The 57671-nt window shown below is 54.8% G+C and carries 37 protein-coding genes and 1 pseudogene (1 of these 38 running past the window's edge); 14 read left to right on the forward strand and 24 right to left on the reverse strand.

The genetic code is table 11. From position 1 onward, the window contains the following. The 7 genes from H5P30_RS08365 to H5P30_RS08395 form a co-directional block, all read right to left on the reverse strand. The coding region (locus H5P30_RS08365) for a transposase (RefSeq protein ID WP_185691333.1) at positions 1 to 313 on the reverse strand (313 nt) is incomplete at its 3' end. Between the two features lie 576 nt (positions 314 to 889). Continuing rightward, the gene (locus H5P30_RS08370; protein ID WP_185692496.1) at positions 890 to 1534 is read right to left on the reverse strand and encodes an outer membrane protein; all 645 of its coding nucleotides are present in this window, start codon (positions 1532 to 1534) and stop codon (positions 890 to 892) included. 156 nt (positions 1535 to 1690) lie between these two features. After that, on the reverse strand, positions 1691 to 2770 hold the full coding sequence (locus tag H5P30_RS08375) for a hypothetical protein (protein ID WP_185692497.1): 1080 nt from the start codon (positions 2768 to 2770) through the stop codon (positions 1691 to 1693). A 581-nt stretch (positions 2771 to 3351) separates the two neighbouring features. Beyond that, positions 3352 to 4332, reverse strand: coding sequence for an aldo/keto reductase (locus tag H5P30_RS08380; protein ID WP_185692498.1), 981 nt, complete (start codon positions 4330 to 4332; stop codon positions 3352 to 3354). 203 nt (positions 4333 to 4535) lie between these two features. Next, positions 4536 to 5342, reverse strand: a complete 807-nt coding sequence (locus tag H5P30_RS08385; RefSeq protein WP_185692499.1) for a hypothetical protein — start codon at positions 5340 to 5342, stop codon at positions 4536 to 4538. Further along, a complete protein-coding gene (locus H5P30_RS08390; RefSeq protein ID WP_185692500.1) occupies positions 5332 to 8952 on the reverse strand; it encodes a hypothetical protein in 3621 nt (1206 codons plus the stop codon). The genes H5P30_RS08385 and H5P30_RS08390 overlap by 11 nt, the downstream gene beginning before the upstream one ends. 168 nt (positions 8953 to 9120) lie before the next feature. Further along, positions 9121 to 9987, reverse strand: a complete 867-nt coding sequence (locus tag H5P30_RS08395; RefSeq protein WP_185692501.1) for a hypothetical protein — start codon at positions 9985 to 9987, stop codon at positions 9121 to 9123. A 180-nt stretch (positions 9988 to 10167) separates the two neighbouring features. Here H5P30_RS08395 and H5P30_RS08400 point away from each other — a divergent pair, with 180 nt between their 5' ends. Further along, positions 10168 to 11169: a LacI family DNA-binding transcriptional regulator gene (locus H5P30_RS08400; RefSeq protein ID WP_185692502.1), complete on the forward strand. Its 1002-nt coding sequence runs from the start codon at positions 10168 to 10170 to the stop codon at positions 11167 to 11169. Between the two features lie 202 nt (positions 11170 to 11371). Here H5P30_RS08400 and H5P30_RS08405 read toward each other — a convergent pair whose 3' ends face one another. Both H5P30_RS08405 and H5P30_RS08410 read right to left on the reverse strand, forming a co-directional pair. Beyond that, positions 11372 to 12598, reverse strand: coding sequence for a Gfo/Idh/MocA family oxidoreductase (locus H5P30_RS08405; RefSeq protein WP_185692503.1), 1227 nt, complete (start codon positions 12596 to 12598; stop codon positions 11372 to 11374). A 40-nt stretch (positions 12599 to 12638) separates the two neighbouring features. Beyond that, positions 12639 to 15095 carry a GDSL-type esterase/lipase family protein gene (locus H5P30_RS08410; RefSeq protein ID WP_185692504.1) on the reverse strand — a complete coding sequence of 819 codons (2457 nt, stop codon included), beginning with the start codon at positions 15093 to 15095 and terminating at the stop codon, positions 12639 to 12641. Positions 15096 to 15435: 340 nt separating this feature from the next. Here H5P30_RS08410 and H5P30_RS08415 point away from each other — a divergent pair, with 340 nt between their 5' ends. Continuing rightward, positions 15436 to 16308 carry an alpha/beta hydrolase gene (locus H5P30_RS08415; RefSeq protein WP_221774327.1) on the forward strand — a complete coding sequence of 291 codons (873 nt, stop codon included), beginning with the start codon at positions 15436 to 15438 and terminating at the stop codon, positions 16306 to 16308. 683 nt (positions 16309 to 16991) lie between these two features. Here H5P30_RS08415 and cls read toward each other — a convergent pair. Then, a complete protein-coding gene (gene cls / locus H5P30_RS08420; protein ID WP_185692505.1) occupies positions 16992 to 18446 on the reverse strand; it encodes a cardiolipin synthase in 1455 nt (484 codons plus the stop codon). 1235 nt (positions 18447 to 19681) lie between these two features. Between cls and H5P30_RS08425 the strand changes: the two genes are divergently transcribed. The 3 genes from H5P30_RS08425 to H5P30_RS08435 all read left to right on the forward strand — a co-directional run bounded on the left by H5P30_RS08425 (position 19682) and on the right by H5P30_RS08435 (position 20432). Beyond that, complete coding sequence (locus H5P30_RS08425) at positions 19682 to 19879, forward strand: hypothetical protein (RefSeq protein WP_185692506.1); 198 nt, start codon at positions 19682 to 19684, stop codon at positions 19877 to 19879. 5 nt (positions 19880 to 19884) lie between these two features. Beyond that, positions 19885 to 20100: a hypothetical protein gene (locus tag H5P30_RS08430; RefSeq protein ID WP_185692507.1), complete on the forward strand. Its 216-nt coding sequence runs from the start codon at positions 19885 to 19887 to the stop codon at positions 20098 to 20100. A 146-nt stretch (positions 20101 to 20246) separates the two neighbouring features. Further along, entirely contained in the window at positions 20247 to 20432 is a 186-nt protein-coding gene (locus H5P30_RS08435) for a hypothetical protein (RefSeq protein WP_185692508.1), read from the forward strand. On the opposite strand, the gene H5P30_RS08440 is transcribed toward H5P30_RS08435, so the two are convergent. The 3 genes from H5P30_RS08440 to H5P30_RS08450 are packed head-to-tail and all read right to left on the reverse strand — an operon-like array spanning position 20429 to position 23372. Beyond that, positions 20429 to 21328, reverse strand: coding sequence for an NAD-dependent epimerase/dehydratase family protein (locus H5P30_RS08440; protein ID WP_185692509.1), 900 nt, complete (start codon positions 21326 to 21328; stop codon positions 20429 to 20431). The two genes, H5P30_RS08435 and H5P30_RS08440, sit on opposite strands and share 4 nt — an antisense overlap. Continuing rightward, entirely contained in the window at positions 21325 to 22467 is a 1143-nt protein-coding gene (locus H5P30_RS08445; RefSeq protein WP_185692510.1) for a phosphotransferase enzyme family protein, read from the reverse strand. Before H5P30_RS08445 ends, H5P30_RS08440 begins: the two co-directional genes overlap by 4 nt. Then, positions 22464 to 23372, reverse strand: coding sequence for a nucleotidyltransferase family protein (locus H5P30_RS08450; protein WP_185692511.1), 909 nt, complete (start codon positions 23370 to 23372; stop codon positions 22464 to 22466). Before H5P30_RS08450 ends, H5P30_RS08445 begins: the two co-directional genes overlap by 4 nt. Before the next feature lie 292 nt (positions 23373 to 23664). Here H5P30_RS08450 and H5P30_RS08455 point away from each other — a divergent pair, with 292 nt between their 5' ends. Further along, positions 23665 to 25566, forward strand: a complete 1902-nt coding sequence (locus H5P30_RS08455; protein ID WP_185692512.1) for a heparinase II/III domain-containing protein — start codon at positions 23665 to 23667, stop codon at positions 25564 to 25566. Between the two features lie 35 nt (positions 25567 to 25601). Here the strand turns inward: H5P30_RS08455 and H5P30_RS08460 are convergent. Continuing rightward, positions 25602 to 25838 (reverse strand): annotated as a pseudogene (locus tag H5P30_RS08460) (family 1 glycosylhydrolase); the annotation flags it as partial. A gap of 175 nt (positions 25839 to 26013) precedes the next feature. Here H5P30_RS08460 and H5P30_RS08465 point away from each other — a divergent pair. Continuing rightward, positions 26014 to 27450: a hypothetical protein gene (locus H5P30_RS08465; RefSeq protein ID WP_185692514.1), complete on the forward strand. Its 1437-nt coding sequence runs from the start codon at positions 26014 to 26016 to the stop codon at positions 27448 to 27450. Positions 27451 to 27515: 65 nt separating this feature from the next. Here the strand turns inward: H5P30_RS08465 and H5P30_RS08470 are convergent, their stop codons facing one another. The 7 genes from H5P30_RS08470 to H5P30_RS08500 all read right to left on the reverse strand — a co-directional run bounded on the left by H5P30_RS08470 (position 27516) and on the right by H5P30_RS08500 (position 41498). Continuing rightward, positions 27516 to 29087: a glycoside hydrolase family 31 protein gene (locus H5P30_RS08470; protein WP_185692515.1), complete on the reverse strand. Its 1572-nt coding sequence runs from the start codon at positions 29085 to 29087 to the stop codon at positions 27516 to 27518. A 43-nt stretch (positions 29088 to 29130) separates the two neighbouring features. After that, positions 29131 to 31962, reverse strand: coding sequence for a DNRLRE domain-containing protein (locus tag H5P30_RS08475; RefSeq protein ID WP_185692516.1), 2832 nt, complete (start codon positions 31960 to 31962; stop codon positions 29131 to 29133). Between the two features lie 8 nt (positions 31963 to 31970). Continuing rightward, a complete protein-coding gene (locus H5P30_RS08480; RefSeq protein WP_185692517.1) occupies positions 31971 to 34109 on the reverse strand; it encodes a sodium:solute symporter family protein in 2139 nt (712 codons plus the stop codon). Positions 34110 to 34113: 4 nt separating this feature from the next. Further along, complete coding sequence (locus H5P30_RS08485; RefSeq protein WP_185692518.1) at positions 34114 to 34845, reverse strand: DOMON domain-containing protein; 732 nt, start codon at positions 34843 to 34845, stop codon at positions 34114 to 34116. Next, positions 34842 to 36302: an ROK family protein gene (locus H5P30_RS08490; RefSeq protein ID WP_185692519.1), complete on the reverse strand. Its 1461-nt coding sequence runs from the start codon at positions 36300 to 36302 to the stop codon at positions 34842 to 34844. Before H5P30_RS08490 ends, H5P30_RS08485 begins: the two co-directional genes overlap by 4 nt. A 262-nt stretch (positions 36303 to 36564) precedes the next feature. Further along, positions 36565 to 37641, reverse strand: coding sequence for a substrate-binding domain-containing protein (locus H5P30_RS08495; protein WP_185692520.1), 1077 nt, complete (start codon positions 37639 to 37641; stop codon positions 36565 to 36567). A 770-nt stretch (positions 37642 to 38411) separates the two neighbouring features. Continuing rightward, entirely contained in the window at positions 38412 to 41498 is a 3087-nt protein-coding gene (locus tag H5P30_RS08500; RefSeq protein WP_185692521.1) for a glucuronyl esterase domain-containing protein, read from the reverse strand. A gap of 681 nt (positions 41499 to 42179) precedes the next feature. On the opposite strand from H5P30_RS08500, the gene H5P30_RS08505 reads away from it, so the two are divergent. The 7 genes from H5P30_RS08505 (at position 42180) to H5P30_RS08535 (ending at position 52946) form a co-directional block, all read left to right on the forward strand. Continuing rightward, complete coding sequence (locus H5P30_RS08505) at positions 42180 to 42926, forward strand: hypothetical protein (protein WP_185692522.1); 747 nt, start codon at positions 42180 to 42182, stop codon at positions 42924 to 42926. A 94-nt stretch (positions 42927 to 43020) separates the two neighbouring features. Continuing rightward, positions 43021 to 44304, forward strand: a complete 1284-nt coding sequence (locus H5P30_RS08510; protein ID WP_185692523.1) for a BNR-4 repeat-containing protein — start codon at positions 43021 to 43023, stop codon at positions 44302 to 44304. Positions 44305 to 44464: 160 nt separating this feature from the next. Further along, the gene (locus H5P30_RS08515; protein ID WP_185692524.1) at positions 44465 to 45181 is read left to right on the forward strand and encodes a type II secretion system protein; all 717 of its coding nucleotides are present in this window, start codon (positions 44465 to 44467) and stop codon (positions 45179 to 45181) included. A 198-nt stretch (positions 45182 to 45379) separates the two neighbouring features. Beyond that, positions 45380 to 47860 carry a glycoside hydrolase domain-containing protein gene (locus H5P30_RS08520; protein ID WP_185692525.1) on the forward strand — a complete coding sequence of 827 codons (2481 nt, stop codon included), beginning with the start codon at positions 45380 to 45382 and terminating at the stop codon, positions 47858 to 47860. A 104-nt stretch (positions 47861 to 47964) separates the two neighbouring features. Next, complete coding sequence (locus H5P30_RS08525; RefSeq protein ID WP_185692526.1) at positions 47965 to 48633, forward strand: hypothetical protein; 669 nt, start codon at positions 47965 to 47967, stop codon at positions 48631 to 48633. An 8-nt stretch (positions 48634 to 48641) separates the two neighbouring features. Next, positions 48642 to 51158, forward strand: a complete 2517-nt coding sequence (locus tag H5P30_RS08530; RefSeq protein ID WP_185692527.1) for a glycoside hydrolase domain-containing protein — start codon at positions 48642 to 48644, stop codon at positions 51156 to 51158. 42 nt (positions 51159 to 51200) lie between these two features. Beyond that, positions 51201 to 52946, forward strand: a complete 1746-nt coding sequence (locus H5P30_RS08535) for a glycoside hydrolase family 35 protein (protein WP_185692528.1) — start codon at positions 51201 to 51203, stop codon at positions 52944 to 52946. A 377-nt stretch (positions 52947 to 53323) separates the two neighbouring features. Here H5P30_RS08535 and H5P30_RS08540 read toward each other — a convergent pair whose 3' ends face one another. From H5P30_RS08540 to H5P30_RS08550, 3 genes are all read right to left on the reverse strand, one after another. Continuing rightward, positions 53324 to 54307: a DUF4886 domain-containing protein gene (locus H5P30_RS08540; RefSeq protein WP_185692529.1), complete on the reverse strand. Its 984-nt coding sequence runs from the start codon at positions 54305 to 54307 to the stop codon at positions 53324 to 53326. 54 nt (positions 54308 to 54361) lie between these two features. Further along, positions 54362 to 57097 (reverse strand): Ig-like domain-containing protein, encoded by a 2736-nt coding sequence (locus tag H5P30_RS08545; protein WP_185692530.1) that lies wholly within the window; start codon positions 57095 to 57097, stop codon positions 54362 to 54364. Positions 57098 to 57335: 238 nt separating this feature from the next. Then, positions 57336 to 57671 carry the 3' end of a hypothetical protein gene (locus tag H5P30_RS08550; protein ID WP_185692531.1) on the reverse strand. The gene runs 384 nt beyond the window's last position, so only the last 336 of its 720 coding nucleotides appear in the window; the start codon falls outside the window, past its right edge; it ends in the stop codon at positions 57336 to 57338.

Genomic DNA, 57671 nt, shown 5'->3' on the forward strand with positions numbered 1-57671 from the left:
CTTTTTTTAAGATGTCGCGCTGACGACGCAGTTGCTCGTTCTCCCGGCGCAAACGCTTTAGCTCCGAGGCTTCATCAGGATCGGAGGCTCCGGAAGGCATCTCCCCCGGCTCACGCCGGTCTCGATCCCTTCCTTCTCCTCCGATCCCAGCTGCACGATTACGCCATAATCTCAGCGTGTTCGGGGAAACTCCCAGTTCTTCAGCTACGTGCTTGAGAGGGCGAGCACTACTGATCAGAAGATCAACAGCTCCCTCGCGGAACTCACGGGAATAGGCAGGTTTGGTTGGTGGCATATCGGTTATCCTTTTCATTTGCACCGAGCTGTCCAACATATCAGGGGAAGCTCAGAGTAGGGCAGTAGCTTCAGCTGCGCCCCACGTATTTCTTGAAGGGCACTGGCCGGGATGATCTCCTCTGCCCAGTCACTCTAATCGAATATCTTCGAGAGCGGAGTGTGTTTCGGAGAATGCGGAAGTGTCGGCCGGGGTTCGTAGCGTTTGGCCGCGCAGCTAGAGCTGAGCGGGTACGCTGGATCGGAGTAGGGCAGTAGCTTCAGCTGCGCCTCGCGTAATTCGTGAAGGGCACTGGCGGGATGATCACCACCTCCCCAGTGATTCTCATCGGATATCTCGAGCGCGGAGTGTGTTTCGGAGAATGCGGAAGCGTTGGTTGGCGTTCGTAGCGTTTGGCCGCGCAGCTAAAGCTGAGCGGGTACGCTGGCTCGGAGTAGGGCAGTAGCTTTAGCTGTGCCTCGGGTTCTCTGTGACCCGTATTCGGGAGATGATTACAGCTTCGATGCTTTGGATGCGCACTCTTTCGGGGCGATCAGCTGTCCACTTTTGCTTTTCCCAGATTGACTCTCTCCGGACGGGAGGGAAGGCGCTGGATTAGAATTCAGCGCCGACTCGGAGGGTGAACCCTTCGAACTTAGTGTCTTTGACGTGCTCGCCCTGGAAGGATACGCCGGCAGTGTCGATGTTGAAGAGGTAACCGAGGCCGAAGGAGAGGGCGACGCTGGGATTGTAGTGGAAGTAGTAGTCGACTCCAGCGTAGACCGCGGAGGCGTCATCAATGTGGATTTTCTCTCTCTCGATGAGAAAGGGGGTGGAGAAATTGTAGTCCACGTGGCTGTCTACGTATTGGTATTGGTAGTTCGCTCCGAAGGAGAAGGAATGGCTGGGATTGATCTCCACCATGTACTCGATACCACCACCGACGGAAAAGACTCCGGCGTCGCCTTCGACCCCTTCACTGTCGAAACCGTCGATCCACGCATCACCTTCCGTATACCAGTAGGAGTATCCGAGGAGACCGTAAATCCGTAGTCCTCGTCCGAGAGTGATTCCGAGGCGGCCTTCGATGCCGGCCGAATAATCCCAATCATCGCCGTCGGGGAAGACCACGGGGCTGGCAATGGAACCGAAAAGGCGGGTTTCTGGTTCTTCCTCGTAGGACTCCATTCCCATGTATTCCTGAGCGGTAACCGGGAGAAGGGAAGTCGAGAGAAAGAGAAGGCAGAGCGGTGTTTTCATGCGTGTGTGGAAGATGGTTGGGAAAAACGGGGGACTATATCGACTGGCTTAGAGATGCACAATAGCCCTTCGGTGTCGAGTGGTTTGCACTAATGGGCATAGGTATTTGGGATGGATAAAAATCGATGGCTGGAAGAGCGTTGCAAGCCAGGGCGGTTAGCGGGAGCGGTGCTCGAGATCTCCCCAGATGAGCATCTCGATTCCGATCTCGATCTTGTATTCGGCGCCCCAGTTGTTTTCGGCCTCCCATTGCACTTTCGGGGCGATAACATAGTAGACGTAATCTTTGTAGAGAGGCCCCTTCCGCATGAGGGACATTTCGTAGGAGAGGGTCTCTGCGGCATCCCCTTCGATGCGTCCGCGAATCCCCCAACCATCGGCCACATCGCTACCGTTGACCCTGCGACCATACTCTTTCTCGTTTAGAAGTTTCGGGACGTAGCCAATGAGGGAGGTTGCCGCCCAGCGGTAGCCCCCACCATCTTCTCCGTAGAGGTAGCTATCCGGGTCGTTCGCGTCATCGGAATCGTCGTCCTGCTGCTGTTTGTTCCACTTGGCGGAAAGGGTCTGCCGAAAGAGCCAGCGGTTGATCCAGTAGTCGGCGGTCATTGCCCCAAGGAATCCAACCCCTTCGTCGCTGTCCCAGAACACCTTTCCGTTGGGGTAGAGGGTCCAGTGCTCTCCTGGCTGGTAGGTGGGGGCCCATTGGGCGTTGACGAAGGCTTCTGGAGGCCAGTCTGCCTTGACGCCTGCCGAGGTGTCCCAGTTTTTGAAGAAGCTCCGGGCCGCGCCAATGCGAAGGGTGTTGTTCGAGTCGACGGGTGATTCGCCGGGGAGAGCTGAAGGGTCTTTGGTGGTAGCGAAGACGCGCAATCGTCTCTCAAGGTTTGGCAATTTGATGTCGGTGCCGAGGTCGATGACGGGCTGAAGCTTGAAATTGTCTGCGGCTCCAAAGTCGACTTCCCCGTAAAGTCCGAGGCGGAAACGGGACGGCGGAACCTTCAGCGGCTCCTGCCCAGCAGGGACGAACTTATTGTCGAACCAGACAATCTTCTCATGGGCGGTGTTATAGAGCCAATCGTGGGTATCATCGACCCAAGAGTTTGAATCCGTTGTCGAGGTATCCTGGGTCGATGGGTCAGTGGTGGTGCTGGTTTTTGTCTCGTTGGTCGAAGTAGTTTCCGCCGCGAGGAGGAGGGGAAGCAGCATCCCAATCAGGAGAGTCTGGTAGTTCATTGAGCAAACGGGGTAGCTCGGATTCGAATGTGAGGGAAGCGTAAAATGGGTTGAGGCGGGATCTGGTCCACTTTTCTTCCAGAAGTTTTCACCACCAGCGGCGGTTCCCAGCTTCGCCTCAGAATCTGAGACTCCTGCGATTCCCGCGGCCCAATCATCCAGGATCGCGTCGGCGAACGGGATCAATCGATTCGCTCTCGTACCACAGGCTGCCAGCCTGTGCGGCGGTTGACCGCCTCTCGGATCCGAATCCTCGTGTATTTCGGGAGACCTTGCTAAGGCTCCCGAAATGAAGACGTTTTCCCCGGTAGGGTAGTCTCCTTGTGCGGCCTTGCTTCGGCTCAGGCTCAATTGCCTCTGACTGGGAGCGGAGGTGCGCCCGGTGAACTGACGTTGACGGAACCCGGTTTAGTTGCGATCGAGCCGGGAGCCTTGAATCCCCGTGCCTTGTTTTTCTCCTAGCCCGGAGAGGCAAGTGATTCGTTCGAAATCACCACGGACGCCTTCATCTTGGAAAGGATCGGGCTACTCGTAGCTGTTCTCCGAAGACCTTCGTGGGGCAGTCGGCTGCGGGAAGAGGATCAGTAGGCCCCGCGGATATTCTCGCGGACCTCGGCTTCGTAGAAATTGCGAAGCTTTTGGTGGAGTTCCTCGGGCAATGGGTCGAGTCGGGATGCGGTGGCGTTGCCTTTGGCTTGAGAGGGGGAACTCGCGCCGGGAATGATGGTGGAAACGGCTTCGTGGTCGAGGATCCAGCGGAGGGCGAATTGCACCATCGACATGCTCTCGGGGACGAAAGCTTTCAGTTCATCAGCGAGCTCCACTCCTTTTTCGAAGGGAAGACCGGCGAAGGTTTCCCCGACATTGAATTGGGCTCCGTCGCGGTTGAAGTTGCGGTGGTCGTCCTCGCCAAAAGTGGTGGACTGGGTGAACTTGCCGGTCAGCAATCCGCTGGCGAGAGGGAGGCGGACAATGATGCCCGTTCCGGTGGCCTGGGCCTCGGGGAAGAGCTCGGTGATCAGTTTTTGGCGGAAACAGTTGAAGATGACCTGCAGGGAGAGGAGACCTTCCTGTTTCATGCAGAGGAGGCCTTCTTCGACGGTCTCGACGCTGGCGCCGAAGTGGGCGATGAGACCCTCGGCTTGAAGTTTGCGGAGCCAGTCGAAAATCGCGCCGTCTTGGAGGACCTTGATCGGAACGCAGTGAAGTTGGAGGAGGTCGAGTTGATCCACTCCGAGGCGGGAGAGAGAGCCTCGGACTGATTCGCGCAGACTCTCTTCTGAATAGTTGTTGGGGAATACGGGGCCCCGGCCGAACTTGGTAGCGATACGGGGCTGAATCCCCTCGGCCTTGATGAACTCCCCGATGAGGGATTCGCTGCGACCGTCGCCGTAGACGTTGGCGGTGTCGAAGAAGGTAACGCCATTTGCGGCGGATTCGGAAAGAATGGCAAAGGCGGTCTCCCGATCAATGGCACTGCCCCAGCTCGCCCCGATTTGCCAACAGCCCATCCCAACTTCGCTGACTTCAAATCCTGATTTCCCGAGTAAGCGTTTCTTCATTTCCATGGGAGCACTCTAGGAGAAGTCTTCGGATTTTTCCACCCGTTTTGGGGAATCTTCCTTCCGATTCGAGGTGTGTGTTGGAGCGTTGCGCTTGTTGTCCTGTCCGCTGGATTGTTCAGTCAAGGCGGATATAATCCTGAGGCTGGCAACCAAGAAGCCTCCCGGAAGACTTTCTTCAGCCGGGATGATTTTATGCGGAGCTACTCGCCCTCCGGAATAGGGATGAGGCGGCTGTTCCAACGGGTCATCGTCTCGTTGGTGGGGAAAAAGATGCAGAGGGCGCGGTAGCCATTCCCAGTCGGCCAGCGGCGACGGTAGACGAGACGGTAGGTGTCGTCGTCGTCGATTGCGGCGAGGATCTGGTAGGGAACGGAAGAGCCGGAAGGAAGCTCTATTTTTGCCCCTCGCCCGGGCCCAATCGTGAGCTTTTGGTCACTGGTGGCGACTTTGAGGGGGATGGATCCCATATTGAATCCGTAGATCGTGTTCGGAGGGATGTTGTCGAAGTCGATGGGGATGGCGACGAGCTGGTGGGTTGCCTGATCGGGGTTGTCCTGGCCGAGGAGGAACTGGGTCTGATTCAGCCCGGGTGTGAGTTGGCTTTGCAGTTGAGGGACGTATTGATCTTCTTGGTCGGGGCCTTGCGCCGGGATGCGCCGGTAGAGAGTAAAATTTATCGGACCTTGATATTGGATGGGGTCGCTGATGGCGTTGCGATCAAACTGGATCGGGTGAAACTCGTTTTGAGTCCGGTAGTAGAGTTCGTAGGTGTGGGGTTGATATTTTTCCGGAACCTCCTCCCCCCGTTCGTATCTCACTGGAGGGATATGGCGATGCAGGAGAATTTGCAGGGTGGCGCTAACCTGTGGAGGTTCTCCCTGGGCAAGGGGGCTGGCTAGGACCAGGAGCAGAAAAAAGAGCTCGGTCACTCGGCGACGGATCCGGGCGCGAAGGTCTGCTTTGGGATCTCGAACTGCAGAGGAGAGAAAGGGGGACTTAGATTTCATGGTCTTCGAGCCACCGGAAGGAGACGACTTTGTAGGGACGTTCATTCGAGCCGGGGCGGATTTCCTGAGGTTGGCGTTGGACGACCATTTCGCATCTGGCGCGGGCGACGGACTCGTTGGTGATAGGATCCACCGATTGCCCGTAGGAGCGGATTTTGAACGTGTCCGACCGGACCGAGAGGGCCGCACCGACGCGTGAGAGGAGGTCGGCCTGGGTCATGAATCCGGGCTGGCCGTAAGAGAGCGATCCCATGCCCGTATACCGATTGAATTGGTTGAACCGATTGAGTTCGTTGTAGTCGATATAGTTGTCGGGTTGTTCGTAGCGCTGGTTGATGCTGGAAGCTTCGAGAGCGGCCTGAAGGGCACCGATCGCGCGCTCGCGCTCGGTCGGGCTCAGGTTGAGACGAGCATTTTCGTGGGATGAGAGGAAGGCAGGGTCGTCAATGACCCGGTTCACGAAGTGGCTGAGAGAGATGAAGGGGCCGCGTTTCTTGACCTGTTCGACGATTTCGGTAGCGAGGTCTTCGATCTCCAATGAACTGAGGGTGCGGTATCCGGCATAGGTCGGTGCAGCTTGCTCGTCCGAAGTGTCGGCTTCTCCGAGTAGGGGAGAGGCGTGTTTCAGGTAGGGGGCCCTGTCGTCGTAAGGTGTGCTGTTGATCGTTGCCCCTACCGTTCCTCCCAGGAGCGATCTCCAGGCATCGATGGAGGTCGAGTTGACGTTAAAGGCACCGCGGATCATAAGAACTTTTGCGGCCTCTTTGTAAGATTGAATTTCGGAAGGGGTGGCATTTTCCGAAGCAATGAGGCGCGGGTTGAGAATGATGGAATTGGCGGAGTCATACTCGGCGAAAAAGTAGCGGTCCCAGAGGTAGTCGTTGAGAAGGTAAGACCAGTCGTAGAGCGAGGACTGAGGATCGGTCGGAAGGTTGGAACGCGTGAGGTAGGTGTGACGGCTGCGGTCGTCCAAGGGGACCCCGAGGGGGGCCAGGGAGTTGCCAATCGCGAAGGCGGGATAGCTGCTGTTTACATTCCAATCCGAGTCGCTGCTGGCAAGGGAGTCATTGAAGAAGTTCGTGATTGAGTCGGTGCGAGGTGAGGGGGGAGCGGTCGACGCGTGCGTGAGAGAACCGACAGATTGGAAGTATTCGGGACCAGAGGGGATATCGAAAAGAGTGTCCTGGGTGATCAGGGAGATGTTGGGGTCGTTGGTGTAGCCCACTGCGGGCTGAGTATAGAGGAGGGATTGGTAGAAGCTTCCCCAATCTGTGGAAGAGCTCCCGGGTTCCGCCCAACGGTAGGAGCTCATGTTGTCGGAGCGGTTCCCCGACCAATTGAGGTAAAGTGGGTTGTAGCGGGTATCCCGGCCGGGCTGCTGGGCATGCTCGATGGGAGTGCGTTCGCTTCGGACGGCTCGAGGATTGAAGGAAGCCAGAGTCGAAACGATCGGCTCCAGATTACTGTTGTAGGTGACCGGGTGGAAATTTTCGGTCCAGCGGAGATTCTGGGTGAATCCAACAATCGGGAAATAGTTGTCACCGCCTAGACTGGCTGCCGGGAGAGAGTTCCAAGTCGTCGAGGATGCCGTCGCTTCAGCGAGAATGTTGGAAGGCGAGACGGACCACGCGGGAAATGGGTTGGAGGTCGTTGAGCTGTTGCTCAAGGCGCCGTGGTTGAAACCACCGACCGACTGAAGTGGATGGTTCTGGATGAGGTTTTGCAAGGTGTTGTTGCCGAGGTTAACCCCCATGAGGATCACCAGATTGTTAAGGCTCGAGGTGTTGGAGCTATTGCCAAGGTCGCGGGCGAGTCTGAGAGTGAAATTCTTGCTGAGGTCGGGGACGTTGCCGGAGTCTGTTGGGCGGAAATTTTCACTGAGATCTGAGTAGAAATATCCGCCTTGGATGAATGCGGGCGAAGAGGCATCCGCCAGAGTGTTTCCGATGCCGCTGGCGCTGGACCAATCTTGCTCTTCTACGCCGGGAGGGAGGAAGAGCTTTGCTTCGCCGGCGGCAAATGAACTGGTGATATTCAACCGGATGGCTCCATGGTCCTTCCCGCCTTCGTCCCCCCCGTCGAAGACGACAGGTTGGCTGCTGCTGCTGTACTTTGGTTCCCAGGTATGAGTGTTTCCGCTGGTGTCGGTCCAATCGACTTCCGGAGTCCAATTGTATTTCAGTTTGTTCGCGCTTGAGGTCAGGATGAGGCTATAGGTTGTTTGCGGTAGATCCACATTATAAGGATTCCAGAGCATGATCGCGGGGAACACCATCAGGCGGGCGGTGTATTCAGGATTGGATGGCGTCGAGGCGGTGGTCTCAAGGAGCATCATGTGGGTGTGCAGCTGAACCATCGTGATGACGGGATAGACTCCCATCAGACTGTTGGTCTGAGGTTGGACGTTGAGGCTGTTGGCTCGCATGCGGTAAAAGCTGCGAAGCTGTTCCCACGGAGGGCCTCCGGGGTCCCGCCGCTCGACCTGAGTAGCGCTGTTGCCGCGGGCCGCGTCGGAGTCGGCTGGGTCATAGGGCTGAGCTTGATTGCGGTGGCCGAAGACGAGCTGTCCGTGTTCTGCGAGAAGAACTCCGAACTCGGTGTCGTCGGAAAAAGCGCCGCTGAGGTTGCCTTTGAGTCCGCCCTCGCGAGCGTCGGAGAGGACTCCCAGGGAAAGGGGAGTTAGATCGTGGTAATGGTTGGCGAGAAGGCCGTTGATGTTCCCATTACTGAGCCCAACACCTTCCAGTGGATAGCGGAGCTGGTTCAGGCGGGTGATTCTGGCGAGTAGAGCGGTGTAGGAGTCGTTCTCAAAGATGGAACCGAGGCTGTTGAGAACCGTCAGATTTTCCTGAGGATTGCTATCTTCGATAAATTCCGGGGCCATCCGTGGTGCGGAGAGACTGCTCAGGGCCGCATTCTGGGGAAGGTTGCTGCGCGCGTGAGGATTGTCCATCGCGACGCTGGCTTTGATGCCTTCGTCGGCAACCCACCATGCGTAGTTCGCCTCAATGTCACCGCCGGTGTTTCGGAGGTCTTCGAGAGGAAGATAGATATTTCGCGGGTCCGCCGGGTTTGCTTTGTCGATCTCCAAAAGGGGGATGTCGGAAGGCTGACGGGTATGGTTCGAAGGATTCGCGTTGGGGGAGCTGACCAGCCAAGCGAGGGCGCCGCCCGGATTTCCGAGACCGTTTTTGATCGGAGCCGGATTTTGATGGGGATCTCCTCCGGTGCCGTGGTTTGGATCGTGGGGATTGGTAATCCAGACCCCGGTCCAGTAAGGCTCCGTGACTCCGGTAATGGCTTCCGTGTCGGTGGAAGTGTCGAGGATGGAGGCGCTGGCGGTGACCCGCTGATCGGCACCTGTAGTCTGTTGTAGTTCACCGAGGGCTTCGATTGCTGCAAAGAGAGCGACTTGCCGCGCATCGGTCTTTTGTGAAACCGTTGTTTGATGAAGAGTCTCGATCCGAAGCCAGCCCGCAATCGTGATGAGAAGGATGAGGATCAAGGCCATCAGTGAAAGCGAAATCACGAGGGCGAAGCCGGATCGTTTTCGGGACTGAGCACGACAGGCGGAAGGTTGAGGCCGAGAGCCTGCGAAATGGTCTTGCATGTGGTCGCGGGGTTCGAGGGATGGGTTTGAGGAAGGGGAAGGGATTTTCCGAATTCTGTCAGGCAAACATCACAGAGGCCCGTAAAAAAAAAAAACAGGCAGACCGGAGTCTGCCTGTGCATGCCCCGGATAGGGCGGAAAATATCGGGAGAGGCCGCTTTCCAGCGCTTAGCGTCGGCGGCGACGGATCATGATCACCGCGGCGGCGATAGCGCCGAAGATCATGCTGGCCTGTCCGGGTTCGGGAATGCCGTCGTAGGAGACTTCCACATTGTCGAGAAAGATATCTCCTCCGGCATCCTGTTTTCTGTAAAATGCCAAGGTGTCAAAGGTGAAGGTGTTTGCCGGAGAATCCTGCGTAGAGAGTACGATGCCATTCATCGAAAATGAAAGGCTTAGGGTGTCAGTGTCGGTCCGCAAGAAGGTGAAACTCGTTGGGTAGCTTGTTTCAGCCTCAATTTTGACTCCATTTGCGGTTCCACTCCCAGAGACTGAGGTCATCGAGGTTGAGCCAAGTAGGTCGTCTGATACTCCGGTTCGTCCGGCAAAGGTTGTTATATTAGAAGTGTCTGCTCCGAGGTTCGTATTTAGACGGTATCCGCTATAGTTGTTGAAGAGGGCATTGGTGTCCCCATAGTCGTCGGCGGAGACCTGATTCGAGAGTCCTTCCGAATCCAAGATTCCAATGCGGAATCCATAATTGCTATCTCCAACAGATGCCATTTCCAGATCGAAGCTGACTGTCATTGATTCTCCAACTTCCAGAGAGGTTGGAGAGAAATAGGTTAGGAACCGAGAAGTGGTATTAATTGATTTAAGCTGCCCATTATCCACTACCAAGCCTCCTGAGGCATTGGAATTGTACCATCCGTCTCGATTCCCGTCGGAAAAATTGTCGGAGTAGATGATTTGACTGGCCGCCTGCGATTGAACGGAGGCAATCAGAAAGGCAAAGACTCCTAGAGCGGTCGAACCGACTTTGGGAAGGAGCGAAGATTTTGAGAAATTAAGGTGGTTTGGGGTTCTCTTTTTCATGGGTATATTTCCCTCGAACTCGGCTGATTTGTCAAACATAATACCGTGAAAAATTATAAAATATCGGTAGAAATTAGGTTTGTATCCGTTAATTTCTTAATATGTGCGAAATTTTTCCGATTTTGAGAAGTGTTGAAAGAATCTCCTTGAAAACTAACGTTAAAAATAGGACATTTGGGAATGTCGATCAATCAACAGAAAATTGCTGAGGCGTTAGACGTTTCGGTGATGACGGTTTCCCGAGCTCTGCGCGACCATCCGGATTTGGCGGAAGGGACGCGGGAGATGATCCTCCGGAAAGCGGAAGAGATGGGCTATCGCAAGCATTTGAAGAAAAGGGGCAAGCGTGTTGAAGTGGAGGAGAAGCCGTTGCGCCGGATGGGGATCCTTTTGTTCGAGGATGAGATCATTGGCCAGAGAGATCTTTTCAAGTCAGGGGTGGTTCGAAGCATCTTTCTGTCCATCCAGAAAGAGTGTCAGCGCCTCGGGGTAGAAACGGTCGTGGAAGTTTTTACGACGGGATCTTCTGAGGTGCCAATGCTGGTGCGGAATCGCTCGGTCAGTGGAATTTTCCTTCTGGGCCGGTACGAGAAGTCGATCATGGAGAGGCTGGAAGGAATTCCGGCGATGGCGGTGAGTAATTTTGTGGGGCACTTGGGTTTGCCGCGAGTCGTTGCCGATAATTTTCACGGAATGTGCGAGGCGACTGAGCATTTGATCGGGTTGGGGCACGAGCGCATTCTATTTCTGGGGGATCAGCAGGGGCGGGCGCAGATTTTCGAGGAGCGGTCGTTTGGTTACCTGGCCGCCATGCAAAAGCACGGCCTACGGTCGGAGGTCTTGTTTTTTGATCGGCGGCATGAACCGATGCCGTTGAAGGAAATCGAAAAGGTTACGGGGATCGTCTGTAGTAACGACAGTCTGGCTTACAAGGTTCAGGCGGCAATGAGAGCTGAAGGAGTCTCTTTGCCGGATGAATGCAGTATGGTTTCGTTTGATAATATTGAAGCGTACCATAATGAAGGAGCGATCACTTCCTACGAGCCCGATTGGGGGTTGATGGGGCGGATGGCTGCAGAGTTGATGAATGCATCCCCGCTCTCATTGCTTCAGAATGACGTTTCGGTTTCCGTTCCCGGTCGGTTGGTCGTGCACGGTTCGACCGGGGCTCCCCGTTCCTGAGTGGTTGGGTCTTTCAGCATTCGTAGGAACGGTTTTTGTCGTTCTTCTTCTGTGGATCTCTTTTGGTGGCGAGGACGTCAATACCCCGGGATGACCGTAGCATCGAGCCTTGCTCGATGATCTGCGTTGGAGAGGTTCCGATCCTTTCGGATCTGCTGGTCGTCGGCGAAGCGCTCGCATTGTCATCGGCGAAACGCCGATGCTACGTCGTGGCTTCCGTCTTCGTCCACGGGAGGTCGCTGTTGTGGAGAGTCAATCCCTTGTGGTGGGCATTCAGTAGGGCTTCGGAGAGGCCGTCTGCGTAGGTGTAGGTCTCTCCTGCTTCCTCTCTGTTTTTGAGAGCGGATGCTGGGATGTCTTCGATTTTGAGGGATTGATGGATTCTCTCGATGAATCGGGTGTGTTCTCTTGCTAGGTCGAGGGAGCAAACGTTGCTCTCCAATTTTTGAAGGCCTTTGCAAACATTGTGGAACATCACTGTGCGCGTGTCTGGAAACGGGGGGAAGGTTTTGTTTTCTGGGGAAAGTCCGGCAAGGGTGAGTTCGCTTCCGGTTTTGTCATTCCAGTAATATTGTCCGCGGGTTGTCTCGAGGATGATCTCTGCAGCTTCGAACTTTTCGCTGGAGTGGCTCATGTTGATCACGATTTCAGGACCTTCGACGAGTTGGACTCGCGCGGAAAAAGTATCAAAGCTTTCGATTGCCTGGGCTCGGTATTGCCGGTTCTCTAGAGTCCTGATGGTTCCGGCCGCTTCCCGTGATGAGCCTGACCAGAAAAGGGCCATGAGAATGAAGTGGGCCATCGCGTTGTTGGTCGGGGAGTCGAGGACGGGGATATCATTGATCGAAAGTTTTCCAGCCCAATCGGTTCGCTTGTAGTAGGAGTGGGGCCGCGGCCAGAGGGCGCAGACGCGTATCTTTTGAAGTTGTCCCAACTCTCCGGCGACGAGAAGGTCTTTAATTTTCCAGAGGGTGTCGGCGTACATGTTTTGGAAGCCGACGAAGACTTCGCGCCGATTGTGGCGTTTGGCAGCGTCCATCGCATTGATTTCGGCAAGGGTTGCCGCTGCCGGTTTTTCGACGAGAACATGCATGCCCGCATTGAGGGCATCGATGGTCATGACTCGGTGCCAGCCGATCCCGGTGGGTATGCAGCAGAGGTCAATCTGACCCGCTTCCTCTTTCAGCATGTGCTGATGGTTGGAGTAGATTCGGCAGCCCATCGCCCGCATTTTTTCGCATTTTTGAGGAACCTCTTCGGGGTTGATGACGGTGGCGGCGCAGAACTGAACGAGTCCTTCTTCGGCTAGGGTCAGGATGGAGCGGAAGTGGCAATCTCCATATCCCGAGACTCCAATCAGCGCGACCTTAATGGGCAGGCTGGGGATTTCGGGCGAATCAGTGTTTGTCTGGCTCTGAGTCGGATTCACGGATGGTTATTCTTTGATCGGGCAGAGTTGGGCTTTGAGCCTACTGGTCTAGGTCGTTGTTTAGAATAGGAAGAGTGCGCGGAAGCTGGAATCTGGATGCGAGTTCCGGAGTTGCTTCGTTCATTAGCTCAACGACCCAGTCCGCAACCAAGGCGCTGCCAGCGGTGGAGAAGTGGGTTCGGTCGGTCGTGCCGGTTGGGCTGAATTGGAGGCTCTCTTTGGAAGTGATCTTTGAAAATTGATCGAAGCTGTATTGGTGGAGGTCGAGAAGAGGGACGTTCATCTCTTCGGCGACGATTTTCACGGACTCCGCGTAGGGCTCGAGGCTATCCGAGAGGGTGCCGTTGCTGTGGTAAACCCGGCGGCATACCGGTGAGACGAGGACGGGGGTCGCACCTTGTTCGCGGGCTTCGCGGACGTAGCGGCGCAGGTGGTCTCGGTAGTCGGTTTCAGGGTCGCTCTCCCGCTCCGGTCCTTTGCCCGGTTGGTCGTTGTGACCAAACTGAATGAGAACCCAGTCGGGGTTCATGGCCATGGCCTTGTCCCAGCGACCTTCGCTGCGGAAGCTGCGGGAGCTGCGTCCGCCAACAGCCGTGTTTTCGACGCGAATACCGGGAGTTGTCCAGTGTTGGAGAGCCCAGCCCCATCCGGCTTGGTCGCGGTCATCACTCTTGCCGGTAACGGTCGAGTCGCCGACGAGAACCACGAGGATCTCACCAGGGTTGTGTGCTGGGTCTACGGTTGAGTTGTTTTCAGGGATTTGTGGCATAGAGTCTCCGTATTGAAGGGCGCCTGCATCGGGATTGGAACCTGTGAAGTATCCTTCTTTTAGGCCCGGTAGGGGTTCTTTGCGGATCTGAGACGGGTCGATCCCGCGGTTTCGGGCCGGGCTATCTTCGGTCAGGGAAAGGTCGTAGGACTCCGGATCCCGGAATCCGCTCGGTCCATGGCCAACCCAGGTGCTGTTGGCTTCGAGGTCGGCTTCTGCCGCCTCGGTTAGGCTCTGGAGCCATTGCTTCTGAATGGCGCTTGCGGAGGAGCTGTCTCGCACGGGGTCCCAAGGGCGTGGGTGTTCCTGATTCGCGAGGATGAAAACATTGGCATCCGTTTTCCAATCCGGTTTGGGGAGAGGATCGGAGGATCGGGTCCAGTTGCGGCACCAGAAGAGGTTGTTGAAAAAGTGATAATTGGGAGTGGTCAGCGGAACGGCCATTCGGTGGTAGTTCCGGTTGATGGCCGTGTCGGCGGTGCTGGTGTTGTGGTAGACCCAAACCTCCACATCGGGATAGAATTGCTCGCCTTGGCCGAAGTTGCGAAGGTCCTCCTTGTTGTCTAGAAAGAGGTTCCGGTAGATATAGACTGGCCCGGTTTGAGGGGCTTTGATGCGGAAACCGCAACGTGTGCGGATGATGAGATTATCGTGCCAGCGGCCGTTTACGCTGGGCCCCATGGTCTCCATGCCATCGTCGTTCAGGTTGTTGATTTGGTTGTGGTGGACGTGCAAGTCGGGGTTCGCGTCTGGCATGTTGGGGGCCCAAGGAGGGTTTCCGACGTCTTCGATGCCGTCCCAGTGGTCATGGATGTAGTTGTCGTGAATCTCATGACCTCCGTTTGTGTCGTTCATTCGGATACCCGCACGGTCGTAGAACCCGCCTGCTTTCATGGCGGTCCAGTTGTCCCAGGCGCCGTTTCTCCAAGGGTCTGCTCCAGCGTAGGGGCTGAGACTGATACGATTGTTGCGAAGGATTGCGTCCTCGGCGCCTTCCTCAAGGAGGATTCCGTAATCGGCGGGGTCGATGATGCAGTTTTCGACGATCACCCCTTTGGAGCTTTTGATTCCCACCCCTATGGCGGAGTTTCCGACTGCAAGGTTGCGGATGACGCAGTAGTCCTGGCCATTGGTGTCGATGGTCGCCTCGCGGGGGGCAACCGTCATGGTCATGAGGTTTGGGTCGAGATTGTTTTTGAAGCGAATGAGCAGTTCCTGTTGCTCGTTTCGATACATCGCCAGAGCTCGGACTCCATCCCATCCGGTCCGGCCTACGCCGGTAAGGAACGCTTCTTTCCAGTGGATTTTGCTATTTTCTGAGCTGGTTCGCTTTTCATCCAGAGTCGTAATGGTCTGGCCGTTGGCGGTTACGGTGAAAGGGAAGAAATCGAGAGGAAGGCGGAAGACTCCGGGGCCGATATCCGGGGCAGGTTCCCATGGCTCCTCGATCGGGGTGCTTCCGTCGATTTTTACGCCGGGGCCCGACCCGATAAGGGTGATGGGGGCTTCCTCGGTTCCGCTGTTTTGGAAGGATACGCGCTCTTGGTAAACTCCTGGGCTGACGTGAATGGTGTCGCCAGCTTGGGCTTCATTCAGGGCTTCCTGGATCGAGTTGAAGTTCGTATCTATTTCAGTGGGGGCGTTGACCCACAGGTCGGCTCCATTTGATAAAGGAGCGCCTTGGAAGGCAAAAAAGAATGCAGCGGCTATTTTCAAGAAGGAACGCATGGTGGGGCTTTAACGGTATATTTAGAGGCTTGGCGATTGCGGGGAGATGAATCTCGATCGATCCTCAAGCCTTTCCTTGTTTATGGTTCGAGTGGTTCAGTAGATCAATGAAATAACATAGATTTTCTGATAAATTTCGTTAAAAATAAAATATAACGGTAAAATATTGCCAAGGTCCTCGTTCTCAAGTTGGATTCGAAGATCTCCGGCACCCAGGTATGCTTTTCAGACTGCACGATGAAAAAGAAGCTGTCGGTTGGGCCGGGGAGTCATTGTAAATTTTATGAAGAAAGCTCCTGTATCATCACTCTCAGCAACGAGGCTTCACCGTTTTTGGGGAATGCCCATGATTTGCCTCTTTGTAGCACTGGCCTTTGGCGCTCTCCATGGAGAGGCCGAAACGGTTGTGCTCAAAGATGTCGAATTTCTGCCGGAGGGCCGAAACGAGAGGATGGATGTTTATCTTCCGGATTCGTCTTTCGAAGGACCTGTTCCCGCTATTTTACTGATCCACGGAGGGGGATGGATGGTGGGGGACAAAGCCTCCCGGCGGGAACGGATGATTGCCGAGACTTTGTCGAATGCCGGATATGCGGTATTCTCGACCAACTATCTCCTGAACGAGCGGGATGAAAACAAGAGGGTCACCTTATTGGCGTGGCCTCAGAATGTGATCGATTGCAAGACGGCCCTACGATTCATTCGGGCGAAAGCCGGTGAGTATGGCGTCGATCCCGAGCGGATCGCCGTCATGGGAGGTTCAGCGGGAGGGCATCTTTCGATGATGGTGGCCGCCACCGCGAATGAAGAGAAATGGAATGAGCAAGGGCTTTATCCAGAGGAGGACAATTCGGTGCAGTGCGTCGTCAATCTGTACGGCCCCGCCGACATTCGGGGAAAACCCGTGAATCCCTTTAGCAGATCCGACAAGAGTGTTATCGAGGCTCACGAAGAGGAGGCTTCGCCGATTACCTATTTCGATTCTACCTTTCCGCCCATGTTGATTCTTCAGGGAACCGGAGACCGGACGATCCCGGTCGAACAGACACGCGAGTGGGTGGCAGAGTTGTCGGAGTTCGGTTTTGAGTATTGCTACGTCGAAGTTGCGGGCGCTCCCCATAGTTTTGATCTGAACCCCGAGGAATTAGACCTGAGACCGATGGTCTTGGCATTTCTGGACAAGCACCTGCGCGGGGTCGGAGTAGGGCAGTAGCTTCAGCTGCGCCTCGCGTCTTTCATGGAGGGCATTGGCGGGGATGATTTCCGCCGTCCAGTGAATCTCATTGGATCTCTTCGATAGCGTTGGGTTTTTGGAGAATGCGGGTGCGTCGGCGGGGTTCGAAGCGTATGACCGCGCAGCTAAAGCTGAGCGGGTACGTTGGATCGGAGTAGGGCAGTAGCTTCAGCTGCGCCTCGCGTCTTTCATGGAGGGCATTGGCGGGGATGATTTCCGCCGTCCAGTGAATCTCATTGGATCTCTTCGATCGCGTGGGGTTTTCGGAGAATGCGGGTGCGTAGGCGGGTTTCGAAGCGTATGGCCGCGCAGCTAAAGCTGAGCGGGTACGTGGTATCGGGGTAGGGCAGTAGCTTCAGCTGCGCCTCGCGTCTTTCATGGAGGGCATTGGCGGGGATGATTTCCGCCGTCCAGTGAATCTCATTGGATCTCTTCGATAGCGTTGGGTTTTTGGAGAATGCGGGTGCGTCGGCGGGGTTCGAAGCGTATGACCGCGCAGCTAAAGCTGAGCGGGTACGTTGGATCGGAGTAGGGCAGTAGCTTCAGCTGCGCCTCGCGTCTTTCGTGGAGGGCATTGGCAGGGATGATTTTCGCCGTCCAGTGAATCTCATTGGATCTCTTCGAGGGCGGTGGATGTTTGGGGAGTTGCGCAAGCGTTTGCCTTAGAGAACGGGCCCGAGCATGGCGATCGTGTTGTTCCAGAGACGCCGTCGGATCGACCAAGCGGACACCTCTTCGGCGGTGACCGGATGGGAACTCTCGAGGTAAGATTCCTGACGCTCGCGCATGGCAACCGTCATCTTGGGATCACAGAGAAGGATGTTGTTCTCGTAGTTCAGCTCGAAACTACGCCGATCCATATTGGCCGAGCCGATCAGGGTAACGTTCCCGTCCAGGGTGAGCGATTTAGTGTGGAGGAGGCCGCCTTCATATTCGTGGATCTCAACTCCGGCGGCGAGGAGGTCTTGGTAATAGCTGCGCGAGGCGGCCCCGACGATCCAGGAATCGTTTCGAGCCGGGAAGATGATCGTAGTTTTCACTCCGCGACGGGCGCAGGCGCAGAGGGCGGACTGCATCGCTTCGTCCGGGACGTAATAGGGGGTGCTGATGCACAGTTCACGGCGGGCGGAGTAGATCAGGGTTTCAAAAAATTCGGGCATGGCGGAGGTCCGGACAGTGGGTCCGGTGCCGATCACCTGGGCGGTGAACCCCGGTTCGCCCGCGCGAAGTGGTTCCCGGATCACATCTCCGAGATCTTCGTCGACCTGGGCCATCCAATCCGTTGCGAAAAGATGTTGGTTCTGGCGTGCGACGGGACCTTCGAACCGCATCATGGCATCCACCCACGGTGCGAATTTGGCTTTGACGCGAAACTCGGGGTCGGCGCAATTCTGGCTACCGCAGTAGGTGATCCAGTTGTCGATGACCAAAATCTTGCGGTGATTGCGGAGGTCGAACCGCCCCTTCAGGGGGCGGAGAAGTGGATTCCCGATGGGCAGGGCAACGGCGATGCGAACTCCGGCCTCCGCCATCGATTTCCAGTGCTTGGACTCGATCATGGCGCGCGAACCGAGAGCATCGGCCATCGCTCGGCAGGTGACTCCGCGTCGGGCGGCTCGTTTGAGCGCCTCGGCCATCTTCAGGCCGTTGTGATCCGTGAGCCAGATGTAGAACGTCAGGTGGACATGCTCTTGGGCAGCGTCAATGTCCGCGATCATCGAATCAATGGTCGCGTTGGAGTCCTTGAGGAGGTGCGCCCGGTTTCCTCCGACAGGATGGAAGCCGTTGACCGTCCGCCCAAGATGGAAAAGATGCCGGTAATCTTCGGGGATGGAGGCCTTTGCGGTTTCGCTATCAATTCCCGGCGTATCGGCGACGTGGGGGAGGGTGCCGAGGACTTTGTGAACGCGGGCGACTCGACTCCGACCGATGTTGGTTTCTCCGAGAAGGAGGTAGGAGATAAGTCCCACGCCGGGGACGACCACCATCACCACAATCCAAGCAACCCGAGAAGCCGGTTCGCGGTGGGGCCTTAAGAGAATGCGGATGATGACGAGAATATGGAGGACGATGTAAACTCCCATCGCCAAAAGGGTGAAAACTTCGTGGTCAGTCATGGGTAGAGGAAGAGCGGTGCGGATCGAAAGCCACGATTCTGGTCGAGCGGCCGGTTGATCGATTTGACGTCATTCATGGTAGCGGTCTTCGTAGGTTCTGTGAGGAGTCTGCAGGCATTGTGCCTCTTTTGCCTCTCAGGGAAAGCCCGAATGGTCATGAGGCTGCTCTTGACTGTACGGAGGTCGAAGTTCCGGGGGGGATCTGTCGATTTCAGCCTGCTTCCGGGCATATCCTTCCACACAAATTCCTAGACGAACGTTTTCCTGTAAAATCTCCGATTTGCCCTGGAGGAGTATGCCTCAAATGGAGCGCGGAATTCATTCCGCCCCGTCAGATTGGCTGCACATGAAAAGTTTTCCTCAGAATCTAAGGCGAAAGGCCTGAGTGGCATGCGGGGCGGGATGAATTCCGGGCTTCCTTGTTCTTGCGTTTGCGCGACCGTCCAGAGCGATAGGCTTGTGTATAAGGATATGCTTTCGGAGGACGTGGGCGGCGGTGCCACGCTGGGAATGCGGCGCATATAACGATGATATCCGTCGCGAGGGTCCCTCGACCTTGCCGAGTCTTTACCAGTCCCGTTGTCTGATTCAGGCCTGGGCGGACAATCTGGCTTGGGGAAGACCAACCTCGCTGAGAAGGGAGTCGGGCATTGGTTCGGGGAGCGAAAATGAGACTCGATTGCGGGAATTTTTGAGCGTATCTGAGTATTGGTTCTTCTGTGACTAAATCTTCACTCCCCACTTGCAAATATTTCTATTTTGGAGTTTAGTGGGTGAATCCCCCATAAAAGCGGCATCTTCTTGATGCAGCGAAATGTCTCTTTTCAGCTTTTTAGTTCGATGACCTAGCCCCTCTAATAATGCGATCGATGAAGGAATTGTTTCCTCGTTGATTTTTGTTTTCGGATCGGAATCTGCTCCGATTCTATTTTTTAAAACCTTTGCTCGATCCGCACACGGACAGTGGTGTGATCGAAGCTCACGGATGGCCTGAAACCCCTCGTTCTCGCCGGGATCCGTGGTTTTCGATTCACCGTGTAGATCGTCGTAAAGACTGTCACGCCCTCGTCGTGAGAGCGTGCTTACCCCTGATGAAACCCCGTTCTGCACATGATTTTATTGCCTGTTTTTGCTTTCCTGCTTTAGCGGCTTCAGCACTTCTTTCTGGCTGTTCCACCGTAGGAAGGCAAAAGATTGTCATCTCGGCCCCTCCTCGCGTTCAAGTTGTAGAAACTTTGAATCGGCAGGAGGCCGCATCCCGGATGAAGGGGATCGAGGCTGAATTCCGGGGATCGGAGGTGCCGATGTTTGGCCGAGACTATTCCGGCCCGCCCCCGGAGGATCTTCAATATGCGGTTATCGACGAGGATTCGGTGCGCAGTTTGGCGTGGTGGTGCCAGCGGGTGACTAATACCGAATTTAGGAAGTTTTGATAGTTATGGCGGGATGGGAAATGAGTCTGAGCGAGGCGGCCCAATTGGAGGCGGGTCTGCGACCCGTGCCATTTGGGCTAACGCTGCTCAGGCTCATTTCCCGCCCGTCCCAGGGGGATGCCCCAGAATCGAAGGTCGCGGCGTTGCAGGGATCGGAGCGTATCTCGATACGAATCCGATCCCTGCGCCTTGCGCTGCTTCGATTCTACGCAGCACCATAAGGATCAAAACTTACTAAATTCGGTATAAGGGTTTGAAGGCCCAAGGGTTCCCTCACCGCGTTAATGGCCGTGATTGCGATGATCGGGCGGATCTAATTCAAGCGCTGAGGCAGTTCATCGACACGGGGGACTCGTCACTTTTTCTCGTGAAGCTTACGTTCGATTACTCCCGTTCTGCGCTGGGAGTTCCTGCAGGCAGGGGCTCCACTCACCAGCTTCTCGGTGTGCTGGCGGATAATGGCTGGTATGCTATTGAGGTCTCCGATGGGGAGTATTGCCGATTGTCGGAATTTCCAAATCGGGACGGTGCTCTCTATTATCAGCTACATTAGCGAAGCGTCTGGGCCAGCCCTTCTTCGAATCCGTAGAGAGGTTGCCACCCGGTAGCCGCAAGCTTCTCGGCGCTGGCGCGGGAGTGTTTTACGTCGCCGGAGCGGGTGGGGGCGTGGAGTATTTTCGACTGAGAGCCGGTCAGGGAAATGATCTTTTCCGCGAGCTGGTTGATGGTGATGCTTCCGCCGTATCCGATGTTATTGGCTCCGGCGACTGCCTCGGTTTCGGCCGCAAAGGCTAGACCGGCGGCGATGTCTTTGACGTAGATGAAATCGCGGGTTTGCTCGCCATCGCCAAAAATGGTGATCGGCTCATTCTTGCGGGCCCGGTCGATGAAAATGGGAACAGCCGCCGCGTAGGCACTGTGGGGATCCTGCCGGGGGCCAAAGACATTGAAGAACCGGAGGCAGGCCGTATTGACCCACCCTTCGCGTCGATAGAGGTCGCAGTAGTATTCGCCGTCGAGTTTGGTAATCGCGTAGGGACTACGGGGCTCTGGAGTCATTGTTTCAATTTTGGGAACGGTCGGGTTGTCTCCATAGACAGCGGCAGAGCTGGCGAGGACGACCTTTTTTACTCCAAAACGTTGGGCCGTTTCGAGGACATTGAGGAGCCCGGTGACGTTCAGGTCTACGCATCCCTGGGGGTTCTCCATTGACTCGGGAACGCTGATCAAGGCCGCCAGATGAAATACGTAATCGACATCCTGCATCGCTTCGGCGAGAGCCTCGCGGTCCAGGATGCTTGCTTCGACGAGCTCACAGTCGAGTCCATCAAGGTTCTCACGGTAACCCGTGCGCAAATTGTCGAGAACACGGATATCGGCTTTACCCTGATAGTGTTCGACCACGTGGCTTCCGATGAAGCCAGCTCCTCCGGTGATTAGGATTCTCACGAGATGGATCCTTTTTGTGCGAATTCGTTCACCTTGGCGTTCATTGCTTCGAATTGTTCTTCGATCGACTGGACGAGGGCGATCTGGGTTCGGCAGCGGTCGAGGTTGTGGCCCTCGCGATGCACCTTGAAATAGGTGTCGCCTTCGAGGAAGTCGGTAAGGAAGCGGATGCCGATCTCCATGGTGATGAGCTTGCCCGAGAAGGCGAGTTCAGCCCTTTCCGCTGGGGGCAGCATCGATCCGGTGCCTGCCAGATAGCCTTCGACGAGGGCCTCGAACATGGGCATTTGCATGCGCACTTGGGAGAGGTCCTTCTCGTCCTCGAGGGCTGGGCTGGTCGCGGTCCGTACGAGGTCGCCAAAATCGTAGAGGGCCAAACCGGGCATCGCGGTATCGAGGTCGATCACGCAGATTCCTTCTCCGGTTTTGTCGTCGATCATGACATTGTTCAGCTTGCAGTCGTTGTGGGTGACCCGTTCGGGCAACTCTCCGACGTTCTGCATCGCGAGGAGCCTTCCGGCATCATTCTCGCGCTGCGTGAAAAATTGAATCTCGTTCTGAACGGTGGCCGCCCGATTGCAAGGATCGCTTTCGACTGCACTGACCAGCTTTTGGAAACGAGCCACCGTGTTGTGAAAGTCAGGGATCGTTTCGTGGAGGCGGTCTCCTTCGAGGTCGGCCAGAGATTGTTGAAAAGCGCCGAATGCTTTGGCCGCTTCGCGAGCTTGCGCCGGGCTTTCAATTTTGTCGTAGGTCTGAGCTTGTTCGATGAAAAGGTAGCAGCGCCAATAGTATCCGTGCTCGTCGCGGACAAATGGTTCGCCACCCAAGGCGGGGACAATGCTGAGCACCCGGCGTGAACCGTCTGCGAGGGCGCTTTCGCGGCATCGCTGGTTGTTGTGTGCGCAGACGCGGGCGATGTTCTCCATCAACTTTTCGGGTTCGGTAAAGATCCCATGATTGATCCGCTGAAAAATGTAGCGGACTGGAGTGCCACCTTGGCTGGCGTTCACGGCAAAGGTGTCGTTGATGTGGCCGGAGCCGTAGGGGGCTCCCTCGAGAAAGCCGCCGTAGAGCCGGAACTGGGAGTAGATTTTGCGAAGGGCTTCCTGGGAAACCGGAGTGCGTTCGAATTTCATGATGCGGTCTTGGGCTGAAGGGGAGTGGGATAGATCTTTTGGCGGACGAGCTCTTGGATGAAGCTCTGGACGGCCGGCTTGTCCTCTCGGTAGGTGACGCCAGCCCACTGGCTGTCGGTCTTGAGAACTTGAACCTCGGCCCGGCCTTGGCGAATTTCCTCGTCGACGACGAAGGGAATGAAAAATTCGGATTTCAGTTCCTGGCCCTGTTTTTCGAGAAAGGTGAGGAACTGTTTTTCGAGAGCGGAGAAAATGTCCGGTTGAAATCCCCAAAGGTTCATAGAAACGAGCTCATCTCCAGTGAAAGTCTGGTCTTCGGCGCGGGCACCGTTGCCCTCTTTCTGGATCGCCGTCACCTCAACGATGTTCTCCAAGATGCCACGATCATCTGTCTGGCAGACGCCTCGGGAAACGGAGCCATGTTCACTGAGGGTGTTCCTCATCTTGTAAGCGACCATGGCAAAGGTCCCCTCAGGCCTTGGTTGCCGCAGGAACTGGGCGAGCTGCTCATAGGCGTGGCGCCCATAGAAGTCGTCGGCGTTGATGACGCCAAAAGGTTCATTGATGGTCTCCCGGGCGATGAGAATCGCGTGTCCCGTGCCCCAGGGTTTTTCTCTGCCAGCCGGAGGATGAAAATCCCCCGGGAGTAAGTCTAACTCCTGAAAGACATATTTGACTTCGATTTGAGATTCGTAGCGTGAACCTACGAGTTTTTTGAATTCCTCCTCGATGTCGCGACGGATGACGAAGACGACTTTACCAAATCCGGCCTGGAGGGCGTCGTGAATGGAGTAATCGAGGATGGTTTCACCGGAGGGGCCGACAGCGTCGACCTGCTTCAGACCGCCGTAGCGGCTGCCCATGCCGGCGGCAAGGATCAGAAGAGTAGGGGAGGTGTTGTTCATAAGAGTGGTAAAATCATAAAAAACAAAAAATAATTAAAATCAACGAAAATGATTCTTTGATAGCCCGTTTATTTTTCCTTTCATGAAATCAGAGGCAGAACTTGTGTGTTTGGGTCGCAGGGATGGACAGACTAGAATGACTATGTGAAACAAATAAAAATGTAACTTTTAGGTTCGTCTGCTTCTCTCTATTTTAGTAAGACTGAGGCCATCATGAATTTTCGAATTCTGCCAAACCTCGCTGTCCTTTTGCGGCACCTTTCGTAGTTTATACATTCAGTCACCCGTACCAATGTTTGCACGAGTTTTCTTTGCATCTCTTTTCTTTATAAATCTTACCTCTTTGCGTGGTCAGGACATTGCTTCTGCCCTTCAAACGATTGATCTGTCGCATCCGCGGCTCCTTTGGTCTGCGGAAGGGGTCGAGGATATGAAGGTCTTGATCGAAGAGGATCCTCAAGTTTCGGGGTTTGCCGACCATGTCTACGAAACGGCGGACAATCTTTGTGAGGAGCCGGTGCTCGAGCGGGTGATGGAGGGGCGCCGTCTTCTCGATGTTTCTCGGGAATTTCTACGAAGGATCCTGTATTGGGGAGTGTCCTACCGGTTGACCGGTGATGAGAGATATGCGGAGCGTGCCCGGGAGGAAATGCTGGAGGTATGCGGATTCACTGATTGGAACCCGAGCCATTTTCTGGACGTGGCCGAAATGACGGCGGGCATGGCAATTGGCTACGATTGGTTTTTCGAAACTCTGTCAGAGGAAGATCGGAAGGCGATTCGCGAGGGAATTATCTCTCAGGGCCTAGAGCCCTCTTACGAAATCGATGGTTGGTGGGTAGACTACCCGAATAATTGGAATCAAGTGATTCACGGTGGCCTGGTCATGGGAGCTCTGGCGATTTATGATCAGGGGGGGCCGGAGATCGCCGTAGAGGTTATTGAAAGAGCTTTGGAAAATGCTCATTCCGGTTTGAGCACCTATGGCCCGGATGGGGCTTATCCAGAAGGGCCGGCCTACTGGTCTTATGGCACCAGTTATTCGGTTTTGATGATGGCATCCCTGGAAAGTGTTTTCGGTTCGGATTTCGGTCTTTCGGAAGCGCCTGGGTTTCTCGAGTCTGCCGAGTACGTTCTGCACTCTGGAGGTCCGTCGGGGCAGTATTTCAACTATTCGGATTCCCGACCCCAGACCGGGATCCGGCCGGAGGTGTTCTGGTTTGCCGAGAAGTTGGGCCGTCCAGAGCTGCTTTGGCGTCAGAGAAAGAATTTGGCCAAATTCAATGCAAACGAGCTGGCGGAGCCGCCCGACACCCGAATGTTTCCGCTTCTGCTGGTCTGGGGAAATGGACTCTCAGAGGAAATCGTTCCCGAGGATCTGGATTGGAGCGGGGGCGGGGAAACTCCCGTGGCGTTTCATCGAACGAGCTGGACCGATCCTGACGCGACCTATGTCGGTATCAAAGGGGGGGCTCCCAGTGTAAGTCATGCGCACATGGACGTCGGTCAGTTTGTTATGGAGTCGGACGGTGTGCGTTGGGCGTCAGATCTGGGGATGCAATCCTACCACGAACTGGAGGCAACGGGGCTTCATATTTTTGGGAAGGACCGTTGGAAGGTCTTTCGCATGTCCAACATGAGCCACAGTGTTCTGGTCGTGAATGGACAACCTCAGGGCTTCGAGGGATCGGCGACGATAGAACGTTCGGCGACGGGTGAGGAGGGTGCTTACACCATACTCGATATGTCCGAGGTTTATGCGGGACAGCTCAAAGGTGTCCGGAGGGGGATTGCTCTCAAAAAGAATGGAGCCGTCCAGGTGGAGGATGATTTCGAGATTCTCGATCAGCCTACCGAAATTCGCTGGTCGATGCTGACTTTTGCCGAGGTCACCCTTGAGGACGATCATCGCGCAACTTTGACTCAGGACGGGGAGACCCTTTCGTTTGAGGTGCTTTCGCCAAAGGCCGAAAAGCTGGAGGTGATTGATATTTCAAACCCGCCTAAGGACTACGACGCACGCAATCCGGGAGCCAAGTTGCTCTCGTTCACACTGTCCTTGGAGCCTTCGGCGGATGAGCACGAGCAGCGGATTGCCGTGGCGTTGATTCCGGGGAGCCTGGGGGATATCGATCCCGAGTTTTTACCGATGCAGGATTGGTCATCGTCCGGAGCGGTTCTCCCGCTCGAGTAGAGTCAGCGGGAGGTCCGGGGAACAAAATTGTCGAATCAAACGATCCGGTTTGCGGCGATGATGCGGATAAACCCCTTAGCACTCACCTTGGGAGTGCGTTCTTGGGGCTCGTAGTCGTTGTAGAAGACGCCGAAACGCAGTTGGTATCTGCCCATCCATTCGTAGTTGTCGATGAAGGACCAGAGAAAATATCCCTCGACCGGAACACCGTCGCCGATGGCGCGATGGGGTTCCTTTAGGTAGTCGCGCACATAGTCTCGGCGGTGAAGGTCGAGTGCCTCGCCATTTACGGGAGGTGCATCGGCGAATCCTTACTGGAAATTCCCGGGAAAGGAAAGAGTCTGGCTCGGGATCATGGCGCCCCCGAAAAGTAACCAAAAATATTGTGACTCAAAAGAGATTTAGGTTGAATCGTGGATCAAGAGTACAGGCAAATGAAAGGCGACGATGAGTGACATTGAAGAGACAAGAAGGAAGCGGGTATCTCCGGCTCTCGAGCGCGAGAAATTGCTGCGTAATCCGGCGACGGGTTGGATGCTCTACGATGATGCGGCGGGCGAGGTCGCGGATGCCGAGTCTTACTGGGAGGCGATGGATGAGGCGGCCCGCCAGCACGCGTCGATTTTCTACCTGCGTTGGCGGTGGTCCGATGCGGAGCCGGAAGAGGGGCGTTATGCTTGGAAGTACGATGATAATTTCAAAGCTCTAATCGAGGGCGCCAGAAAGCGGGGGTTGCGTTTGGCGTTTCGGTTCTATGTCGCCTCGAAGGACAATCTTCGCCAGTCCACGCCGGATTTCGTGCGCGTGGCGGGTGCGGAAGGCTCAATGCAGGATGGAGAGGGGGGCGTGCCTCTTTGGAGCCCTTACATTGACGATCCGGTCTTTCAGGAGAAACTGGGCAACTTCGTCGCGGCTTTTGCCGAGGAATATGACGACCCGAGCCGCGTTGACTTTATTGATGCCCTCGGCCTCGGTTGGTGGGGGGAGGGGCATAACCTGAATCTGAAGGATCCGAACAGCTGGGAATCGGTTTATTACTGGATCCTGGATTTATATTCGGATCACTTTCGGAAGGTGCTTCTGGGCATCCAGTACAACACGGCATTTGGTTGGGAGTTCGATGAGGATCTGGCGATTCGGGGGCGGGATTACATCATCCGCCGTGACGGTTTGGGAAGTTTCTGGTTCTCGGATCACGAGCGTGAACGGTTTGAAGAGTTGTTTCCGAGGCATCCCCTTTTTGGCGAGCGCTGCTATTGGGGGGATCGTCCCGAGATGCCAGACCTCGCGGCTCGGGATGATGCGCGGTTTGGAGATCGAATCCATAGTTGGCGTGATCTGGATGAGGTGGCCATTGAGGATGCCTTGACCCACCACGCCAATACTCTGGATCTTCGGACGGTCGTGGATACCCAGCGCTTCATGGGCTATCCAGAGCTCATTGAACGTTTCAAGCGGGAAGGAGGGTATCGTCTGGCCCTGAAGGAGGCGTCTTTTTCGAAGTGTCTGGGTATCGGCCAGTCCACGACGATCGAGCACACTTGGATCAATTTGGGAACGGGGGTTCTTCCGAACCACAATCAGCGGTGGGCGCAAAAATATCGCCCGGCTTTTGCCCTCCTTGCGGAGGGGAGTGAGGTCCCGGATAAATCGATGATCTGGATTGATTCAACGGCGGAGCCCGGCGACTGGATCGCGGAGCACGAGTATCCGTATTCATTGGAGATTACGGTTCCGGAGACGATCCGGCCGGGGCGCTATCGTCTTGCCTGCGCGATCCTCAATACCCTCGGGGATGGAATGCCATCCCTCCAGATCGCGATTACCAATGACCGAGTTAAAGAGTGGTATTTCCTCGGGTCGATTGAGGTCGAGGGCTCCTAACGTCTCTTTCCGCTGGGAGTCACCTACAAGAGGAGAGGGTTCTTTTCCACCGTAGGATCGGTGCCTCAATTCTTCTCGATCTCCCGTTCGAACCAAGGCAGGCGATCTAATGGGGCTTCGACCTGGATCGTCTGTTCGCCTTCGTATCGGGTGCCATCGTCGGCAGTCCAAGTGCCTGGAGGAAGAATGACCGAACGGGATTCGGCGCCTTTTTCAAGGACGGGGCAGACGAGGATATCCTCGCCGAGAATGAACTGGTCCACGACGCGATCATACCCTCGGCCGGGCCAGAACCATTCGAGTGATTTGATGATGGGCTCTCCGGTGTTTGCCGATCTGTGAGCATATTCCAGTATTCGCGGCGCGGTGCGGGTGTGCAGCTTGGCCATCTCGAGACAGATCGCCTGCTTCTCGGGATCGAGAACCCGCCAGGGGGCCAACGAGAACTGCATCATCGGCATAAGGGCATGCGCTTGGGCGGAACGGACAATGAGTTCTTGATCGATGTTCTCGGCGCGGAGGAATGAGAGATATTCGCCGCCTCCGATCATGTCAGGACAGGTGAAAGCATAGCCCATCAACCCTTGGGCGATGGAGCAGGGGATGAGTGTGCGGAGGTCCTCCCACTTGTGCTTTTTATCCTGGAGGCGTTGGACGAGTGGTTGTCCGGCCATTTTCCAGCAGGCCCGATACTCGTTGAAGGCGAAGGGGAGGCCCGCGGCCGCGAATTGCTCGCTGTGGTCTGTCGGGAGGAAGGAGAGATTCTGCGAGGGCACTCCGCTGTAAAAGGCCGGATCTCCCGCGTCGAACTTGAACCCGTCGATGCCGTATTCATCGACGAGTTTCTGCAGGGATAGGCGGAACCACTCGCGGGCATCCGGGTTGCTCAGGTCGATCATGGCACTGGCTCCATTCCACCAGCGAATCAGCGCGGGTTTGAACTCGGTATTGGCCCAGAGAATATCCTGAGTCGGTTGCTCGTCCGGATGGAGAAAGTGTTTCTCAGCCAGTTCCCGGCAGGTGGCCGAATCGGCACTGACAAATGGGCAGACCCAAAGCATGACTTTGAAGCCCATGTCATGAAGCTTCTCGATCATGGCTTTTGGGTCGGAGAAGCGGCGCGCGGAAAATTCCCAGGTGCCGTAATCTTCCTGCCAGTTGTCGTCGATGAGAATGGTTCCCGGAGGATAGCCCGCCGCAATAATACTTTCAGCGTACTCAAGGATCTTCTCCTCGCGCTGATCATACATCAACTCGATCCAGGTGTTGTATTGAGGAGCATTGAAGAGAATGGGATCCGGAATTGAGCCGGAAGCCGGGAAGTGATTTCGACTGGCATGGCAAAATGCCTCCTTTAGCGAGTTCCCCTCTTCGAACAAGTGAATCTCAGAGTGTGCCTTGCTCAGGTGCAGGGATCCTTGCTTGAACTCGAAATGGAACGGGTGGTCGCTCCAGACGTATCTTCCTCTGTTGGAGACCAGCAATGGCTGCGCCTGATTGCCCAGGTTCTCGTTGAGAAGGTCACAGCTGATCGTGCTCTCGGACCGGAAGGGCATGGATGCGCCCAGGGCTGAGAGTCCTCCCCACCAGCTTTCGTTGGGAAGGAGTGGAATGGATCGGTTGGAGTAGTCTGTCATGACGGGATTTTTTGAGTCGTCTAGGATCGAGGAGAATGGAGAATTAGTTGGAGGATACCTGAAGGCGCAGAAAGAGCGTGGCGGAATTTTGACTGAGGGAGTCTTCGATGGTCACTCGTTTCGTCAGATCGTCGATTTTCGTTTCTTTCACGAAGGCTGGTCCGTTCCAATTATCGCTTCCACGGGAAAGGGATGAGATCGTGTGCCACTCTCGCAAGTCTTCGGACGCTTGGCAGGCATAGTTGACAGGGGCGGGGCTCAAGCGCGTGAATTGGAATCCGAGACCCTGAGTTTCAGGATTGAAAAAAGTAAGTAGAGGTGGCGGAGAAGGTTGTGTTGGGGAATGGTGGGTGGCGAACTCGAGAAGGTTGGCCACTCCGTCTTCATCGTAGTCATAACCGTTGGCGGCCTCTCCCCGGTTGGCTGTGGTCTTGAAATGATAATCCCGCCAGGATTGCAGCCGGGACAGGATCTTAAAGCGGTCGATCTCCAGATCGTATCCGGAGCTGGCAGCGTGCTTACCGGTGACGGTAAGTCGCAGCGAGGAGGGGCCAGCCGGGATACTTATGGTTCCGAGGTCGAACTCAGAGTAGCCTGGTTCCGGAGAATAGGCATCGATCTCTTGGCCCACTGTCGTTCCGTTTACCGATAATCTCGCGATCCCGGAGTTGGGAGTGCAGTAGAGAGTGACTTTCAGGTGATAATTCTCCTCTTCTGGGAGATCGACGAAATGCTCGATGTAGTCTCCCAAGGAGGTTGCCCGGAAAACTCGATGGCGACCCTGCGTCGATTCGGGATTCTCGGTGATGAATTGAGGCCTTTGATTGGTTTGTGAATCCAGGTCTTCCGCTTTGAAGATGCCGGGATCGACTTCGAAGGTTTGCGGGAGGGGGGTGTTGAATTGGATGTCAGTCACGTATTCGTTGAATTCCAGCTGGTCAAGAGAGGTGAGGGGAAGGCCCATGTTTGAGCAGTTGTTAAAGCGGACATGATCGATGCGGTTTGCGGGTCCGGCTCCCTCCAGTCGAATGGTTCCCCCATTCATGGTGACGTTCTTGAAAAGCAGGCGGTTTATGAATCCCCTCTGTTGGAGGAATCCAGTTTTGTTGCTGTAGTGGGTTTCAAGAATCCGGAGATTGATGGGACTTTTTTCGCGCTCGATGTTGATGTTTTCGAAGGTCAGGTCCTCCATCCAAGCCCAGTCCGAGTAGTCGCTGTAGAGTCCAGATCCGGCGTGATAAAGAATGTCGAGATTGCGCAGGGTAATGTCTCGCCAGAGCTGGGCTTCCATAGAGGCGCCAATGCGCACGCCGTTTCCAAGCCAACTGTTCCAAATGACGATATTCTCGGCCAGGACTCGCTCGGTGATCATTTCACCGTTGGTTTCGGCATCGAGAGAGTGCCAGCCGAGACCATCGTCCTCTCCACGGATAAAGGTGTCCCGGACAACAAAATCCTTCACGGCGTCAATATCGACCCCATCGGTGTTCGGCCCTTTTCCGAAGATGTTGAGGTGAGCGAAGGTGACTTCGGTCGAATTCAGGGTCAGGGTCTGCCACCAAGTGTGATAGTTTCTGATCGAAATGCCTTCGATGAGGATATTGTTTGAATCTTCGACAAGGATGCCATGGGTCCGATCCGCATGAACGGCATAGCCTTCGGTTTCCAAAAAACCGTCACCGATAACCCGAACGTTTTCCACGCCCTTGATTTCGATTCTTCCTTTGACGAGAGATCCAGGGGCAAAGTAGAGGGTCTCTCCGCTTTGCGGCTTAACGACTCCGGCGTTTGTGGTCCCCGCTCCGAAGTAAACAACCTTGGGATCTCCGGGCAAAGGTGGATCGATTACGGGAGGGGTGGCAATGATGGCGAGAGGGGTTCGCCCGGGAATTTGCAGGACGAGTTTGAGCGGAGAATCGAGCGTGAATCGAAGCTCTTGGCCGGATCGGTTGACGGTGAGATTGTGTCGGCTGGGCTTCAGCGTGTATCCCGAGAAGCCATCGGCTACGGAGATTTCGACCTCCGCGGGGCCCTCATCCAAGGTGAAGAGAGCCACGTCGAAATCATACCTTTCGGCTTTAACGGGTACCGATTGGTGATCCGCCATCACCGAGTAGCGGGGACTTGCAGGACGCTCCGGGTGTCCGGGGAGCGGGGTCGCCGGAGAAGTGTCGACTGGTGGCCCGGGTGTGTAGTCGATGGAAAGAATCGGAGGATTGTCGCCGTGGCGTGAAGCGATGCGGAGGATGCTGCGGCTTCCATTGTAGGTCCCCAGCCGAGTGAGGAGGGAGAAGGTTTTCCCGGTCGAGTTTCTCACCGTGGTGGTGAGATCGGTTGAGGAAAACGTGATCTTGTCACCCGCATTGACCCTCGCGGGATCGACCTGGGTTTTCGCAATTTCCGGGTTGTAGTCCCCACCGGCTTGATTCCAGAAAATACCTTCCGTCCTCTGATACCAGGTGACCTCGCCTTCATCGAAGTCGGTGACGAGAGGATGGAGCTGAATCGATTCGAGATTGCTGACGCTCCCGCCACCGGAAGTGTCCCGGTTTGCGATGGATAATTCTAGGGTCGCCTTGTTGATGGTGGCGTTGTCCAGGACGGGATTGGATAGATCGAAGGCGAGAAGCCCGTGAAGCCGGTCGTTGACTGTGCGGGTTTCCCCGAGGAGCCAAGTCCAGTTCGTCAAGTTTTTGGTCTCCGTCGCATCCTGACTCTCACGGATGAATCCGTCGGAGGATGCCGGGAGAATCAGTGTGTCTCCCTCCAGGGTTGGGTGGAGGCCCAGGACGGTGAGAGCGAGAAGGATCCGTTTCCCAAGGGAAACGGTCCTTCTTCCGGCTCGCGCCTTGCGTGCCCTGGAAAGGGGACCCATTCGACAAATCAGCTTTCGCTTTTGTTCACGCTTTTCTCGTCGGAGTTCGTCTGCTCAATGAAATCCACATCCTCGGCATTCTGGTTGCCAATTACCTGTCCGTTGTCGAGGACGTTGCGCTTGATGTTCTTCAAGTTGCGGAACAGGCGTGTGAGATCCCAAGTGCCTCCAATGAAGAACCAGATGGAGGTGATTCCGCCGACGCCGAGCAGGACGGGAAGTGTGAAGTATTTGAAATACCAGAGCCAAGTCTTGTCAGTCCAGACTCCGAAGACCGTATTGGCGATGACCACATAGAGGAAGGTCACGAGCTTGAATGCCGTGTAATAGAAAACGGCCCAAGCGAGGATGCGGTCTCCGCGGGAGTATTCACCGTCGATGCCAACCACGCGTCCAACCCATGAGCGTTTTTGAAGCGGTTTGACTGCGGCTACGTGCTCGCGGTTGTATTTTCCGCGGTGGAGCATCTTCTCCAGGTTGAAGGGCTCGCGGCAGGTGAGTAACGAGACGACGATGTAGACGAGGGTCGAGCTGACGATCGTAAGAAGAAGAACCTCTTGGCCCGAAATCGGGAAATAGAGCGGATTCACTTCCCAGTTTACAAAGGGAAGGGCTGACCCCAGACCCTCCAGATTGGTTTTGAGGGATGCAAGGAAGTCGGGAGCGTTGGTATTGAGCCAGGGATAGATGTACTCCGACCAATATTTTTGTCCGAGAAATCCAGTCACTCCCAAAGTCGCTCCGGTGAGCATGCCCGCCCAGGCTCCGGCGGTGGTGCCCCGGCGGCTGTAGAGCCCTCCGATGATGACAATCCCCGCACCTCCCACATAGATCGAACCCGTCAGGGCGAAGAACATGAGAATGTAGGTAACTTGCCCAAAATACATACTGAAGAACCAGGCGAAGATCGCAATACCGAGGATCGCCAATCGCAGGTAGAGGATTTGTCTTTTGGGAGTGATCGGCTTCTTGCGCAGAGGCATGACCACATCCTGAATGAAGATACTGCCCCACGAGTGGAGGTAACTCGTATCCGTGCTCACCAAGAGGAACACCATCATCGCGACGAATATTCCGGTGACCCCGATGGGGAAAATCTCGCGTAGGGCAACGGGGACGAGCATTTGATTGCGGATCGTTTCCGTTACCGTTGGGTTTTCGAAATTGATTCGAGCACTGAGCTCCTGCTGGACTCCGGAAGCCCCGGCGCTGAAGTCCGGGTGATTCATGAAGGTGTAGGCGGCCAGCGCCATCAGGATAATGGTGATGTAGGTGAAGCCTGATCGCCAGGTGCCGAGCACTGCGGCCATTTTCTGTTCGTGTGGCGAGGTCGCGGCGGCGTTGAAGCCTTGGGTGCCCTGCCAGGACATACGACCGTAGACCAGACCGATCAATCCGATGATCACATAGAGCAAGTTGAAATCGGTGAAGTTCCCGGTGTCGAAAGGATTGAGAAAAGACTCACCGGCAGGTCGATCCAGCATGGCCTCCCCGATTTGGGAGAAGGAGAAGATGCAGAAGATGCAGATGGTGATAATTCCGAACCCAATATAACCGAAGAGACCTTGGACGCAGTCAGTGACCATCGTGGTCAATTGGCCTCCCATCAGCACGATGGCCAGAGCAATCGAGAGGAAGAACGCCATCATGAAGCCGAACGTATTTACATCGAACCCGAAAAGAGGGAATGTGTCCGGCAGCCCGCAGTAGTAGATTAAGAATCGGCCTCCAACCGCGGGGAAGAGAGCGTAATTGACCACCCCGGACACGAAGGCGAGCATCCCCGTGAAGATACGGAATTTGCGGGAATAACGCACCTCGAAGAACTGAGCCATAGTCAGGGCCCGGGTTTCCCGGTAGCGGTAGATCATGAATCCGGTCAAGGCCATGATCAGCCCCGCGAGTTCGGCCATATGCTGCCAGAAGTAGAGAGAGACTCCGGAGCGGAAGTAATATTCAAACATCCCGATGACGGAGATCAGGCCGATCGCGGCCTCTCCGGCAGAAACGCAAAGAACATAGCGACCCGCAACGCGCCCTCCAGCCAGGAAGTCGGCGACTCCCTTAACGTGGGACCTCGCCTTGATTCCAATGGCAAGGACGGTAAGGACAGGGATCGTGACGATAATCCAGTCTAGATAGTGCATAATTCTATTCTACGGTAAGGGTGGTCCACTCGTGTTGGCGGTGAAACCAGAGTTTGCGGTGAGGGGAGGTGGAATAGAGCTCCGGCTCCTCGAAATTTGGGCCTCGGGTGTAATCGTACCGAGAAAAGGATACCTGCCATTCTTGCGGGAGAGCGCGCCCTTTGGGTTCAATCAATTCTTGTAAGGGGATTTTCGCAAAAACGAGCCAGTGATCCTCTTGCGAATTCACTGAAACTGCGCTTTCTACCTCAATCTTGGAAAGTTCGGAGACAAAATCTTCCGAGTCGGGATCATTTTTGATGAGATGGAGCTGGTAGCGTTGATTGCGCGGAGAAACGTGAAACTCATAGTAGTTTCTCTGGCCCTCTGGCTGGAGAAACATTTCAAAAATATCCCCCTGACTCCATGACTCTTGGTTGAATTCGGTGACGGGGTTGAAAATGTCCTCATCGGGCAACATCGCGAAAACAAACAGATTGGATTGGTTTCGTGCGATCTGCACGTATCCAGAGACTTGTCCGGCTTCTTCACGCCACGTTTGGCCCATTTGGATTTTGGGGATTTCCTTTCTGTCCAGGTCCCGCCATTCGGAGAGACTCGTCGCGGAGACGGTAGGACAAATCAGCTCGCGGATCGGTTGAAAAGGGTTTGTTGGGTCGAGCTTCGTGCAACTGCTGAGGACGATGAGCCCGGACAGCGCGACGACCGCGTGGGAGATTTTCTGGCGAAAGGTCATAATTGGATTCCCTCCAAAAGGACAGAGGATGGATTGGGGCGAAATCGTTCCACTGTGATCTCGGGTAAAGTCGCCGCGGTCTTTGCTTGGCTCATCCGGCGCCTGTTGCTGGCGAGGATATGCAGTTTGACCTTCTTTGCACAGTCAGGGAAAAGTTTTTTCAGGGTGGCGGTGGCATACTTGTGGATAATTTCTCCACCGTTCCCGCTGGTCACCCCTCCCATCAAGACGATATTTCGGACGTCGTAGAATTCTGTGAATAGTGGAATGGTAGCGGCTAGGTAACCGCCGATCGTTCGGTAGATGTTTACTGCCCGCTCATTCTTCTCTTCCGCAAGTCCCCGAGCCGTCGCCAGTCGGTCCTGGAGAGGCAACCCCGGGTCCAGTTCGATTCCCGACGCGTCCAAAAGGCGATCGACCGCGTTGATTGAGAAATAGGAACCTCCGACGCCACGATATCCAGACCAGTCATCAAGGGGAGCCTCGGGGTTCGAGTCGATTGAGGCGAACGCGAGCTCGTTGATCCATCCCGTCAAATGGTTCTTTGCGTTGGTGTAGCCGCAGGCGAGACTCGTGCCCAGAGTCATCCCCAGAGTGGAACCTTCCTGAATGGCCTCCATGCCGGCGAGGGCGGAGGCTTCTCCATCATTGGTCACTGTAATCGGTACGCCTAAGGCCGTAGCGAGATCGGAAAAAATGCCTTGGACTCTCGAGTTTTGGTCCGGGCCAATCCCTCTCACCAAATTCGAGACCATCAATTGATTCTCGTCCACGACTCCTGCCGTACTGATGCCGATGGCATCGAGATGGGGGAGCGAGGAGGAGGCCTCATTGAAAACACTCAGAAGAAATTGGAAACAACTGGAAACGTCATTGAATTCCGTCGGCGACCAAGGAAAGCGCCCTTGGAATGCCGTTTCACCATCCTGAACGGCGACGATCTTGATCTCGCTCCCTCCTAAATCGACGCCGAGACGGCATCCGTTGTTTTGGGATCCCCAATGGCAAGGGGTTCCGCGATCCATAGGTGATTCCCCCGGTTCACAAAGAATGACCGCAAAGGGGCTTTGATAAATCTTCTCCATCAATTGCAGTGCAAAGGCATGAGGCCCTTCCGGTCTAAATTGACTCGCGATGTGGTCTTCGATCTCTCGTGTGGCTTCAACGTAGAGAGTCGACCCTCCCCGGGACCAAAGCATGAATTGAGCAACCCATTCAGCGTAAGCCCGCGATTCAGCATCAGACTTGTGGAGGATCGAAGTTTCGTATCGTGACACAACTCCGTTGGGCCGACCGATTGCGATGATGAGTGGGGCGCTCTCCTTCGAGTTTTTTTGTCGGCGACGGTAGAGGGCTAGGTCGAGAGCAGCGGGTCGAAATCCTTTGTCCAAAGGCGTGACCAGCGAATTCCAACCAAGGAATCCGTTCGTGGCACTTTGTTCTGTGAATTCGGTCATGCGGTTGGAGGAAGAATCGTCTTTTTAGAGTGAACCAATTGACCTTTAATGCAACAAAAATGACTGTTACATAATTAAATTGTTTCTGTTTCTCTAGGGCGACCGATCCCGGTATTTTACGTCCTTCCGGGAGGGTTAAGTGAGGGGAAGGGCGGGAAGTCGGGCTGGGGTCGCCGTTGCCTGGGTAGGATGAATTGGGAAGCAGCCTGGGGGCTGCTTTCTGGAAGGAGATGGATGCTAACGCTTCTCCCGAGATTCGAGCTTAGGTCGTGAGGTTTCGAATCACTTTTGTCGGCAGCACTTTCTTCCCTTTGGTCCGTGAGCCAATCAGTTTGCCGGCGACGGCTCCCATTTCGACGAAGGGGATCTCGACTGTGGAGAGGCCGCCCCAATGGGCGATCTCGGTTCCCATTCCGGAGATGATGCCGACCTTCTCGGGGCAGCGAATGCCTGCCAGGCGGATGGTATCCAAGAGGAGTTTGCAGACGCTGTCTTCGATGCAGAAAATTCCGATTCTCTCAGGGGCATTGCGGATCGATTCGACCAGTTGCTGGCGCTCCCGGTCGTTGGTGGCCATGCAGATGTCTTCTGGTTTGAACTGGGTTAGTTCGCTGGCGGCTTTTGCGCCCGCTTCGGCCATTTGGTCGACCGCTGAGTCTCCTTCGAAGGGGATCGCGATGATGATCCGCTCGTATTTCTGCTGCAGCAGATGGCTGATTGCTTGATGTGCGGCTGCCTCGAAATCGATGCTGACCGAAGAGATGCTCTCGACATTCGTTGACCGCCAAAGGATGACGGCATTGGGGAGCTCGTCGGCGCAGTGGCCGAGCACATCTTCGTGCCAGAGGTGGTCGAGGAGAAACCCGTGCTGCTTTTGTGGATTGGTGCGCAGGACTCGGCGGAAAGACTTGAGTTGCGCCGAGGAGTTCTGGAACTGAGGTGGCTCTTCCGGTTCGGTCAGATTCACGAGGCCGACATCCGATGGAAAGAGCAGACTCCGGCGCGCTTCCGCACACTGCCTGCTGAACCCCTGGAGCATGAGCCGGTAGCTGACATGCCTGGCGGTTAGTTCGCGGACGAGGCAGAAAACCGGTTTGGGGCGTTCCATCATTTCGCGACCACTTGGCAAAAAGTAACGGCCGCTGTCGCTTCGCCAGAGAAGCCCTTCGTTGCTAAATTTGCGCAGAACCCGGTGAACCGTCACGTTGGAGACATCAAATTTTTCGGCCAGTTCGCGGGTCACGGGTAGGGGATCGCTGTCTTCCCAGTTGCCGTCCTTGAGGAGCTCCGTGAGTTCCTTCTCCAGTTTGATGACTTGCTTCCCTTTTTTTCGTGGCATTGAATTTGATTCTCGTTCGATTGTGTCGATTTGTCTCCTTGAATATAGGATGGGAACGCTAAGACAATAAATTTGTTACAAAATGTGACTTGTTGATGTTTCTAGTAGTTTTGACGTTAATAGAGCAGATTTAAGATCCTTATCGATCGTTCTGCTGGAGTGTTACATATCCGAGGCAATTCCAGGCACGTTATCGGGGCGACTGCGAATTCGAGCCGAAAAGGCTGAATTGTCCAAAAATGAAGCGTAAAATCCTTTCTAAAAGGTGGCCTCAGTGAGTAGGGGAAACTAAATTCGGTATAAGAGAAGGCATCTCTCGACCATGGACGGTGACCAGGTCTGACACGCGCTCTTGGATAGAGACTGGAAAGTCCCCCCAAAAGCTTTAGATTGTGGCAAGTTCAGATCCCGTTCGTGGGTCTCGGCGGATTGAGATCGAACGGTTTTGCCGGGAGAGATTTCTTTGCGGAGACGGGTTGTTTAGGTCGACACCGAAGGTGCCAATATTGAGGCTGCTTGGAGCAGGTCTTCTGTGGAGACGAATTGGCGGGCGACCGAGGGGAGAGTGGGACTGTTCGTTGACCATATGTGTCTATCTCGCGAGCCCGGCGGAAATGGGAACCCTCGCTAGAGTGATTGCGGTTTTGCTGAATCGCTCTAGAGCGCGCCAGTGTCGGTCTGGAGAGGACTCTTTTGCGGGAAAGGATCCACGGGTCTCTGAGTGGACCTGCCTGAAGGCATTGGCCTCTTGGCGGAGCTGGTTCGATTCGCTACGGGGTGGTGACGCGAAGTCGGTAGAACATGGATGAGGAGTTGGGCGCTAGGCTGCCGGAAAACGTGACCCGTTCCCAGATGGAATCGACCGTTTCGACCAAAGTGGGAGTTTGAATAGGCTCCCAAGAGCGAAGATCGGGACTTCGTTCGACACGGTATTCGACGCCGGGCTCGGTTTCGGTTTTGCGGCGAACGTGCTGGAAGAAGACCTCATTGCCATCAGAGATGAATGCGGGGAGACCCGCCGAGCCGTTGAAAGGCATGGTCGGAGCCGATGAGTTCATGCTTTTTCCTGGCTCAGGAAGGTTCAGCGCGTACTTCATGATGTAGGGAGTTCCGTCGTCCGAGGTTTTCTCGTCGTCGATTCCAAACCGATCCAATCCGTGATCCTCCCGCCATTGGCGAAGATCGGTGCTGAAATCAGGAAAGTGCTGGTCGGCGTAGTCCATGTATTGGTTCCAATCGTAGGGCATCATATCGTGCCAGCCACCGGTGCCGTCGTCACCCGGGTAGCCATCTCCGCGGGCGTGGTAGCCGATGGATCCGCCGTGTTGCGGCTTGTTGGGGCCGGGGCGCCAGCGGGAGTCGACGATGCCGAGGCCGAAGAGGTCGTAGACGGGCCCAGCGCGGAGGCAGGATTCGTATTCTGCGGTGGGGTCGGCGCTCCAGTCCTCGTAGGAACTTTGCACATAGACCAACCGGGGTGCGCAGAGGGCGAGGAGCATGTGCTGGTCGACAGGAAGCTCGGTTTCACGGTCGCCAAAATCTTTGTAGTTGTCGCTGAACCAGTGGGGGAAGTTGCGGTTGATCTGGTCGATGTCTTCGCCGAATTTCGTGCGTGCCATGGCCGCTCCAGTGGAGCCGGAGGAATTGCTGATGGCCAGATCGACTCGGGTATCCTGGGCTCCGCACCAGAGCGCGGCTTTCCCTCCTCGGGAATGGCCGACGACCGCAACGGGGATGTCCTGGAGTTCGGGGTCGGACTTGATCCAGTCAATCGCGCGGCTGGCACCCCAGGACCAGGCGCCGATGGCGGCCCAGGCATCACCGGGTCGGGTGGGGTAGCGCCTATTGGAATCCATCGAGCCGGTAGGACCGAACACGGAAAAGACGCCTTCGCCATCGCTAAAGGCGGTCGTTTCATCGTCGGCGACCTCACGGTTTTTGAATCCGGCCGCGACGTAGCCGCGCTCCAGGATCTCCTTGACCGGGAAGAAATCGTACCCGCCGGAACCCGGAGAATAGGTGTGCGCGTTGTAAGTGTAGCTGGAGGGTCGGTTGTTGATAAGGATGAAGATGCCCTTGGGTTTCGTCGTTCCTGGAATAGGGCGGTAAACGTAGAGGTAGAAGCTGTCCCGGTTGCCGTTCCCGTCACCGTAGGTAATCAGCACCTTTTCGCGAATCGCGGTGTTGTTGAAGATTCTGCTGCTGTAGACGACGTCGTGCTTGAGGTAGGGAGGCCGATCGACTGCATTGCGCCCGTAGACGTTTTCGCGAAAGAGCTCGAGGATCTCTTCCCGTCTCTCGTTAGTCCATTTTTGCGTGGAGGAGACGGGATCGCCGTTGTTCATTGTCAGCGGATCGGGAATGCTGGCGATCACTGCTGGATCGTAGTCGCGTCCGACGTCTGGGCCTTTAGAGAACGAGATCGGGGGTTGAGGGTCGCCGACTTCGTCCACGTCTAAAAGGCCGCTTCCGGCAAAATGGCGGCTGATGTGGGTCGCGCCGCTGCCTTCGGCTCCCCAGGTTCCGGGGGATTGAGGTTCGCCGTTGATGTGGAGGGTCGCGACTGAATTGATACCGTTGAAGTCTAAATCGAGAACAGCGTTGGGGCCCAAGTGGACTCCTGATTCAGTATGCAGTGAGGCTTCGGGGAGCACTAGTTTGCCCCGCTCTACTACGGTGTCACCGGTGTAGGTATTGCCATTGGCGAAAATGATTGTGCCGAAGTCCTGCTTGATTACACCGCCGTCCGGGGTGCTGCCCAGGGCTGGGTCGTGCTGGAGTGGTTCGGCGTAGGCGACTTCGTAGCCTCCAAAATTGTCTCCGGCGCTGAGGCGGGCGGGGCCCGCGCTTACGAGAACCGAATCAATTCCGGAGAAGACTCCCGTCGCGTCCGGTACGATCTGAAGAAGACCGCCGTTGAAGCGAAATGTCGAATTCCCGCCGGTTGATTGCAAAACCGGAGTCTGGAGGACGCCTCCATTCAAATTGAACGTCGCGGTGCCGCTGCCTAGAGAGGATCGCCCGACTTCAACGCGGCTCGATCCGTAGTTCAGAAGTTTGATTTGGCCGTCGTTGAGGTTGATCTCGGAGCCGCCGGAGTTCGAGGCGTCTGCGAGGATCAGGCTGCGATTCTGGCTGCCGTTGCCGATATTCACTTGGCCCCCGTTGACATTGAGTATGGCCGGGCCGCTGCGACCCACAAAGATGGTGTTGCCGTAGAAATCGCCGCCGAGGTTGCCGCCTGGCTCTACATTCACCGTGGTGTCATCGTTGATGGAAAAAATACCGCTGGAGCGCTGTCGGAGTGTTCCATAAACATCCAGGATGCCTCCTCCGGAGATGCGGCTGTTGGAGTCGTTCATCACCACTTCGACCCCGAAGCCGATCGAGACTTGGGCCGACGGCTCTATATTGATCGCCGTCCAGTTCGAGAGGGTGATGAGGGCCCCTTCGGGTGCATTGGTGTTCAATGCATAGCCCGAAGCTTCAAACGAAAGCATTTTGGCAAACAGGCCCTCCGCGCGGGTCGCGGTAACATCGGCGACGTTGACGATGCCGCCGCCAGCAGTGGAGAAGACGGCGGTATCGTCCTCGCCGGAGCCGGGACCTGTGGCGCCAGTGGTTGAGGTGATCGTTCCGCTGCTCTGGTTGGTCCAGTAGGCAGTTCCGTTGTTCCAGATCTGGGATCCGGTCCAGCTCCCTCCTGAGGGCCAGCCGTTCTCGTATGGCTCACTGTAAATACCCAGGTCCCAAGTCCCGTTGCCACCTGTCCAGGTCAAATTTTCTGCCATCGCTGGTTGTAGAGTGAGAATAGCGGCCGCGAGGCTCGCCGAGAATCGTCGTTTTGAGGTCTTCATTGAAAGCAAAGTCGGGTTCGACCGACCAGTTTTTGGAGACCGATTTTAAAAGCAACATAAAAATCTGTTACGTAACGAGGGGCGAGGATTTCTTTTTGTTCTATTTTAGCTCAAATACATCGCCAAATATTGCTGCTGATGCTCATTTTTAGCTAAGGGCTCTGCGTTCTTGTTTTTCAAAAATGGAAAGGACTCCTCGTGGGGAGAGGTTCGATTTGCCCGGCTGAAATTCTTGAGCGCCCCCGTTACTTATTGCCGGTGGAGTGTGGTGCTTATGCTCCTTTACGAGTCGTAAACCTCTATAGAATCAGGGTTGGAGAGGGTATAGGGTTGTGCTTGGGAGGAAACGTGGAGGATTTCATCGAAGGTGGTCATATCGATCGTTCTTCGGTCTCTAAAGGGGGAGCTGCGTGTTCTTTTGGGCTGGGTGGCGTCTGTTTTTCCGGAAAGGAGTTGACAAGAAGTCTTAAATGTCACAGAAAAAATCCGTAACAAAAAGAATCTGTGGGAAAAAAGTGCCGAATGCCTAGCGCCATGAATGTTTCTGTATATGGTAATTTTGAGTGGGTGGAATCCCCCACGATAAAAAACGTGGGCAGGCATTATTTGTGCAACAGATCGATTTGTGTCAGATTCGAATCAAATTACACGCGAAACCGATAACCAAAAAAGAACGATCCTATGAAAACTAACTACAAATACCTCAGCGTGGCCCTGTTGTCGGTTGCGCTTTCTGCTGGTGCCGCCCAGGCGCAAACCATTCAGGTCGATGCCGACTTCGAGAGTGGAAGCGATGGCTTTTCCAGTTTTACCGCCTATGATTACAGTTCGGGTGGTGCGATCGTGAATCCTACGGGCGGGACTCAGGGAATGGACGTTTTTTCAGGCGACTCGAATGACAATTATGCTGATATCGCTACTGTCGGCGAGTATACACTGGCTTGGGATTTTGCGACAATCGGTTCTACCTCTAGTCGTTCCATGAATATGACTTTGCGATCTGGGAGCGGTGGTGCGAATCTCCTGAATGTCGCAGTGGGTGCCAGCGGAGATGATTCGCTCAATATCTATGATGGTTCCGGCTGGCAGACGATCGGAGCCGGGGGAGTCCTTTCGGATAATAATTGGTATCGGATTACGATTACTGGAGATATGCAACCGTCGGGAACTTATTCGGTGAGCGTCATTGATTTAAATGATTCGAACAATGAGGTGATTAATGTCTCAGGCTTGTCTTTCTATCAATCTACTCCCGGGGTGGATGAAGGTTCAGCCTATCTTACCTTCCGGGACCAATCGGGCGACTATGCGGTCGATAATGTTTACTTCGAAACCTCCGCTGCAATCCCCGAGGCCAACGCCTTCGCGCTTCCATTTGCCATCCTCGGCATGGCTCTTGTCCGTCGCCGTCGTCGCGCCGTTGCGTAAGAGGTTTTTGCCTCCGTTCATTTACGTTTAGCTTCTGTGATAAGGTGGTGGTCTGGGTGTAGTGCCTGACCACCACCTTTATTTTTTGAATCCTATGAAAACGATTGATGTTTCTCTTCTCTGGCGCCGTTGGGCGGCTCCTCTTGTTCTCTCGGCGATTGTGGCCTCGCCGATATCGGTGTCCGCTCAGTCGAAACCCACGATTGAGGTGGAGCGGGTCGATGAGATGAGCCCTTACAATATTGCTGCCTGGTGGTCTCCGGTCGCTTACGACGCCAAGGCGGATCAGTTGTATGTTTCTTATCTGCGCCCAGGCTCTACGAAGAGGAAGGACGATGTCATTATTGCCCAGCGCGACTCGGACGGAAACTGGACGATGGAGGATACGGGCGGGAAGGCGGTTTTTGATACCGGCCACACGCAGACCTCCCTGGCTGTGGACGGTGATGGAGTGGTGCATTTTACCTACGGCATGCATTTTTATCCATTCCGCTACGGAGTGGCCTTGGCTCCGCAGACCGTAGAGGCCGGTTTTAATCGGAAGGCACCGGGATTGATGCTGGGGAAGGGGCCGAAGTTCACCTATCCCAATATGGCCACGGCCGCCAACGGGGATTTGTATTTGATCATTCGGGAGGGGCTGGAAGGGCGGCTCTACCACTACCGTCTCGACGGAAAGCAATGGGAGGATCTCGGCTCCTTTGCCGCAGAGAAGGGGAGCACGGTCTATCCCGATCAGATCTTTCCGGATCCAAACGGCGACTTGCACATTATTTGGGAGTGGGCCGAGGGCGGTCCGCAAGCTACGCGGCACATGGGGTCTTACGCTCGCTATGAGCCGAATACGGGGAAGTACTTTCGGGCGGATGGATCTGAGTACACAGAATTGCCGATCACTCGCGAGGCTGCTGATCTGTATCAACCTTTGGAAGGCGAAGAAGTTTATAAGCGGGGAGTCCACGGTATCCAGTCTGCCAAGATGGCTTTGGATGAGAATGGAATGCCTCTGATTGCTTATGCCTATTCGACGAATCAGAAGCACCATGGATACGAGCACCGTCTCGCTAAGTGGGATGGTTCGCAATGGGTTCGCGAGACGGTGGCGTCCGGGCCGTTTTCGAATGAAAAACCTTGGATTAGCTACTTTGACGGGCAGATCCACTACTACACTTTTCCTGGTGTCGGTAATGGAGGTGATAGTGAACTGGCTCTGTTGATGTCGTCTGATGCGGGTGCATCCTGGTCGGTGCCGATTGTTATCATCGACGATCTGAAGATCGCCAGGCCGGTTGGAACCTCGTTTGAAGGAACGGATTTTCTCTACCTGCCCACTGCTCACTCCGACGAACTTTACCTCGGAATGGTTCAGTTCGATTGAGTCGACCGTCAGAGAAAAGTAAAACAAACCAACGCGAGCGAAGGGAGGAGCAAGAGGCCGGAATTTTAATTGAAACAAATATAGGTGTTACTAAATTTTGGGTCAAATCAGCGCGCATGGAGCGATGCTGGCAAATTCGAAAATCAAAAAGAAGGGACTTATGAAGGGTTTTGAAGGAAAGAACTACCGAGCGTTCACTTTGATTGAGCTCTTGGTCGTGCTCATGATTTTGGGAGTTTTGGCGGCGATCATTATACCGGCCGTTGGAAAGGTGAGGGAGACGGCCAAACGATCGGCCTGCGCGAGCAATCTCCGCCAATGCGGGGCGTCTCTTCTCACCTATGCGGCGGACAACAATGGGACGCTGGCCAATGGCCATCCCGACGGTTATCCGGATAAGCTCAATCGGTCTTTTATTACGATGATGAAGGAACGGGGCTACATCGATGACTTCAGTGTTTGGTCTTGCCCCGCAGTGGGTGGGGTGCCCTTGGATGACGAAGCGAATACTCTTGAAGAGCTTCGCGGGTCGTATGCCTATTTTGGCAATCTCTACGGTCCTTCGCGGGTGCTGCAGCTAACTTCCAACTCTTTGATTATGCAGGACTTGATCTACTCCTATGCGGGAGAATGGAGAGTAAACCACAGCAACGGGGGAGAGTTGAGGGAAGATGCTATCACAGGGAATCCATCATTCTCGACTTATTTTGGAGGAGTGCCAGAAGGCTTTAATTCGTTGTTCGCGGATAACAGTGTGATGTGGACGGATTGGGAGGATCCGGAGGGCTCAGACAAGGTGGTTTGGTTGAACATGGGGGCGGGAAGCTCGAAAATCCCCGGTCCAGTTCGGGCTCAACCTAAGGAAGATGCGATCTGATCTGGGCGATGGGCAGCCTTTAGAAAAAAGTGATTTCTTAAAAGTGTCTCTCGGAGTCTAGCGGCGGACTCTTCCTTTTGGAAGGGGAGTCCATTCAGGCCGAAAAAAGTTCAAAAAAATCAGAAAGTAACAAGTCAAACTTGTTGCATAAAATGGTGTTTTGAGCATTGTTGCTCATTCACCCAAAGGAAAAGAATTATGAAGTTGAGATCCCTGCTAACCCTAACTCCCTTGATCTTGGTCACTGCGGGACCGATTCGGGCGGAGTATGTGCTCTATGATTTCGAAGATGCCTGGCAATTCGAGGACTGGGAGTACAACCAACCTGAAGTTCAAGTCGTTGAGGCTTCCGATCAGTTCTCGGTGAGTGGAGAAACTTCTGCTCGGTTTTATTCGGAGGCGATGCCTGTTGAACCGGTATTTTCTTCCCGGGTCTGGGATAACGATTGGGGAGACTATGATCGCATCGCCTTGGATTTCACAAACCCGACCGCTGAAGAACAGCGTCTGAAGGTTTGGGCAGGCAATGAGGTGACTGGATTTGCCTTTGAGGTGACCCTTCCGGCTTGGAGTCACATTCGCAAGGTGGCGGAATTAAAGTTCTCGAAGGCCGTGAGCACCCACAACATCAACGCGATTGTCATTACGGGCCCTGCCAACCAGGAGAATCTCTTCTATCTCGACAACGTCACTCTTTTGGAAGAGGGGCAGGAGCCGCTCGACAAGCCTGCGGAGGGCGAAGATCGGAAGCCCAAGAAGACCTTTGTGATTGAAGAGGAAACCGGCTCAATGGCCGAGACGATGGCCGCTTTCCGCAAGGATTATGTGGAGGATCAGGCATCCAGTCTTCGAAACGAATTCGAGGGCATGAGTGAAGAACTTCCAGAAGCCTCCGAGTATTTGGAGGGACGTCTGGAAGAGCTGATGGCTGAATACGACGTCAGTGAGACTCCTGAGGAGCAGAAAGCCGTCCTTCTGCAGTTGAAACGACTGGCGATGATCGCCGATCGGTTTGTCGAAGCCAAAGGTTATCTGGCAGATTATTCGGGAGACGCCGACGCTGGTTTTGTGGTGGGACTGGCCGATTCGATGGTCAAGGTGATGCCGAAGGATCTTCCCGCGAACCTTACGATTGACGATGAAGTTTCAATCAGTCTCGCGGGTGGGGAAAAAGAAGCCTTTCAGGTCGCGGTGATGCCTTATGCGAATCCGGCGGAGAAGATCACGGTGAGCCTGAGTGAGCTAAGGGGTCCGGATGGGGAGGTTCTCTCCGCTGATATGACTGGCGTGGAGCTGGTGACCTTTACCGAAACCACTTATAAGACAGAACCGAACATTGATTACATCGGTTGGTGGCCGGACGCCCTGATGGACGTGGAAGAGCCGATTGATGTCGCTATGGGTGACGTGCAAACCTGGTGGGTGCGCCTTGCTGCTCCCCGCGACCAGAAAGCGGGAGTTTATACCGGAAAAGTTTCGGTTGCCAGTGATGGAAAGGAAGTCGCTTCCTACGATTTGAACGTGACGGTGCGCGGATTCAATGTTCCGAAACACGCTCCGATTCCAACGGCGCTTACATTCATGGATCGCAATTGGAACAAAGTGACTGCGATCGGGGACGAGGATAATTTCGAAGAGAATTGGGAGAAGATTAAATACGACTATGCCGATTTCCTCGCAGAATACATGATCAACATGGACAGTATCTATCGCACCCCGAAGATGGGACGAATCGATACGATCGACTGGGATATCGTTGAATATCTGCATGAGAAGGGCGAATTGGTGAACGTTTGTCTTGGATATTATTGGGGAACCAAAGACGAAACGGTTGAGCTCTTCCGTCCACACTACGAGAAAGCGAAAGAGCTGGGCGTATTGGACCATGTTTATATCTACGGCTACGATGAACGCGGAAGTAATGAATATCCCAACATTGAGAAGTTCTCGAAAAAATTCCGGGAAGCCTATCCCGAGATCGATTTGATCCTGACAACGTCACAGGATCACAGCTACGGTTTTGATTCGCCGATGAAGTCGTTAATCGGATGGTGTCCGATCATCTCCCGATACAACCCGACCTTGGCGGAGAAGGCTCGCGAAGAAGGGCGTCAGGTTTGGCTCTACACTTGTGTCTGGCCACCGCACCCTTACCCGAATATCTTCACCGATTACCCGAGCATTGATAACCGGATCCTCTCCGGGATGATGTTGGCGAAGTATAAGCCGGACGGATATCTCTACTATCACACGACTTGGTGGAGAACTCCTGGAGGAATTGACACTTACCCCTACACCAACTGGAGTCCGGAAACCTTCCCCGGGGCGAATGGAGATGGTGCCTATTTTGCCATCGATAGCGATGCGAACTTACTGCCTACTGTGCGTGTCGAGAACTACCGAGACGGTCTCGAGGATCTCTCTTACTACATGATTCTTCAGAATCAGGTTAAGATTAACGAAGCTTCCGATAATCCCGACGAAGAATGGTTGGAACAAGCCCGTGAGGCCTTGGATGCGACCAATACTTATGTAGAGAGCCGGATTGACTGGACGAAGGATCCTCAGGAGGTGCGCCAGTATCGTGACCAACTTGCAGAAGCCATTGAAGCCTCACCGGTGACGGATACCGATCCGTGGAAAGAGGGTATGGGCGTTTTGGGAATCGATTGGAACTAAGCCTTCGAATTGGTTTCTTCTCACTTGGTGATGAATTCGAATCGTGAGCCATCCGAATCCGAGGGGCGGGTTAGTGGCTCCGAGAACGCATCGGATCTCTTATCATGAAACGGTTTTTGGGAGTTCTTCTTGTTCTTGTCGTAATCCTTCTCGGCTCGCTGATGGTTTATTTCAAGGAGACTCCGACCGAGTTGTGGGATCGTTTACACGAGTTTGTGGAAACGAGGTTGGGTAATAGCGACGAGGCGAAGACGGAGAAAACTCCGTCTTCGCCCGCCGCCTCTGAACCCGTTCCTGCTCAACCTCCCGCAGTTCAATCAATCCCAGAAGCCGATGGAGATAAAAAGAAGGAGGTTCCGCCTACGACGGAAGAGGAGAGAGAGCTCGAACTTCGCCCATTGGTCTGGCTGCAAAAGAATCCACGCTATGCGCCCCGCGAGGTAACCGTGAAGACGAATCAGCGCGTCGATCTCCCCGGTCAAGGGGAGGCCGAGAACAGCTGGTTTGAAATGTATGCGGGGAGTGTCGCCCAGGTTCGGGAAGTGAGAGAGGCATCGGTCGTGGTTCTCTTTGGCTCTGCCTCCGTGGAGGTGCCGATCTCAGAAACCAATTTGGAGGAGCTAGCCGCCAAGCGAATGGCTCAAGCCAAGCAAGCCGCGATTGCTCGTAAACGAGCCGCTGAGGAAGCGCAGAGAATGGCTGAAGAAGCGCTTAAGCCTGAGATCCCCCAGCAACGAGATGATGTCTACCTTTGGAACGAAGCCCCCAACTGATACCTGATATGCGAAACCCCTCAATTTCCCGATTTTTCTCAATCTCATCTTTTGCTTGCGCCTTGCTGTGGGTGGCGGGGCCCTTGGTCTCGAGTGCTGGGGAGTCAGTCTTTGATTTCGAGGATCCCTCGCAACTGGAGGGATGGAAAACTTCTGGAGAGGGGGCGTCGATCGAACAGAGCGATCTGTTTGCGAGCGAAGGATCCGCGTCCGCGGTGATGAGAATGGAAGAGTGGGAGAGTGGGGACCCCCGCAAGACCTATGTGGAAATCACCTTCCCGCCGGAAAACTGGGCTGCCTACGATTGGATCGTCTTCGATGTAGTCAATCCCACTGACGAGGATGTCAGTGCCTATATCTACATTTCCGATAAGGAGGATGATATCGATAATGGTTTGCGCCATCGGTTTGGCATCGCGAACCGTTCGGCCAAGCGGGTTTTCAAAAAACTGGGTTGGAATATCGCGAATGATAAGTCGATTAACCCGGGCAAAATTACGACAATCCGTTTCGTCGTCGAAAGACCTGAGAGTGATGTCGCTATCCACATCGACGGGATCACTCTGTTGCGAGACAAAGGAGACTATTCGGAAGATTTGCCGGACCAATTACAGGAGTCTGTTTGGGAGATGCAGAAGGAAATCATTGCGGCCCAGATTGAATCGGCGACCTCACAGCTGGATGAGCAGGTTCTGGGCAGAGCTCTGACCGGAAGCGTCTGGGACGAAGTGGAACGCCTAAAGCGCGGAGTCGAAGAGATTGACCGGAATGCCAATGCCGCCGACCAAGATCGGCTGGAAATGGTATGGCTGGGATCGTATCTGGAGCCGATGGTCGAGCGGTTCAACCAGTATCCCGATTATTATCGTCAGCTTTTGGAATTGGGCCTTCCAAACAACGGATTTCTGGTTGGTTTTGCACCTTCTATGGTCAATGTCATGCCGAAGCATTTACCAGTGGATTTGACGATCGCTCCGAATATCAGGTTGAACGCAGCGCGGAATGAAAATGAGTCCTTCCAATTGGCCGTTGCTCCCTTTGATCGGGATGCGCGCCAAGTGAGAGTTTCCGCATCGGAGCTCCGAACCGAGACGGGTGATTCGATCCCCGCAGGCCAGATTGACTGTGATCTTGTTGCTTACACCGAGACTACGAATGAGCCCGGCTATGATGTCGATTATGTAGGTTGGTGGCCGGACCCGATTATCGCGGATCCGAAGCCCGTCGATGTGAAGGTGGGAGAGGTTCAGGCTTGGTGGATCCGTGTGAATGTGCCGATCGACCAGGAGCCGGGGATGTACTACGGGAAGATTACGGTTAATGCTGAGGAGGCGGAACCGATGGTCTTCGAGCTAGCCGTCTATGTATATGATTTTACGCTGCCCACGCACGCACCTTTCCCCTTGGCTTTCACGACCATCAGCAAGAGGAGTAACTGGATCGAGAATATCATGGGGGGGCAGAAGGCATGGAATGAGACGAAAAAGTACGAGTTCGCCGATTTCCTGGGAGATTACTATCTGATGCCGGACTGTATCTACCGTCACCCAACGGAGGATCTCCCCTCGAAGCTTGATATGGAGCTGATCGAATATATGCGGGATCAAGGGAAGCTCGGTCCTTTCAGCATTGGCTATTTCCACAGCGACAACCCCGAGTGGATGGAAGAGTATCGTGAGAATTATGAAGCAGTGAAGGAAGCCGGTCTCGAGGATTATGCCTATCTTTACGGGTGGGACGAAGTTTCGACGAAAATGTGGCCGCGTATTGAAGATTCTGCTGCCATGTTGAAGGAACGCTATCCTGAGATCTACCGGTTTACGACGACGGCGGAAAAGGTGCCTCCTCAGATGCCGTCCATGAGTGCGACTTGCCCGATCAATGCGGGATGGAACGGAAAGAATGTGGACACGCTTCGCGAGGAATATGGGATCGACTCCTGGTGGTACACCTGCGTCTGGCCTCCGCATCCTTATCCCAATTTCTTTATCGAATACGATCCGATTGATGCACGGGTGATGATGGGAATCCAACACGCCAAGTATCGACCGGCAGGATTTCTTTACTACGAGACGGCCATTTTCGGTGAGAACGAAGAGAAGGGTGGGGGCATTGGCGAATATCCATACACCACCTGGAATCCGATCAGTTTCGGGGATACGCATGGGGACGGGCGTTGGCTGTATTATCGAACGGACGGCACCATGGTCCCGAGTATGGTCATGGAAAATTTCCGGGATGGGATGCAGGATCTGGCTTACTACATGATTCTGGCCCACAAGGTGAAGTTGTACGAGGATGCCGGAGGTGAAACCAGTGATTGGCTCTACGAGGCGAACATCGCTCTTACCGATTTCGACGAGTATTCAAAGTATCGCAACACCTACACGAAAAGTCCCAACAAAGTTTACGAGTTTCGGGATCGTCTTGGCCGTCTCATTGAAGACGCACCGGTTGAGGATGATAATCCTTGGGCCGGGAACGAGGGTATGCCCGTCCGCGGTATTTGGGACCAGTTTCGTTGATTGCTCACGACCTGCGTGGATACCTCCCACTATTTGAAAATAATGTCTAAAGAATTTTTAACCACCGAGAAGGATCAGTTTATCCGGAACGGCAAGTCACACCGGATCTTTTCGGGAGCTTTGCACTATTTCCGCGTCGTGCCCGAGTACTGGGAGGACCGTTTACGGAAATGCAAAGCCTGTGGGTTGAACACCATCGAAACCTATGTGCCGTGGAATTTGCATGAACCGCAACCGGGGGAGTTCGACTTCTCAGGCCTTCTTGACCTTCGAAAGTTCATCGAGACGGCGTCTGCATTGGATCTGGATGTAATCGTTCGTCCAGGACCTTATATTTGTGCCGAATGGGAGTTCGGTGGGTTTCCCAGTTGGCTGCTGAAAGACCGCAATGTGCGCCTGCGTTGCATGGATGAGACCTATCTTTCGCATGTTGACCGATACTTCGCGCGCTTGATGCAGGAGTTTGCCGATCTCCAGAGCAGTCGAGGAGGCCGCGTCGTCGCGGTTCAGGTGGAGAATGAGTACGGGAGCTACGGAACCGACAAGAAGTATCTCTCTTGGATGGAAGATTGCCTGAAGAGGAATGGAATTGACGTTCTCCTTTTCACTTCGGACGGTCCAGAGGATCACATGCTCCAGGGGGGCGGGCTTCCTCATCTTCTCAAAACCGCGAATTTCGGATCGAGAGCGACGGAGGCTTTTGAGAAACTCCGGGAATATCAGCCGGAAGGTCCGCTGATGTGCATGGAGTTCTGGAATGGCTGGTTCGACCATTGGGGCGCTGAACACCACACCCGGGACGCCACCGATGCCGCCGATGCCCTGGATGAGGTCCTCAGCAACGACGCCTCGGTGAACATCTATATGATGCACGGAGGGACGAACTTTGGTTTTTGGAACGGTGCAAATCGCTACCAATCCTATTTTCCGACGGTAACCAGTTATGATTACGACGCCCCGCTGGATGAACAGGGGAATCCTACCGAAAAGTTTGAGAGATTTCGGCAAATCTTCGCCAAGCATGGTGCCGAGGTGGGGCCAGTACCGGAAAAGACTCAGGGGATTGCCTTTGGCCTTGCCGAGACTCAGAGATCGTTGAGCCTGCTCGAGAAGCTCGACCATTTCGCGAAACCGGTGGAGGCGGCCTGTCCCTTAACCATGGAAGACGTCGACCAGAACTTTGGGTTTATTCTTTACGAAACCGAGGTGTCCGGACCTCGGCCCGAGTCGAAAATCATGTTGCAAGACGTTCATGACCGGGCATGGGTCTACCTCGACGGTAGGTTTGTTGGGACGGTGGATCGCAATGAGCCCCAAGAGGGCATTGATGTGACCATTGGCCGTGAAGGTGCGATCCTTCAAATCCTGGTCGAGAATCAGGGTCGGATCAACTACGGGCCCAGCTTGTATGACCGCAAGGGAGTTACCCATGGGATTCGTTTGGGGCTTCAATACTTGCACGGATGGAAGACTTATCCGTTGCCACTCGATTCTCGCCAAGGCTTGGAATGGGCAGGCGCCGCAACCGGCGAAACTCCGCGTTTGTTTCAAGCCGAGCTTTCCGTAGATCAACCGGCTGATACGTTTCTCCGGGTTCGTGATGGAAATCATGGCGTGGTCTGGATCAATGGCTTTGCCTTGGGGCGCTATTGGAAAACCGGACCGCAGCAGACCCTCTATGTTCCGGGTCCACTCCTGAAATCGGGGGACAATACCATCGAGATCTTTGAGCTGGAACCCAGCTCGGTTCCGGCTGCTGAATTCGTCGCTGATCCTGATTTGGGTTGAGCGAATCTATTGGATTCCTCGGTCTGCAGGTCGATGAGTTTCGATTTTTTGACTGGGCTCAGGTGTTACCGGTTCGGCTTTCATTCGGGTCGGCGGTTCAGAGTGCGGGTTCGCGTAGCGATGTGGATCGCCTCGGGGCCCTGCGATCTCACGGCGTAGCGTTCGGGCAAGGCTTAAGTCGTGGCCCATGATGCCAGGCCCGCCTTCCCTCCCGGGTCGAAGGAAGGAGCACCCGGTTCCCGTTGTTCAATTCCACGGACGATGGAACTTCGGCGTGGGCTGCTCTTGGGGCGTTTCTCGAAGGACATAAAAAAGGCGCCGAGGATTTCGGCGCCTTTGGGTTCAAGTGAGAGTCTCTGTCGAACCGAGAGAGGGAATTAAAATTCGCCGAGTTCGGGTGGCTCCCAAACCCCAGCGGCATCCCGGAGGGTGATGTAGGCAGCCTCGCGGAGAGAATCGGCTTGTTCGTCAGTAAGAGTTCGGGGCTGATATTCGATCTCGCGGGGGTCCTTCCGGAAAAAGAACCCGTACCAGACCAGGCTTCCCAGGTACTCACCGTTTTTATTGGCGTGAAAACCATCAGTTCCGATGACCCAGTCTCCCTCAGAATTCTTTCTCCAGTAGAAGATTTTGTTGAGACTCTTGCTTTCATCGGGCATCCGGGATTTCCCTTCTGGATAGGGAAGCGAATATACATCAAAGTCTACCGGTTCATAGTCCCAAAGAGGCATCTTTTGGGCCTCTTGGAAGGCGGTCCCGACCGGGATGACCCGAAGGCCCTGTTCAGCAGCGAGATTGTAGTAGTTCTCGTGCAGTCGCTCGTACATCTCATCGGGTTGCAGGTTCCACTTTTTCGTACGGTAGCTGTCGACGTTGTGAGGCCAAGTTTCATGGACGACAATCTGGGCCTGAGGTGCATATTCATGGATGTAGCCGATGAGCTTTTCCGCATGAGGCGAGAACGTCTCTGCTTTATGACTTTTCGAGCTGACTTGCTGAATGGTTACGTAGTCCCATTTTTTGTCTTTGAGGATGTGTTCCAAGGAAGCCTTCTTTTCGATGCGCTCATTGTTGATGTCGTAGCCGTAATTGTTTCCTTTCTCCTGATTCTCGGCGTGTTGCCGGGCTAGGGCGACATGGAGCGAGAGCGGTGAGGCACCGATGATGGCCCGTCCGACGACGACGTCGTGTTCGGGATCGCTGGCCGCGATCTCAGGAAGGAAACGGGTGGCGTTTTCGGTAAAGCTGTTGCCGATCCCGAGGATGTAGAGGGCTCCATCCTCTTCCGCCGATGCGAATGTCGCGACGAGCGCGAGGCAGCTGAGACTGAGCCATTGAATCATGAGGATTCGTGTTTTCATAAAGTGCTTTCGGTGTTTCTGCTGTGGTTTTTTTGACCGTCTTCGGAATCGAGCTCAGGGAAGGTCTTGGCGGACTTTGTAGAATCTCCGATCCAATCCACTGACGGAGGTGGCGAATGGGGGAGTGGGGGCTGGAGTTACCGGTTCCCACGAATCGGTGAGGTCGTCATTTTGCAAAAGTTCACCTTCTTGCGTCCAGTCGAGAACGAGGTCATTGCCGAGAAGAACCGGAGGGTAGAGAGTCAATTCCTCCTCAGGCGTCCGGATATTCATGGCGACGGCTCCGATGTAGTAATAGCCGGGCCCGTTGCTGTTGTGTGACCCCGCTGACAGCGAGAGCACGATGGTGCCTTCATTGGTCGGACGAATGCCGTTGATGCTGACCGTTTCGGTCTCGTTGCTGGCTGCATCCAAATTCGCAGATCCGGAATTTGCTCCCGTGATCTCGTAGTGAGTTTCGCGGTTGTCACTGACCCCCATCCGTGAGGCAAAAATCGTAAAATCGTAGGTCCAATCCCGGTTTAGGTTGGAGAATGTGAACGCCCCGGTTGGATTTGAATTCTGGCCATACAAGCTGTCTCTTGTTGCTCCAGAAGGGAACGGCCCGGAGCTCGTTCCATTTTTGTTGGTACCATCCAAGGAGTCCGTCAGCGAGACACTGATCGCGGTGGAGTTGCCCTCTCGATCGAGCAGGTCGTCGGTGTAGAGGGTGGGGGTAGCCGAGGGTTCGTCGATTACATTCCAGGAGTCGGCCGAGATGACGGTGTAACCGCTGCCGAAATCAAGATATACGGTTTGAGCGGTCGAGAGAGACCCCCATTTGAGAATACTACTTTCTGGCAGAGGATTTCCACGCTGATCGGTGACGGATGGCTTCACGTAGATGGCGTAGCGTCCGTTGATTGCCTCAGCCAGCGTTAGGGTGACATTCAGTCCGTCGCCGGAGAGATCTACGGCGATCGGCGTAAGACGGCGACCTCGATAGGCGATTTCGTAGTTATCCGCCTTGGTGGCACTGGAAGAATCAAGCGGCTCGCTGAACGAGAGGAAGATCTGATCGGGACCGGCCGGATTCGTGGAGTTCAAATTGGGCGGAGTTTGGTCAGGCAGAACGGTGAGAGTAACGGGTTCGGTTTCAACCGTGCGGATCCCGTCGTCGAATGCTGCGACATAGATGTCGCCATCCTGGCTAAAAGCCACGTCGCTCACCGTGAGGTTCAGGCGGGTGGCTCCGTCAATCAGATCTCCGTTTCGATACCACTGAATAGAGTAGGAGCGGTCAGCCTCGACTTGCGTAGCAAAGCTTGCCGAGCCGCCTTCTTCCAGTGTTTGGGAGGCCGGTTGCTCAGAGACTTCCAAACGAGTGTGGGGAATTGTATCGATTCGAAGGGTTCCCAGGTCGGTGTAGTGAGCGCTGCTGTTGTTCTCAGGGCCGGGGCTGAGAGCAATCGTGATCTCGCCTGAGGCATTGGGGAAGACGGGCAAGGTCGATGCGCTTTCTTCCACATTGCCAGCCGAATCGAGAGTGGCGCTTTCGACGGTTTCTCCAGTGACCGTGTAGCGCGTTTGAAATTGATCGCTGACCCCCATCCGTGAGGCGTAAAACTCAAAGATGTAGGCAACGCTTGGATCCATTCCGGTAAGCGTAAACTTCGGGGTGACGGTGCTCAATCCATTGTCAGTCTCAGTGTTTCCGTAGAGAAGGTCGCGTGTGGCAGTTCCCGGGAATAACGTGGAGTCGGTGGTGCCCGACGAAGAGCTTTGGTTGAAGCGTGAAAGGATCTTCAGCTCGATGGGATTGGAGGTTCCGTCATCGTATAAGAGCCCGCTGAGGACCGAGCCTTCGGTCGTCGCCTTCGGGTTGGTCAAATTGTTCCAGCTCTCTCCGGGGAGAGGATTACTGGGAGTTTCTGAATCGGTGGAGCCAAAGTCGATCAAGGTCACTTTATCGGTCAGTCCGGCCCGGTTGACGGTCTGCCAGGCGATTTCTTCGAGAAAGGTGAAGTCTTCGTCGGTAATCTTCAGGTTGAGGTTTTGAATTTCGGGTTGGGAGTGCAAGCCGACCGGACTGCTCTGGTAAATACTCGCATAGTGCACACAGGCCGAAAGATAGTAGCCGTTGTCGTTTCCGTGATACTCGTCGTATTTGTAGAGGTCGATAAAGTCCGGGTCGGAGGCCGGGAGGTAGCCGCCGGCGTTTCGCCAAGCATCGCCGACCGGATTGACGAGGACCGGGTATTTGTCCGGGTTGGTCTCCGTGAGGTAGTCGGCGAGTGCCTGATAGTTCGTCCGCAGTTCATCGATCATTTGGTCCGTCGTCGCGAAGTGTCCGCTATCAGAGGTTCCGGAGATCATTCCGTGCACTTCCGCACGCGACCAGGTCAGGTAGAGGTAGACTTGAGTGTCGGGATTGTTGGCCATTACCGAGTCGTAGAGCAACTCGCCGTATTCCATGTGTTCGTCGATGTCGCCGACATGGGTTGGTTGGGTTGAGTAGTTTTGGAGAACGACCTGAGTCCATTGCTCATCGTCAATGAAGCTTTGACTGTTCTCGTAGTGGTATTGGAAATCCTTTCCTCCGACGGCTCTCATCTCCGTAAGAGGATCCTCTTGGCCAGCGGCGTTTGCCAACGCATCGAAAATCGTAGGCACGCTCACAGTCCCTCCATCGCCGAAGGTGAAACTATTTCCGATAAAGAGGACCTTATTCTCGGCGTGTAGGATGGATAAGAAGCCGAGGAGGCCGAAGAGGGCCGCCAGCAAGCTGAATATTTTCGTACGATTGATCATGGTTATATTGGAAAAGGGAATTCATCGCGGTCTCGTTCGCTGTTGGGGGCGAAGGGATCCGGATGGATCGGAGGTCCCGGGTCTGAAACCCGAAAGGGCAAGACCAACGAGAGCGTTTACTTCGTCGGTCGGAACCTTGGGAAATATGAATAGGAAGGAACGGTGCCGCTCTCCGGAAAGGGAGAGTCCACGCGATTCGTTGAGTCCCGGCCGTGAAGGGAAACCGGGGCTCCTCGGGCTACTCGGATGAGTCTGGATTCAGGTATTCTTTGAAAACCTGTACGTTGACAGGATTCACCTCATCATCCGTGCCGAAGATGAAAATGTTGGATCGGAAATTGGTTCGGTGAGGCCAGAGTGAATTGTAGGCGAGGGTCCAGCTATCGCCTTCAGAGCGGGCAAACTTCACCTCAATTGCAGTCGTTTCACGATTGGAGAGTTCCACGACGGTGCTGTCCATGTCGTTCAATTGGAAGAGTTCTTCTCCGATTTTTCCCGTAATTGCGTACTCGCTCAAATTGAAGATTTGGTAGCTGCCCGCCGGGAATATTGATCGGTCTCTCTTGACGGTGAA

Origin of the sequence: Puniceicoccus vermicola (genome assembly GCF_014230055.1) — a bacterium.
GTDB classification, from domain to species: Bacteria; Verrucomicrobiota; Verrucomicrobiia; order Opitutales; family Puniceicoccaceae; genus Puniceicoccus; species Puniceicoccus vermicola.

Excerpts from the sequence above, each read along its gene's own strand:
- H5P30_RS08370 (WP_185692496.1), bottom strand. The coding sequence starts at position 1,534 with ATGAAAACACCGCTCTGCCTTCTCTTTCTCTCGACTTCCCTTCTCCCG.
- H5P30_RS08375 (WP_185692497.1), bottom strand. The coding sequence starts at position 2,770 with ATGAACTACCAGACTCTCCTGATTGGGATGCTGCTTCCCCTCCTCCTC.
- H5P30_RS08380 (WP_185692498.1), bottom strand. The coding sequence starts at position 4,332 with ATGAAGAAACGCTTACTCGGGAAATCAGGATTTGAAGTCAGCGAAGTT.
- H5P30_RS08385 (WP_185692499.1), bottom strand. The coding sequence starts at position 5,342 with ATGAAATCTAAGTCCCCCTTTCTCTCCTCTGCAGTTCGAGATCCCAAA.
- H5P30_RS08390 (WP_185692500.1), bottom strand. The coding sequence starts at position 8,952 with ATGCAAGACCATTTCGCAGGCTCTCGGCCTCAACCTTCCGCCTGTCGT.
- H5P30_RS08395 (WP_185692501.1), bottom strand. The coding sequence starts at position 9,987 with ATGAAAAAGAGAACCCCAAACCACCTTAATTTCTCAAAATCTTCGCTC.
- H5P30_RS08400 (WP_185692502.1), top strand. The coding sequence starts at position 10,168 with ATGTCGATCAATCAACAGAAAATTGCTGAGGCGTTAGACGTTTCGGTG.
- H5P30_RS08410 (WP_185692504.1), bottom strand. The coding sequence starts at position 15,095 with ATGCGTTCCTTCTTGAAAATAGCCGCTGCATTCTTTTTTGCCTTCCAA.
- H5P30_RS08415 (WP_221774327.1), top strand. The coding sequence starts at position 15,436 with ATGCCCATGATTTGCCTCTTTGTAGCACTGGCCTTTGGCGCTCTCCAT.
- cls (WP_185692505.1), bottom strand. The coding sequence starts at position 18,446 with ATGACTGACCACGAAGTTTTCACCCTTTTGGCGATGGGAGTTTACATC.
- H5P30_RS08430 (WP_185692507.1), top strand. The coding sequence starts at position 19,885 with ATGGCGGGATGGGAAATGAGTCTGAGCGAGGCGGCCCAATTGGAGGCG.
- H5P30_RS08445 (WP_185692510.1), bottom strand. The coding sequence starts at position 22,467 with ATGAAATTCGAACGCACTCCGGTTTCCCAGGAAGCCCTTCGCAAAATC.
- H5P30_RS08450 (WP_185692511.1), bottom strand. The coding sequence starts at position 23,372 with ATGAACAACACCTCCCCTACTCTTCTGATCCTTGCCGCCGGCATGGGC.
- H5P30_RS08455 (WP_185692512.1), top strand. The coding sequence starts at position 23,665 with ATGTTTGCACGAGTTTTCTTTGCATCTCTTTTCTTTATAAATCTTACC.
- H5P30_RS08465 (WP_185692514.1), top strand. The coding sequence starts at position 26,014 with ATGAGTGACATTGAAGAGACAAGAAGGAAGCGGGTATCTCCGGCTCTC.
- H5P30_RS08470 (WP_185692515.1), bottom strand. The coding sequence starts at position 29,087 with ATGACAGACTACTCCAACCGATCCATTCCACTCCTTCCCAACGAAAGC.
- H5P30_RS08475 (WP_185692516.1), bottom strand. The coding sequence starts at position 31,962 with ATGGGTCCCCTTTCCAGGGCACGCAAGGCGCGAGCCGGAAGAAGGACC.
- H5P30_RS08480 (WP_185692517.1), bottom strand. The coding sequence starts at position 34,109 with ATGCACTATCTAGACTGGATTATCGTCACGATCCCTGTCCTTACCGTC.
- H5P30_RS08485 (WP_185692518.1), bottom strand. The coding sequence starts at position 34,845 with ATGACCTTTCGCCAGAAAATCTCCCACGCGGTCGTCGCGCTGTCCGGG.
- H5P30_RS08490 (WP_185692519.1), bottom strand. The coding sequence starts at position 36,302 with ATGACCGAATTCACAGAACAAAGTGCCACGAACGGATTCCTTGGTTGG.
- H5P30_RS08495 (WP_185692520.1), bottom strand. The coding sequence starts at position 37,641 with ATGCCACGAAAAAAAGGGAAGCAAGTCATCAAACTGGAGAAGGAACTC.
- H5P30_RS08500 (WP_185692521.1), bottom strand. The coding sequence starts at position 41,498 with ATGAAGACCTCAAAACGACGATTCTCGGCGAGCCTCGCGGCCGCTATT.
- H5P30_RS08505 (WP_185692522.1), top strand. The coding sequence starts at position 42,180 with ATGAAAACTAACTACAAATACCTCAGCGTGGCCCTGTTGTCGGTTGCG.
- H5P30_RS08510 (WP_185692523.1), top strand. The coding sequence starts at position 43,021 with ATGAAAACGATTGATGTTTCTCTTCTCTGGCGCCGTTGGGCGGCTCCT.
- H5P30_RS08515 (WP_185692524.1), top strand. The coding sequence starts at position 44,465 with ATGAAGGGTTTTGAAGGAAAGAACTACCGAGCGTTCACTTTGATTGAG.
- H5P30_RS08520 (WP_185692525.1), top strand. The coding sequence starts at position 45,380 with ATGAAGTTGAGATCCCTGCTAACCCTAACTCCCTTGATCTTGGTCACT.
- H5P30_RS08525 (WP_185692526.1), top strand. The coding sequence starts at position 47,965 with ATGAAACGGTTTTTGGGAGTTCTTCTTGTTCTTGTCGTAATCCTTCTC.
- H5P30_RS08530 (WP_185692527.1), top strand. The coding sequence starts at position 48,642 with ATGCGAAACCCCTCAATTTCCCGATTTTTCTCAATCTCATCTTTTGCT.
- H5P30_RS08535 (WP_185692528.1), top strand. The coding sequence starts at position 51,201 with ATGTCTAAAGAATTTTTAACCACCGAGAAGGATCAGTTTATCCGGAAC.
- H5P30_RS08540 (WP_185692529.1), bottom strand. The coding sequence starts at position 54,307 with ATGAAAACACGAATCCTCATGATTCAATGGCTCAGTCTCAGCTGCCTC.
- H5P30_RS08545 (WP_185692530.1), bottom strand. The coding sequence starts at position 57,097 with ATGATCAATCGTACGAAAATATTCAGCTTGCTGGCGGCCCTCTTCGGC.